This window comes from Marinobacter alexandrii (assembly GCA_039984955.1).
In the GTDB taxonomy this organism is placed as follows: domain Bacteria; phylum Bacteroidota; class Bacteroidia; order Cytophagales; family Cyclobacteriaceae; genus Ekhidna.
Genome location: JBDWTN010000008.1, coordinates 1 through 57,671, shown reverse-complemented (window position 1 = coordinate 57,671; position 57,671 = coordinate 1). Strand labels below are relative to the sequence as shown.

48 protein-coding genes (1 of these 48 running past the window's edge) are annotated in these 57,671 nt (G+C 38.1%); 17 read left to right on the top strand and 31 right to left on the bottom strand.

Going from position 1 to position 57,671, the window contains the following annotated elements:
* The 6 genes from mraY to mraZ all read right to left on the bottom strand — a co-directional run.
* Positions 1 to 1,005 carry the 5' portion of a phospho-N-acetylmuramoyl-pentapeptide-transferase gene (mraY, locus tag ABJQ32_21100; GenBank protein ID MEP5292164.1) on the bottom strand. Its footprint begins 171 nt before the window's first position, so only the first 1,005 of its 1,176 coding nucleotides appear in the window; it begins with the start codon at positions 1,003 to 1,005; its stop codon lies off the left edge, out of view.
* Between the two features lie 121 nt (positions 1,006 to 1,126).
* On the bottom strand, positions 1,127 to 2,578 hold the full coding sequence (locus tag ABJQ32_21095; GenBank protein MEP5292163.1) for a UDP-N-acetylmuramoyl-L-alanyl-D-glutamate--2,6-diaminopimelate ligase: 1,452 nt from the start codon (positions 2,576 to 2,578) through the stop codon (positions 1,127 to 1,129).
* Positions 2,578 to 4,677, bottom strand: coding sequence for a penicillin-binding protein (locus ABJQ32_21090; GenBank protein ID MEP5292162.1), 2,100 nt, complete (start codon positions 4,675 to 4,677; stop codon positions 2,578 to 2,580). Before ABJQ32_21090 ends, ABJQ32_21095 begins: the two co-directional genes overlap by 1 nt.
* A gap of 59 nt (positions 4,678 to 4,736) precedes the next feature.
* The gene (locus tag ABJQ32_21085; GenBank protein MEP5292161.1) at positions 4,737 to 5,099 is read right to left on the bottom strand and encodes an FtsL-like putative cell division protein; all 363 of its coding nucleotides are present in this window, start codon (positions 5,097 to 5,099) and stop codon (positions 4,737 to 4,739) included.
* A gap of 56 nt (positions 5,100 to 5,155) precedes the next feature.
* Positions 5,156 to 6,094: a 16S rRNA (cytosine(1402)-N(4))-methyltransferase RsmH gene (rsmH, locus tag ABJQ32_21080; GenBank protein MEP5292160.1), complete on the bottom strand. Its 939-nt coding sequence runs from the start codon at positions 6,092 to 6,094 to the stop codon at positions 5,156 to 5,158.
* Between the two features lie 86 nt (positions 6,095 to 6,180).
* Positions 6,181 to 6,624 carry a division/cell wall cluster transcriptional repressor MraZ gene (gene mraZ / locus ABJQ32_21075; protein ID MEP5292159.1) on the bottom strand — a complete coding sequence of 148 codons (444 nt, stop codon included), beginning with the start codon at positions 6,622 to 6,624 and terminating at the stop codon, positions 6,181 to 6,183.
* A gap of 632 nt (positions 6,625 to 7,256) precedes the next feature.
* On the opposite strand from mraZ, the gene ABJQ32_21070 reads away from it, so the two are divergent.
* Complete coding sequence (locus tag ABJQ32_21070; GenBank protein ID MEP5292158.1) at positions 7,257 to 8,054, top strand: helix-turn-helix domain-containing protein; 798 nt, start codon at positions 7,257 to 7,259, stop codon at positions 8,052 to 8,054.
* 85 nt (positions 8,055 to 8,139) lie between these two features.
* Positions 8,140 to 10,236, top strand: coding sequence for a hypothetical protein (locus tag ABJQ32_21065; GenBank protein ID MEP5292157.1), 2,097 nt, complete (start codon positions 8,140 to 8,142; stop codon positions 10,234 to 10,236).
* A gap of 235 nt (positions 10,237 to 10,471) precedes the next feature.
* On the opposite strand, the gene ABJQ32_21060 is transcribed toward ABJQ32_21065, so the two are convergent.
* The gene (locus tag ABJQ32_21060; GenBank protein ID MEP5292156.1) at positions 10,472 to 11,176 is read right to left on the bottom strand and encodes an NAD(P)-binding domain-containing protein; all 705 of its coding nucleotides are present in this window, start codon (positions 11,174 to 11,176) and stop codon (positions 10,472 to 10,474) included.
* Positions 11,177 to 11,403: 227 nt separating this feature from the next.
* Here ABJQ32_21060 and ABJQ32_21055 point away from each other — a divergent pair, with 227 nt between their 5' ends.
* Entirely contained in the window at positions 11,404 to 12,309 is a 906-nt protein-coding gene (locus ABJQ32_21055) for an NAD(P)/FAD-dependent oxidoreductase (GenBank protein ID MEP5292155.1), read from the top strand.
* 13 nt (positions 12,310 to 12,322) lie between these two features.
* Here the strand turns inward: ABJQ32_21055 and ABJQ32_21050 are convergent, their stop codons facing one another.
* From ABJQ32_21050 to ABJQ32_21040, 3 genes are all read right to left on the bottom strand, one after another.
* Positions 12,323 to 12,649, bottom strand: coding sequence for a DUF3817 domain-containing protein (locus ABJQ32_21050; protein MEP5292154.1), 327 nt, complete (start codon positions 12,647 to 12,649; stop codon positions 12,323 to 12,325).
* Entirely contained in the window at positions 12,649 to 13,107 is a 459-nt protein-coding gene (locus tag ABJQ32_21045) for a hypothetical protein (protein ID MEP5292153.1), read from the bottom strand. The genes ABJQ32_21050 and ABJQ32_21045 overlap by 1 nt, the downstream gene beginning before the upstream one ends.
* Positions 13,108 to 13,237: 130 nt before the next feature.
* Positions 13,238 to 14,149 carry an AraC family transcriptional regulator gene (locus ABJQ32_21040; GenBank protein ID MEP5292152.1) on the bottom strand — a complete coding sequence of 304 codons (912 nt, stop codon included), beginning with the start codon at positions 14,147 to 14,149 and terminating at the stop codon, positions 13,238 to 13,240.
* 179 nt (positions 14,150 to 14,328) lie between these two features.
* Between ABJQ32_21040 and ABJQ32_21035 the strand changes: the two genes are divergently transcribed.
* The 3 genes from ABJQ32_21035 to ABJQ32_21025 are packed head-to-tail and all read left to right on the top strand — an operon-like array spanning position 14,329 to position 16,194.
* Positions 14,329 to 14,820, top strand: a complete 492-nt coding sequence (locus tag ABJQ32_21035) for an NAD(P)H-binding protein (protein MEP5292151.1) — start codon at positions 14,329 to 14,331, stop codon at positions 14,818 to 14,820.
* Between the two features lie 56 nt (positions 14,821 to 14,876).
* Complete coding sequence (locus ABJQ32_21030; GenBank protein MEP5292150.1) at positions 14,877 to 15,236, top strand: hypothetical protein; 360 nt, start codon at positions 14,877 to 14,879, stop codon at positions 15,234 to 15,236.
* Positions 15,237 to 15,264: 28 nt separating this feature from the next.
* Positions 15,265 to 16,194, top strand: a complete 930-nt coding sequence (locus ABJQ32_21025) for an AraC family transcriptional regulator (GenBank protein ID MEP5292149.1) — start codon at positions 15,265 to 15,267, stop codon at positions 16,192 to 16,194.
* Between the two features lie 465 nt (positions 16,195 to 16,659).
* Here the strand turns inward: ABJQ32_21025 and mgtE are convergent, their stop codons facing one another.
* The 3 genes from mgtE to ABJQ32_21010 form a co-directional block, all read right to left on the bottom strand.
* Positions 16,660 to 18,012 carry a magnesium transporter gene (gene mgtE, locus ABJQ32_21020; protein ID MEP5292148.1) on the bottom strand — a complete coding sequence of 451 codons (1,353 nt, stop codon included), beginning with the start codon at positions 18,010 to 18,012 and terminating at the stop codon, positions 16,660 to 16,662.
* 98 nt (positions 18,013 to 18,110) lie between these two features.
* The gene (locus tag ABJQ32_21015) at positions 18,111 to 18,404 is read right to left on the bottom strand and encodes a hypothetical protein (protein MEP5292147.1); all 294 of its coding nucleotides are present in this window, start codon (positions 18,402 to 18,404) and stop codon (positions 18,111 to 18,113) included.
* Positions 18,401 to 23,446 (bottom strand): hypothetical protein, encoded by a 5,046-nt coding sequence (locus ABJQ32_21010; protein ID MEP5292146.1) that lies wholly within the window; start codon positions 23,444 to 23,446, stop codon positions 18,401 to 18,403. The genes ABJQ32_21015 and ABJQ32_21010 overlap by 4 nt, the downstream gene beginning before the upstream one ends.
* Positions 23,447 to 23,570: 124 nt before the next feature.
* Here ABJQ32_21010 and ABJQ32_21005 point away from each other — a divergent pair, with 124 nt between their 5' ends.
* Positions 23,571 to 24,842, top strand: a complete 1,272-nt coding sequence (locus ABJQ32_21005; GenBank protein MEP5292145.1) for a cation:proton antiporter — start codon at positions 23,571 to 23,573, stop codon at positions 24,840 to 24,842.
* A gap of 133 nt (positions 24,843 to 24,975) precedes the next feature.
* On the opposite strand, the gene ABJQ32_21000 is transcribed toward ABJQ32_21005, so the two are convergent.
* Complete coding sequence (locus ABJQ32_21000; protein MEP5292144.1) at positions 24,976 to 27,837, bottom strand: VIT domain-containing protein; 2,862 nt, start codon at positions 27,835 to 27,837, stop codon at positions 24,976 to 24,978.
* Between the two features lie 358 nt (positions 27,838 to 28,195).
* Here ABJQ32_21000 and ABJQ32_20995 point away from each other — a divergent pair, with 358 nt between their 5' ends.
* Positions 28,196 to 29,218 (top strand): fatty acid desaturase, encoded by a 1,023-nt coding sequence (locus ABJQ32_20995; protein MEP5292143.1) that lies wholly within the window; start codon positions 28,196 to 28,198, stop codon positions 29,216 to 29,218.
* Positions 29,219 to 29,252: 34 nt separating this feature from the next.
* On the opposite strand, the gene ABJQ32_20990 is transcribed toward ABJQ32_20995, so the two are convergent.
* Positions 29,253 to 29,444 carry a hypothetical protein gene (locus ABJQ32_20990; protein MEP5292142.1) on the bottom strand — a complete coding sequence of 64 codons (192 nt, stop codon included), beginning with the start codon at positions 29,442 to 29,444 and terminating at the stop codon, positions 29,253 to 29,255.
* Between the two features lie 144 nt (positions 29,445 to 29,588).
* Here ABJQ32_20990 and ABJQ32_20985 point away from each other — a divergent pair, with 144 nt between their 5' ends.
* Both ABJQ32_20985 and ABJQ32_20980 read left to right on the top strand, forming a co-directional pair.
* Complete coding sequence (locus ABJQ32_20985; protein MEP5292141.1) at positions 29,589 to 30,365, top strand: EcsC family protein; 777 nt, start codon at positions 29,589 to 29,591, stop codon at positions 30,363 to 30,365.
* A gap of 490 nt (positions 30,366 to 30,855) precedes the next feature.
* Complete coding sequence (locus tag ABJQ32_20980) at positions 30,856 to 31,353, top strand: hypothetical protein (protein ID MEP5292140.1); 498 nt, start codon at positions 30,856 to 30,858, stop codon at positions 31,351 to 31,353.
* A 30-nt stretch (positions 31,354 to 31,383) separates the two neighbouring features.
* Here the strand turns inward: ABJQ32_20980 and ABJQ32_20975 are convergent, their stop codons facing one another.
* The 6 genes from ABJQ32_20975 to ABJQ32_20950 all read right to left on the bottom strand — a co-directional run bounded on the left by ABJQ32_20975 (position 31,384) and on the right by ABJQ32_20950 (position 39,017).
* Positions 31,384 to 33,768, bottom strand: a complete 2,385-nt coding sequence (locus ABJQ32_20975; protein ID MEP5292139.1) for a tetratricopeptide repeat protein — start codon at positions 33,766 to 33,768, stop codon at positions 31,384 to 31,386.
* 133 nt (positions 33,769 to 33,901) lie between these two features.
* On the bottom strand, positions 33,902 to 34,732 hold the full coding sequence (locus ABJQ32_20970) for a dienelactone hydrolase family protein (GenBank protein MEP5292138.1): 831 nt from the start codon (positions 34,730 to 34,732) through the stop codon (positions 33,902 to 33,904).
* Between the two features lie 311 nt (positions 34,733 to 35,043).
* A complete protein-coding gene (locus tag ABJQ32_20965) occupies positions 35,044 to 37,527 on the bottom strand; it encodes a T9SS type A sorting domain-containing protein (protein ID MEP5292137.1) in 2,484 nt (827 codons plus the stop codon).
* Positions 37,528 to 37,713: 186 nt separating this feature from the next.
* A complete protein-coding gene (locus ABJQ32_20960; protein MEP5292136.1) occupies positions 37,714 to 38,061 on the bottom strand; it encodes a hypothetical protein in 348 nt (115 codons plus the stop codon).
* Between the two features lie 330 nt (positions 38,062 to 38,391).
* The gene (locus ABJQ32_20955) at positions 38,392 to 38,577 is read right to left on the bottom strand and encodes a DUF2892 domain-containing protein (protein MEP5292135.1); all 186 of its coding nucleotides are present in this window, start codon (positions 38,575 to 38,577) and stop codon (positions 38,392 to 38,394) included.
* A 38-nt stretch (positions 38,578 to 38,615) separates the two neighbouring features.
* Positions 38,616 to 39,017, bottom strand: a complete 402-nt coding sequence (locus ABJQ32_20950; protein MEP5292134.1) for a hypothetical protein — start codon at positions 39,015 to 39,017, stop codon at positions 38,616 to 38,618.
* 301 nt (positions 39,018 to 39,318) lie between these two features.
* Between ABJQ32_20950 and ABJQ32_20945 the strand changes: the two genes are divergently transcribed.
* Positions 39,319 to 39,858: a hypothetical protein gene (locus ABJQ32_20945; protein MEP5292133.1), complete on the top strand. Its 540-nt coding sequence runs from the start codon at positions 39,319 to 39,321 to the stop codon at positions 39,856 to 39,858.
* A gap of 91 nt (positions 39,859 to 39,949) precedes the next feature.
* On the opposite strand, the gene ABJQ32_20940 is transcribed toward ABJQ32_20945, so the two are convergent.
* The 5 genes from ABJQ32_20940 to ABJQ32_20920 all read right to left on the bottom strand — a co-directional run bounded on the left by ABJQ32_20940 (position 39,950) and on the right by ABJQ32_20920 (position 45,701).
* A complete protein-coding gene (locus ABJQ32_20940; GenBank protein ID MEP5292132.1) occupies positions 39,950 to 40,471 on the bottom strand; it encodes a hypothetical protein in 522 nt (173 codons plus the stop codon).
* A gap of 33 nt (positions 40,472 to 40,504) precedes the next feature.
* Entirely contained in the window at positions 40,505 to 41,728 is a 1,224-nt protein-coding gene (locus ABJQ32_20935) for an alpha/beta hydrolase-fold protein (GenBank protein ID MEP5292131.1), read from the bottom strand.
* Between the two features lie 162 nt (positions 41,729 to 41,890).
* Positions 41,891 to 44,539, bottom strand: a complete 2,649-nt coding sequence (locus ABJQ32_20930; GenBank protein MEP5292130.1) for an FtsX-like permease family protein — start codon at positions 44,537 to 44,539, stop codon at positions 41,891 to 41,893.
* Positions 44,536 to 44,859 carry a helix-turn-helix transcriptional regulator gene (locus ABJQ32_20925; GenBank protein MEP5292129.1) on the bottom strand — a complete coding sequence of 108 codons (324 nt, stop codon included), beginning with the start codon at positions 44,857 to 44,859 and terminating at the stop codon, positions 44,536 to 44,538. The genes ABJQ32_20930 and ABJQ32_20925 overlap by 4 nt, the downstream gene beginning before the upstream one ends.
* A gap of 125 nt (positions 44,860 to 44,984) precedes the next feature.
* Positions 44,985 to 45,701 carry a hypothetical protein gene (locus tag ABJQ32_20920; protein MEP5292128.1) on the bottom strand — a complete coding sequence of 239 codons (717 nt, stop codon included), beginning with the start codon at positions 45,699 to 45,701 and terminating at the stop codon, positions 44,985 to 44,987.
* Positions 45,702 to 45,813: 112 nt separating this feature from the next.
* Here ABJQ32_20920 and ABJQ32_20915 point away from each other — a divergent pair, with 112 nt between their 5' ends.
* Positions 45,814 to 46,425 (top strand): hypothetical protein, encoded by a 612-nt coding sequence (locus ABJQ32_20915; protein ID MEP5292127.1) that lies wholly within the window; start codon positions 45,814 to 45,816, stop codon positions 46,423 to 46,425.
* Positions 46,426 to 46,427: 2 nt separating this feature from the next.
* Here the strand turns inward: ABJQ32_20915 and ABJQ32_20910 are convergent, their stop codons facing one another.
* Entirely contained in the window at positions 46,428 to 46,622 is a 195-nt protein-coding gene (locus ABJQ32_20910) for an ATP-binding protein (GenBank protein ID MEP5292126.1), read from the bottom strand.
* Positions 46,623 to 46,779: 157 nt separating this feature from the next.
* On the opposite strand from ABJQ32_20910, the gene argF reads away from it, so the two are divergent.
* The 3 genes from argF to argH are packed head-to-tail and all read left to right on the top strand — an operon-like array spanning position 46,780 to position 50,332.
* Positions 46,780 to 47,766: an ornithine carbamoyltransferase gene (argF, locus tag ABJQ32_20905; protein MEP5292125.1), complete on the top strand. Its 987-nt coding sequence runs from the start codon at positions 46,780 to 46,782 to the stop codon at positions 47,764 to 47,766.
* The gene (locus ABJQ32_20900) at positions 47,766 to 49,040 is read left to right on the top strand and encodes an argininosuccinate synthase (protein ID MEP5292124.1); all 1,275 of its coding nucleotides are present in this window, start codon (positions 47,766 to 47,768) and stop codon (positions 49,038 to 49,040) included. The genes argF and ABJQ32_20900 overlap by 1 nt, the downstream gene beginning before the upstream one ends.
* A complete protein-coding gene (argH, locus tag ABJQ32_20895) occupies positions 49,037 to 50,332 on the top strand; it encodes an argininosuccinate lyase (protein MEP5292123.1) in 1,296 nt (431 codons plus the stop codon). Before ABJQ32_20900 ends, argH begins: the two co-directional genes overlap by 4 nt.
* Position 50,333: 1 nt before the next feature.
* Here the strand turns inward: argH and ABJQ32_20890 are convergent, their stop codons facing one another.
* The 3 genes from ABJQ32_20890 to ABJQ32_20880 are packed head-to-tail and all read right to left on the bottom strand — an operon-like array spanning position 50,334 to position 53,061.
* Positions 50,334 to 50,702 carry a response regulator gene (locus ABJQ32_20890; protein MEP5292122.1) on the bottom strand — a complete coding sequence of 123 codons (369 nt, stop codon included), beginning with the start codon at positions 50,700 to 50,702 and terminating at the stop codon, positions 50,334 to 50,336.
* Positions 50,703 to 50,761: 59 nt separating this feature from the next.
* Positions 50,762 to 51,136, bottom strand: coding sequence for a response regulator (locus tag ABJQ32_20885; protein ID MEP5292121.1), 375 nt, complete (start codon positions 51,134 to 51,136; stop codon positions 50,762 to 50,764).
* 5 nt (positions 51,137 to 51,141) lie between these two features.
* The gene (locus ABJQ32_20880) at positions 51,142 to 53,061 is read right to left on the bottom strand and encodes a YfiR/HmsC family protein (protein ID MEP5292120.1); all 1,920 of its coding nucleotides are present in this window, start codon (positions 53,059 to 53,061) and stop codon (positions 51,142 to 51,144) included.
* Between the two features lie 164 nt (positions 53,062 to 53,225).
* On the opposite strand from ABJQ32_20880, the gene dinB reads away from it, so the two are divergent.
* Together dinB and dnaE are read left to right on the top strand one after the other, a co-directional pair.
* The gene (gene dinB, locus ABJQ32_20875) at positions 53,226 to 54,407 is read left to right on the top strand and encodes a DNA polymerase IV (GenBank protein ID MEP5292119.1); all 1,182 of its coding nucleotides are present in this window, start codon (positions 53,226 to 53,228) and stop codon (positions 54,405 to 54,407) included.
* The gene (gene dnaE, locus ABJQ32_20870; protein ID MEP5292118.1) at positions 54,407 to 57,391 is read left to right on the top strand and encodes a DNA polymerase III subunit alpha; all 2,985 of its coding nucleotides are present in this window, start codon (positions 54,407 to 54,409) and stop codon (positions 57,389 to 57,391) included. The genes dinB and dnaE overlap by 1 nt, the downstream gene beginning before the upstream one ends.
* Positions 57,392 to 57,475: 84 nt before the next feature.
* Here dnaE and ABJQ32_20865 read toward each other — a convergent pair.
* The coding region (locus ABJQ32_20865) for a SiaC family regulatory phosphoprotein (protein MEP5292117.1) at positions 57,476 to 57,671 on the bottom strand (196 nt) is incomplete at its 5' end.

Below are 57,671 nucleotides of genomic sequence, written 5' to 3'. Positions count from 1 at the left end.
GTATGCCACCTGTATGATGACTGATAGATTTTCAATAACGAAGATTCCGCATAAAACAGGAATCAAAAATTCTTTTCGAATGACGAAAGCTAATACTGCGATGATACCACCCAGTGACAGACTGCCCGTATCTCCCATAAATACCTGTGCAGGGTAGGCATTATACCAAAGAAAGCCGATGCAAGCGCCCACAAATGCGGTACAAAAGATCACCATTTCCGCCGAGTTTGGAATGAACATGATGTTGAGATAGTCAGCAAAGATGGCGTTACCAGATAAGTATGCTAAAACTGCTAGCGTGAGACCTATAATTGCACATGTTCCTGCTGCTAACCCATCTAAACCATCAGTAATGTTTGCACCATTCGATACAGCAGTAACAATGAAGATCACTACAAATATGTATAAAACCCATGCGTAATCAGCTAGAAAGTCAGGTAGCAGCCAATCATATTGAAATTCATTGTTGGCTACAAATGGTATGGTGGTAAGCAGTGAATTTTCATCTTTGAAAGCCTCTCCTGAGAAGTCTCTCACGACGATATCATCATGAAATACCATCACCAGGCCTACTAACAATCCAAGTCCGATCTGTCCTATTACTTTGAATTTTCCTCTTAGCCCTTCTTTGTTCTTCTTTTTTACTTTCAAATAGTCATCCAAGAAACCGATTACTCCCATCCAAAGTGCTGAGATAATCAACAATAAAATATAGATATTACTGAGATCTGCAAGCAGTAAGGTTGGAATGACAATTCCAGAAATGATGATAATTCCGCCCATGGTTGGCGTTCCCTTTTTCTCCATTTGTCCATCCAGACCCAAGTCACGAATGGATTCGCCTAGCTGATATCTATGGAGCATATTGATCAATTTCTTACCAAAGGTGATCGTGATTAATAGCGATAGTAATGCCGCCATTCCTGCTCGAAATGAGATATACTGAAACAGTCCCGCTCCCGGGAAGTCTATTTGATTCAGATATTCAAACAAGTAATTCAGCATAATTTTTAGATTCTAGTCATAAGTTTTGAGTTTCTAGAATACATCCCCCAGCTCACCCACATATCCTCCCGCCCCCCTTCAAAGGGGGAATTTTTCATAACGATATCTTTAAATTCTTTCATCAGTTCAATAATTCTCCTAATACCTCCCGATCATCAAAATGATGACGTTCTCCATTTATTTCTTGATAAGTCTCATGCCCTTTACCCGCAACAAGAATGATATCCTTGTCTTTGACCAGATTACAGGCTGTTCTGATAGCTTCCTTTCTATCTTCAATCACCATCACATTTCGTTCTTTAGATTTCGGAATTCCCATTTTCATATCCTCCAGAATCTGTTTTGGATCTTCGCTACGAGGATTATCAGAAGTCAAGATGATTTTATCACTTAGGAGTGCTGCTATTTCGGCCATTTTAGGACGCTTGGTCTTATCTCTATCTCCGCCACACCCAATGACGGTCACCAGTGTTTCATTTTTGGTACGCAAATCATCTATGGTCTTCAACACATTTTCCAAAGCATCTGGCGTATGCGCATAATCCACAATCGCCATCACATTTGACTTGTTATCTATTTTCTCAAATCGCCCACTTGCACCTGAAGTCGTAGAAAGTCCGCTTAAAACGTCTTCCTTTTCTTCGTCTAACAAGATTGCGATTGAGTATACAGTCAGTAAATTGTAGGCGTTGAATTCCCCTATTAACCTGAACCAAACATCGGTACCATCAAAGTTTAGCTCCAGGCCTTGAAGTGTATTATGAATGATGCGAACTTTGAAATCAGCCATTGATCTGATTCCGAAGCGGAACTTATCAGCTTTGGTATTCTGTAGCATCACACTTCCACGTTTATCATCTGTATTGACCAAGGCAAATGATTCTGACGAGAGTCCATCAAACAAAAGCTTCTTCGCAGCTATATACTCATCGAAGGTTTTGTGATAGTCCAGGTGATCATGAGAGATGTTGGTAAATACTCCTCCCGTAAAATGTATTCCAGCTACTCTATGCTGAACAAGGGCATGTGAGCTTACTTCCATGAAGCAATGGGTACAACCACTCTCAACCATATTGGATAAGAGCGAATTGAGTTGCACTGCATCTGGTGTCGTAAAGCTGGTATTTAAGATCTCGTGATTAATCTTGTTTTCCACAGTAGAAAGCAAGCCCACAGTATAGCCCAGGTTTTGGAAAAGCTCGAAAAGGAGTGTTGCACAAGTGGTCTTACCATTCGTTCCTGTAATACCTACAAGCTTAATTTTTTCAGATGGTCTATCGTAGAAGTTAGAGGCGATGATACCCAGTGCTTTCGAAGAATTATCCACCTCTACATACGTGATCGATTCGTTTCTTTTCTTCGGGGTTGACTCGCAAACAATAACCTTCGCACCACTTTCTACAGCTATCTCAATGTAATCGTGTCCATCAACAGTCAATCCTTTTACTGCGACAAACAGGAATCCTTGTTCTACTTTTCGAGAATCGAAAGCCACGCCAGAAACTCCCTCTTCTCTATTTCCTATAAGAGACTTGAGTGACACCCCAAACAATATGTCTTTTAGTGTTTGCATTAGCTCATTTGAAGTTTAATGGTTGAACCTTTTGCAATCTTTCCGCCGGGGGTCATTGACTGAGTCGATACCCTTCCTCTTCCATCCACTTCTACATCAAGTCCCAGATTTTCTAGCACATAGATGGCATCACGGAGTGTCATTCCTCTAACATCTGGTACTACTTCATACTTGACTGAATTTTCTTTCCAATACACAGCATCATTAATCACTCTTGTTTTTACCCACTCCGACTCTGTTTTTGCATGGTTGGAGATACCGAGCTCATTGCAGATCATCGTCAATTCATCACGCTTTCCAGCCTTGATGTATGGAAAAACTCCTGTTACAAAAGTCCGTTCCTGTGTACCAATTTCATGCATATCTAATTCGAGTGAATAGATTTTGTCAGCGATTTCCTTAAATACTGGAGCTGACACATCACTACCATAAATTTGAAAGCCTTTCGGGTTATCAATTACTACGATGCAACTATATCGTGGAGCTTCAGCAGGGAAATATCCAGCAAATGAGGTATAGTATTCTTTCACATATCTACCATTCTTTACCTTTTTAGCTGTTCCGGTTTTACCAGCAATTTTATAGTGACTGTAGTTGATGTTTTTCGCAGTTCCACGTTCAACTACACCTTCCATCATCAGCTTCAATTTTCTCAATGTCTCTTTTGAAGCAATTCGATCATTGATCACTTCTGTTTCGAATTCCTCTACCGTACGATCGGCCTTCATCACCCCTTTCACAATCATTGGCTTTACCATTTTTCCATTATTGGCAACAGCATTGTACAAAGCGAGCATCTGAAGAGGCGTCATTTTCAACTCATAACCATGGGACATCCATGGTAGGCTTACCCCGCTCCATGTGCTATCTGAAGAGTCTTTAATGTAAGGCTTACCCTCTCCAACCATTTGAAAATCAAGTGGTTGATGGAGTTTCATACGTTTAAGATAGTTGATGAATTTATCTGGTTCGTTATCAAAATGGCGAGACACCAACTTGGCCACACCAATATTCGAAGACTTTTCAAATACTTCTTGAATGGTCAGTTTTCCAAAGCCACCCGGCTTATGGTCGCGCATGGTTTTATCAAAAAATTCTAGTTTCCCATTACCTGTATCAATAGAATCCGATAGCTTAATGTCTGTTTCTTCCAATAGCGCTATCATACTCGCAAGCTTAAATGTTGAGCCTGGCTCACGAGAACCCTGACTACCTACGGCATAGTTATATCTTTCGTAATAGTCACCCTCTGTATTTCTACTTAGGTTTGAAATAGCTTTGATTTCTCCTGTGCTTACTTCCATTACGATTGCTACACCATAATCCGCATCATGTTTTTGCAATTCGTCAAGTAATGCTGATTCTGTTACATCCTGAAGGTCTACGTTGATGGTTGTTTGAATATCGAACCCATCTACCGGACGTCTTTCCGTGCCATCATATATTGGCTTCCAGCCACCCCCAGCCATTTTCTGGTAAAGCCCTTTGCCATTGATACCAGCAAGCTGTGTATTGAAGCTATACTCCAATCCCACCACTCCTCGATCGTTTGCATTTACGCTTCCGATCGTTCGGATACCTAAATGAGAAAAAGGCAGAAAGCGCTTCTCTACTTTTTCAAAAAGTACTCCTCCTTTTAATCGACCTTCTCTGAAGAGTGGCCAGTTTTCCATGAGCTTCTTATCCTGATAGCCTACTTCCTGTCTATTGAGTGTTAGGTATCGACGGCCATTCTTCCGAGCATTGTCAATTTTTCGCTTGTATTGTGTCGGTGTTAAGCCTTTGTAATACCTGGCTAATAAATAGCTAAGCGAGTCAATGTTGTTTTTGTAGAGTCCATTCGTTGGTAAATAAGGATCAATCGCCAATCGGTAAAAAGGAAGTGAAGTAGCTAATAAGCTTCCATCATCCGCATAGATGTTACCACGAGTCGCTTTGACATTCATTGCTTGAATACCAAGCGTCTCCCCCAGGCTTCTCCACTTATCACCTTCTACATATTGAATTTTGGCGATACGAAACACAACTAATCCTGCCACCAAGAAGGTGAGGATGAATGCGATACGAACTCTTAGTACTATGTCTTTTTTTATGCTCATTAATTCAATTAACCTCCCCCTACCCCCTCCAAAGGGGGAATTGGGTTCTTCTAATTTTTTTATTCTTCAAAGCTTCGAATCAGTATTGGTGACTCCTTACTCTCTTTTAAACCGAGCGTTGCGGCTCGTTTTGCTACCTCTGATTGCTTGCTTTCATACATGAAATCAGCCTTCAGAGTCGTGTAATCTGCTCTCAGGTCTTCAACTTCTGTTTCCAGATTATTGATATCCCGAACCTTCTTTTCCGCGTAGTGTCGGTTTCCGATATACAGCAGACATAAGAATGCCAGAAATAGAATTTGGGGAAGAAAACGCACGTGTATCACCTCGCTTATGGAGCTATCCATGCGTAGAAAGCGATTGATGAGACGAAATAAGTCTCCTCGCTCTTCTCGTTGGGGTAATTTGTAGGTGTTCTTCATCTTAGTTACAAGTTTCAAGCTGCAAGTTCCAAGTCAAGCTTGTGGCTTAAGGCTTATTACTTGCTTCTTTTTCTGCCAATACGCAGCTTAGCGCTTCTCGCTCTGCTGTTTTCTTTTATTTCTGCCGCTTCAGGGACGATGGGTTTACGGTTCACCGGGTCTAATACCCTGATTGGATTCCCATAAAAGTCTTTTTCATCTACCCCTTTGATATTTCCTTTATTGATGAAATTTTTAACCGGTCTGTCTTCCAGTGAGTGATAACTCATCACCACCAGTCTGCCTTCTGCCTTCAGCACTTCGCCAGCCTGTATTAAAAATTCCTTGAGTGCTTCTATTTCTTCATTTACCTCTATTCGAATGGCCTGAAAGACCTGCGCGAGGTATTTAAGATCTCGACCTTTAGGAGCATTCTTCATAGCTATTGCTTTCAGCTGCTCATTGGTCTCGATTGGTTGATTCATTCTGAAATTCACAATCTCTCTTGCAAGAGTTCGTGCATTTCTGATTTCACCATATGCACTCAAAATATGTATCAGATCCTTTTCATCGTACTCATTTACTACTTCTCTAGCGCTTCTATCAGCAGCCTGATCCATACGCATATCCAACACACCTTCTGCCCTAATGGTGAATCCTCGCGCCGGCTCATCGAACTGATGGGAGCTAACTCCCAAATCGGCCAGTATGCCATCCACTTCCGTGATGCCATGTAGTTTGAGATACTTTTTCAGGAACCTGAAATTTGACTCAATAAATGTAAAAGAACGTTTGCCCGACATTCCGGGAGTATCCGGTCCGACAAGCTGTTGTGCATTTTTCTCAGCATCTGCATCCTGATCAAAAGCAATGAGGTGTCCGGTTGTTAATTGCTCGAGTATTGCTTTGCTATGACCGCCACCTCCAAAGGTCACATCCACATATACTCCATCCGGTTTTATATCCAGCCCTTCCATGCACTCTTTGAGCATAACCGGGTTATGATATTCACTCATAGCAGTAGATTTTACATCCCCCTGCCCTCTCACTACCCAACACACCCCCCTCGCAAGGGGGAATTGCTTCTTTAATTAGTTTCCAGCTATTCATCAAGAAACTTCTGCGCTAAAGCTGAGTACTCTCCTGCATCATCAATCATGTGCTTATCAAATACTTCAGGATTCCACATTTCTATATAGTTGCCCGTGCCAATAAGGAGTGCTTCCTTTTCTATCTGTGCATGAGCGAGCATCTGCTTAGGGATCAAGATGCGGTTAGCGCTATCCAGTTCCACCTGGGCGATACTCCTGAAAAATGTCCTTTTCAACTTTCGTTGTTCAGGATCGAATTCACTAAGTGATGAGATCTTGTGGTGTATCTTTTTATACTCCACCATTGGGTAGAGGATTAGGTTAGGTTCGAATCCTTTCCTAATTACTAGTTCTGCAGTGGAGACCTCCGGAAGGTTGTTCTTGATCTTTGCAGGCAAGACCAACCTTCCTTTAGTATCCAACTTACACTCATACTCGCTTGTAAAAAACGCCATACTGAGCCTTGAAAAATATAAACCACCGTAGCAAACTTAAACAATTATTCCTATTTTCCTCCACTTTCTCCCACTTTCACACACAGAACGTAAAAAAAGTTAATTATTATACCTAAATCAATGATCTTAAGGAATAAGGAAATGAATTGAAAGTCAGTGAGATATGAATCTTCTAGGGAATAGGAAGGTTTTTAATAAAAAAGTCTAGAAAAAGTTAAAAAATGAAATTTGGTGGGGGGATGTGGGGGAATTTGAATGTATAACAGTGAAATGCTGTTGTAGAGTACAGAATGAAATGTAGTGTATCAACGTTTAAATTGTAGTGTTTTTAATAGTCACATAACTACTTCCCTTCTCAAGTACTCATAGAGAGTAGACCTACTTATCCCAAGAGTTGATGTTATCTCACTTATTGGAAGTTCCTTACTACTATATAATGTGACTGCTGCAGCTGCTTTACTCTTATTATAAGATTGAAAGGACAGGTATTTCCGTCGAGGAAGCGAGTATTTCAGCTATTATAATGCTTTTACTCTTTCACATCCTCATTGCAAGCGAGGACGATAATGGGGGGATTTTTTTCTTTGAAATTGGTAATGTAAACTACATAAATTCCTACATTGGAACTAATCATGAGTGTAACAATCGATTACTTCTTACCTGAAGAAAATTCTTATTTTAGCCTTTTTGCCAAAGCTATCCATATTGAAGAAGTTATTAATGAGCCTTTACCTGCTTTCGACAAAAGCTACATCATATTTGATTATAACGGGTGCGATATTAAGATAAAAGACGAATGGGTAAAGAGTCCTAAAAGTTATCTGAAGCCGGTTCGAGATCATTACCTAAATTATAATAAACCAAAAAAATCAATCTATTACATTGCCGTACTGCACGAATGTAGCTTCTACAAGATCACTGGTAGACAAGCAAGTGATTATCAGGACAGGTTTTTGCCACTAGATGAAATCTTAGGTATAAAAGAAACGGAGAAGTTGTATCATCAGGTAAAGCATGTCGAAGGTATTGAGGCCTTCGTTGATTTAATGCATCATTTTTTTGAAAAACATGTTCCTCAGATGAAAACTACGCCGATAGATGATATCATTAAGCATATCAAAACCTCAGAAGGCCTGGTTTCAATCGATGAGCTTTTGTCTAGAAGCAAATGCTCCCAGAGCACTTTGAATAGGTACTTTCTGAAGTATGTAGGAGTTACAACTTCTCTTTATATTCGATTGGTAAAATTCAACCTTCTCATAAGAAAAATCAGCAATAAACATCCGATCAATGACATGATCTGTTGGTACGATTACTTTGATCAATCGCATCTGACAAAAGATTTTTTGCGCTTCGCTAATGTCAAACCTGCAGATTATCTCGGGCCCAATTTTGAAATACTTCGAGAAGTGATGAAGAAAGCGCGATAAGTCATTTTTGACGATTATTTACAGACTTCTCTATGTCCGCATAAATACATTTACTTCATTAATTTTCACATAACGAATAGTATCAATGCTACCTAAAATCAACTTAACCAGACAAGGATTTCGTCTAATCGTACTTTTCATCTTTTTTTACATTTCAATCAATATTCCAACTCATTCACAACCTGTTACAACTCACTATTACAGCATTAAAAACAATTCCACAGGCCAGTATTTGGCTGTTGATAACGGGGGTAATTTATACTTAAGCCCCAATGACGATCCGCTTTCTACCAAGACCTGGAAGGTGGTTATGGGTGATGACCATCATTACATTGCTAATTCGGCCTACTCCAAAGATCTGTTCCTTAGTCCGACTAGTCCTTTGGCCAGCACGACCAAAAAGGCATTGGAGTTTAAAATTGTACTGGATCCTATTGTTGGCGATAGTATCCTTCCAGTGCCTATTGGCCCTGATCGATTTATGGCTTTAAACGATGGCGCGTTTGTTATTTCATCTACAATTGATTACTGGACTTTTTCACTGAACTCTCCGATAAATTTTCCGGCTCCAACAACGTATGTTAAAATTGAAAAAGATTCAAAATACCTGGAATGGAATGGTAAGGATTGCTCTTTCAAATCAAACAATGGATTCAAGTCTCAGGAGTGGCAAGTTTGGCCAGAACATGATGGATCTGTAAGGTTCACAAATAGGAATGGCAGGGAAGAATTGTTTCTTACTAAATCTTCCGGAAGACTAACTTTAGAATCAACAGGATCGGGACTCCAAAAATGTAAAATCATACAGTCTACGGATAACCTCATTACCGGATATATCGGTAACAATTCCTTTAACAAAGATGCAGAAGTTTTCAAACTTGTATCTACAAGCAACCCTGTGCTACCTTATGGAGATGTTTTAAATTCAATTGATCATCAGTATAAAATTTTAAGCTCAGCAGGAGTCCCCACCATGTTTGATGCAAAAAACTATCAGTTCGTTAAGGGTCCTAATAATAGTTATCGAATTATCAATCGCACAGCGAGCAATAGGTCTAGGGAAACCCAATACCTGAGTGAAGTAAGTGGAATTCCGACGGATGACGACATACATGAAAAGTCATTGTGGGCATTGACCTACAGTAATTCCACCAGATCCTATGCTATCAAAAATATTTCAACTGGAGCGTATCTACATCCGGATACAATGCGTAACACCACTTATGACTGGCATTTGGACATTCAGACAGCTCACATTCACGATGATTCTTATTACATGGTTGTTACTGGAGACCCTCAATTTTATAGAGTTATGGAATTGGGCCATGATACCACCGGTTACATACTGATCGGTAATCATCATAATAAAAAAAAATCCGAGAAGGCTAATATCAGCCAGATTAGGAGTATTGTTCAACTCAAAAACAGAAGAAGCTCTATCGATGTTAAAGGACTTATAATTAATGGGGATTTAACAGAAAAACCAGCTAGGAGTAACCGAAAAAAGTACGAGCTGATGTATAAAGAAAATGAAGACCTACGTGAAATAACACTTTACCCGGGTCTGGGTAATCACGACTATGCCAATCATCTTAGCAAGGGCTCAGAAATGCTAATCAAACATCACTTGATCAAGGACGTTATGCAATTACCTATTACCGGCTTTGATTGGAACAGCAAAGACGAACAAGGAAGTCTGGCCTATTCTTGGGAGATTGGCAGTATTCATTTTGTGCAGCTCCACAATTATCCAACCTACGAGGTGGATCGAAGCAATTTTTATAAAATCAGATCATCACTCGCCTGGCTCGAAAGAGATCTGGAGCAAGCCTATCGGAGAGGAAAATCCGTGATCCTTAATCTTCATGATCGCAAGATGCACTTCAAAGGGTCTGAACGACGTGATTTCGAAAACATCATCTCTAGGTACGATAATATCACGGCGGTGTTTGCCGGGCATTTGCACCCCCAATTAGGCAGGTATGGTTCGTACCGTGATAAATACAGAGTGCCAATATACCAGTCAGGTAGCCCGATTTATGGCAGTTATCTTGTGGCAACATTTGGGAATGGAGAAATGAGGGTTGAGAAAGTAAAGCACATGACGGTAAATACTTCTAGTTTATACGTTGAATTGCTTCCTAATCGAATAACTCAAGATTCTACTATTCCACTGAGGTGATAATTTTTTGAACATTTGACGAGGTTGCTCATCCTCGGACTAATAGGCTGTAATTCAGAATATGCCCTCTCCATGCTTCTCCAGATGTTCCTAAGGGTATCTGGAAGAGCATGGAGAAAAATGGATTTGTAATAATTCAGCTAATAAACCTATGACAAATCATACCCATTTGATCATTAGCAGTAAAGGCCAAAAATTAAGTGACATCATTCGCGATTTATACTTTGGTTGATCATCAGTCGGCAGGTCTTACTTGCTCAATGATCTCAGTGCTCACCCAATAGATATTTCCTGTCCCGTCTTGTTCTTCTCTTCCAAAAAACATGTATTTACCATCTGGACTGATACTCGGAACTCCTTCATTAGCACTTGTATTTACTGGATCTCCAAGGTTAATTGGTTTTGTCCATGTCCTGTCTTTTTCCATAAAACAGACATAGATATCCCGATCTTTTATTAAGGTTTCGGCCACTGTTTTTCCTTCTTTCTTATTGCAAGTATAGAGTACGCTTATCCTTGGATTTGAGTGGTGTTTCGCAAGAGCATCTGCCGAATGTGAGGAAAAAGCTTTTATTATGACAGATGTCTTCAATTCAGCATGCAGAGTTTCAGCTCCGGATGTATCTTCCTCTATCACTCGCTCTAAACCTTCTTTTTCAGACCATTTGTATGGATTGGTAAGGTCAATAATGATTTTATCTGAGTTTCTTAATGGCTCAATGGCTTCCTTAATTGTCCAATAGTTTATTGCTAAAAGAATTACTTCACCAAATTCAATAGCGTTTGCTACTGTTCCTACTTGGCCAGCTTCAAGGTCGTCAATCAATGGTAATAGCTTTTGTGGGTTTCTTGAGCTAAACATCACTTCGTGACCTGCCAACCCCCACAGTCGACCAATTTGTCCACCCATATTGCCGGATCCAATAATGCCAATCTTCATGGTCAATAGATTTTAGTTGGTTGCAATCTCAAACTTTATGATAATCATCATCTTACAAGTTATAAATTATTCTTTGGGGCACTGGAGAATATCTGGAGCTTTATAAGCTTCTGACAAAGCAAATAATCATAAATGCAACACTATTGCATTTATGTAAATATCTATTACTTTTACCAAAAATGAAAGTGTAGCATAGGGCAACACTTTCCACTAAAGGTAATACGACAATGGACAATAATGATTTTGAAGTAATAATTATTGGGGGAAGTTATGCAGGGCTTTCTGCATCATTAACTTTAGGACGCTCACTTAGAAAGACATTGATCATGGATGCAGGAAAACCATGTAATCGTCAAACCCCTCATTCTCATAATTTTCTAACACAAGATGGAAGTACACCTGAAAAGATTTCAAATATTGCTAAGCTGCAAGTTTCCAAGTATGATACCATCAGGTTTTATGAAGGGTTTGCCAATAGCGGAAAAAAGACTTCCAGAGGTTTTGAAATTATCAATTCAGATGGAGACACATTTACGACTAAGAAAATAGTCATTGCTACAGGCATAAAAGACCTAATACCAAGTATAACTGGATTTGCAGATTGTTGGGGGATATCTGTGATACATTGTCCTTACTGTCACGGTTATGAATTTAAAAATCAAAAAACAGCTATTCTGGCTAATGGTGATAGCGCTTTTCATCTTGCTCCGTTAGTCCATAACCTGACCAAAGAGTCGGCTATTCTAACCTCAGGGAAACCAACATTTGATAAAGGTCAATCAGAAAAACTGAAAATGCGTAATATCAGAATCATGGAAAAGGAAGTTGTAGAAATCACTCACGAAAATGGACAGGTAAAGACTGTTGTTTTCAAAGACAGCAGCAAGGAATCTTTTGATGCAGTCTACGCACCGATCCCTTTTGAGCAAAGTTCTGACATACCAGTCAGTTTAGGCTGTGAACTTACCGAGCAGGGATATATAAAAGTAGACTCTATGCAAAAGACTAATATCAATGGTGTATTTGCCTGTGGAGATAACAGCACCATGATGCGTTCTGTTGCAACAGCTGTTTACGGTGGTAACATTGCAGGTGCAGCGATTAACAAAGAGCTAACGGAGGAAAGCTTTTGAATACATACCTATTTCAAGAGAACTCATTGTCTCCATGAAGTTTTCGGAGAATTCTATTGTCGATGTAAAATGTGCCAAAGGGTATGAAGCAAGCCAGGATGACTATCCATGTCGTTTTTTTAAACTTCCAGCTTTGTTCTATACCAACGCCAAGGGAGCTGAATATAAATAATAGGAAAAGAGCTCCGTGTATAGGGCCAATTGCTTTAACAGCTTGAGGACTATCAAGCATATATTTAAGGGGTACTGCAATGAAGACTAGTAGAATAAGAGACACCCCTTCTAAAAAGGCTATTAATCTGAGCCGCCCAATAGGGTTAAACAAGAATTTCTTTATCATTAAAATGGTCTTAAGTATAGTCTGTTAGCAAAAGGTGAAAATGGCCAGGGGATCGAGACGAACATTATTACCAAGCATAGGCTATACCATATCAAAATAGTCTTGAACTTCTGTTTGTCTGTCTCTTTCCGTTTTGCCATTGCCGACCCGATTGTCAGGATGACAATGGCAAGTATCATCAACGCAATATGATAGACTGAAAAAAACAATGCTTCACCATTTATAGGATATGGTGAGTCCCAATAGTACTGGACAATCGGGCTTTTTATATACAATAGTATACCCACAATCATTTGGATATGCCCAACTGTGGCTGTCCAGTGCCTCAACACATTATCCCATTTGGTAAATGTATGGTTTCTGTAATAACCTGCAACAGTTCTTAAAATCGATGTAAATAAGAAAAGTAATATCAGCCAACGCAGAACGGAATGAATGGGGAGTAAGTATTGATACATTTGTATTAGGAAACGAATGGTTTACGAAATGCGTGAATGCTTCTGCGCCAATCGTCATTTATATTCGTTTTTCATTTGATGCAAAGTTCGAACTTGAATTGATTCGTTGTTAGGATAGAGGAATCAGTAATTAGGACTTATCAATCAATTTTCTAAATCTCCGTGGCGATACCCCTTCAAGTTTTTTGAATAATCGACTAAAGTAAGAATGGTCCAAGATTCCTAATTCCGCTGCAATAGCATTGATGGGGTCATTGGTTTGAAAGAGAAGGACTTTCGCTTCAATGATAAGCATCTCTTCAATCCATTTGGAAGCCGGGCGACCGGTGACCACTTTAACCGTTTTGTTGAGATGGTTTGTAGTGACGTTGATTATGGATGCATAATCTGAAACCTTGTGAAGCTCCCTTATGTTCGTATGCACCAAATCTTTGAACCTATTAGAGATTTCAACAGCTCTCTTACTCTTATTTAGTGAAAGTGGTTTATAGACTTTTTTTAATTCAAATAATGCTGCTAATAAGTAGGTCTGTAAAAGCTCCTGATTTTTAATTCCATTGGCGGCATACTCATTATATATCCTATTTAGTGTTTGAATAATGTAAGTGGCAGTTTGCGTATCCGGATGAACAGTAGGATTCCCCCATACATTCAGGAATTCAAAGTCTTTCAGTAGTTCTGTATTTCCGATCTTTCCAATCAGAAAGTGATTGTCAAATACGATGATGTAGCCATCATTTATTTCGTACTCTCTATAGCTAAAAATCTGTCCTGCTGGGACAATCATGCATTCGCCCTGTTGAGCATGAACAGGGTGAAGCCCAATTTTCATTGATGCTTTACCTTCCGTTAAGAAAATAAGCGTATGTGTTGTAGCTCTGGTAGGCGGAACAGGAAGTTTGGAGGCTTTGAGCATTTGCTGGACAGGCATGATGAGGAAAGTGCCGTTACCTTCATTGACCTTTTCTTCTTTTTTGAGCTTCAGATCAATGTACTTATCCATAAACCCGGAAGTATCATACGTCTTTATCTTATACTCCATAGTCATCTGTAAAGATTGTTAAGCTATTTTCATACAGGAGTTCCCACTCAAACTGGCGCTTTTTTAAGCCCCTCGGAAAGTTACCATTATCTAATCCTAGTTTTAAACACAACCTCCATAGATTCGATTAATAATATCTCCTGGCTAATTCTGAGTTTTGTATAAACAAAAACGGAATCATGCAAAAATTAAATCTAGTTTTAACAGGCTCTTTAGGGAATATCGGTAAGCCATTGACCGAACAATTGGTAAAGGATGGGCATTCGGTTACCGTCATTAGTAGTAATCCGGAAAGAAGCACTGAAATCTCAGCATTGGGAGCTACGCCTGCTATCGGAAACTTACAAGACACTCCCTTTTTAGCTTCTACTTTCCGAGGGGCAGATGTTGTTTACACTATGGTTCCACCAGCTAACTATTTCGATCATGACTTGGACTTACTTGGGCATTTCAAGGAGCTTGGAAACTACTTTGCTGAAGCAATTAGGCAGGCTGGAGTAAAACGGGTTTTAAACATGAGCAGTATTGGTGCACATCTAGCGAAAGGTAATGGGATCTTAGAAGGCACCTATCATGTAGAACAAAGACTAAATAAGCTACCTCAGGATGTAGATGTTACGCATATAAGACCTACAGAGATTTACTACAATCTATTCAGTTTATCGGTTTAATTAAGAATCATGGGATTATAGCCAGCAACCTGGCAGAAAATGACGTGAATGTATGGGTGTCGCCTCTGGATATCGCAGATTGTGTGGTTGAAGAGATCAACACTCCTTCATCAGGGAGAAAAGTGCAATATGTAGCAAGTGAAGAATTGATGTACAGAGAACTGGCAAGAACGCTTGGTTCAGTTATTGGTAAGCCTGACCTGAAATGGATGATGATTCCAAACGAACAACTTCAAGAAAGCTTAGAAGGTGGTGGAATGCAACCGAAAATAGCGAAGCAAATGGTGGAAATGTATACGGCCATTCATAGCGGATTATTGTATGAAGATTACTACAAAAACAAACCTGCAGAAATGGGCAAAGTAAAGCTGGAAGATTTTGCTCAAGAATTTGCAGCTGCCTATGAAAATGCCTAAAATTAGATAAAAGCGATACCTAGTAATAATGTCCACAGAACCTCATCATATAAAATCAATCAATCAGTATCACAAGGTTCGTGGTTTGGGGAAGCCAGTACATCCTTTGATCAGTATTGTCAATTATCGTGACGTAAAGATTTTGCAGGAAGATCAACATAAAAGTTGGGTCTTTGACTTTTATCTTATTGCTATAAAGAGAAGTTCTGATCCTCACTTCAGGATGAAATACGGTCAGAATCAATACGATTATGACGAAGGTGTGATGTTTTTCATTGCACCAGGACAGCTTCTTAGCATTGAGGGAGAGGAAAATGAAACCATCCAAAAGTCCGGGTGGATGATGCTTGTTCATCCTGATTTTTTATTTGGAACGCCATTAGCAAAAACGATTAGGAGCTATGAGTTTTTTAAGTATTCCACACATGAGGCGCTTTTTTTATCTGAAAAGGAAGAACATGTATTAAATACAATCATAATAAGCATAGAGAATGAGTATCAATCCGTCATCGATAAGCATAGCCAACAAATTATTGTCTCCCAATTGGGTACTTTATTAGCCTATTCCAATCGTTTTTACGAACGTCAATTTATAACCCGCAAGCCGATGAACCATCGTATTCTAGAAAGGTTTGAAGACATAATTGACGAATATTTTAGAAATGAAAATTTCATAGAGCGAGGGATGCCATCAGTAAAGGATATTGCAGATCAATTGAACTTAACTTCCAATTATTTAAGCTCATTGTTAAAGCATTTGACGGGTCAGTCGACACAGCACTACATCCACAATAAATTAATTGACCTTGCAAAGGAAAAGCTCTCTACAACAGGTCTATCTGTTAGCCAAATTGCCTATGAATTAGGGTTTGAGTACCCACAATCCTTTAGCAAACTATTTAAATCAAAGACGAATCAATCACCATTGGAATTTAGGAAGTCGCTTAATATGAATTGACCGTTTGATTGGATATCATCTATCCCATCGATACTATAGATTTGGCAACACGATAGAGCGGAGTATACCCCTCTAATAATGATGTAAATGAAACTTTTAATAAAAAAAGTAAATAACGTGCACAGTGCATGTTATCCCGAAGTTATCGGCAACTGTGGAAATTGAAAAAGGATAGCCCTAAGCAACACCTCCGCTCAATCTTCTAGTCTTCTTAGTATATTTATTTGAAATCAAGCAATAACCTCTTTGCTATTTTGTCGCATGAATTTTTATCTCATCAGCGGTGAGAGCTCTTGAAAAGAGCAGTATTATGACCGCTGCTGTATCCAAGTTCCATGTATTAAAGCATTCATGGAGGTATCCTGAAGCTAATTTGGTGTAAGAGTATGCCCTTATATGTATTTCCTTGAACTCACTTAGTATCTACACGAAGTAATGATTGATTCATAATGTATACTCTATCAATTACAAATTTCCTATCATCATTCCGGCAAAGGTCAATGCTAAAAAGAAGCCGAACATATCCGTCACTGTTGTCAAAATAGGTCCTGAAGCTAATGCAGGATCTACATTCATTCTTTTTAATATAAGTGGAATAGTGCCCCCTAGAGATACAGCTACTAGTGTATTGATCGAAAGCGCGCCACCTACTACTAATCCAAGATAAATATTCCCTTGCCATAGCCATGCAGCCACTCCAATAAGTGTTCCTAACACAAGACCATTCAAAAGTCCTACGGATATTTCTTGTATCCATACTCTGGTTACCTCGTAAGGGCGGACGACACCAAGCGAAAGCTCTCTTAGACTCACAGCAACAGCCTGATTACCTGAACAACCACTCATATCTGAAATGATAGGTAAGAAAACGGCAAGGGCAATTACTGCTGAGAGAGTATCTTGATAAACTGCTATTATGCTTGCTGCAGCGATATTGAGTAGGATGTTTACACTCAACCAGGAAAGTCTTCTTCTTGCCCGCAACCATACCGACATAGTCCTAAGCTCTTCCCCGCCGACAATACCTTGAGTCTCCAGGTGCTCCACATTCACTTGTTCGGTTTGAGCCTCTCTTAGATCTTTTCTAAGCACGACTCCTTTCAATTGTAATCGATCGTCTACAACTGGTACACCATAGAAATCATTGGTATCAAAAAACTTAATCAGGTCTTCCAGTGAGTCTTTGTCTTGTACCGTCAAGGCATTTCTCAGTACAATCTCAGAGAGCTCCACTGTGGGTTTGGATAGCAACAATGCACGCATATTTAGCACACCTGAAAACTGCCTATTATGCGTTACATAAATGTATTGCAGATGGTATTTTTCATATTTCTCTGCATTGGATTGCAAGTCTTTTACTACCTCTCCAACAGTAACCTCTTCCTCAAAAGAGAGGAATTCTGTTACCATCAGTCCTCCAGCAGAATCATCTTCATATTGAATGAGTTCTCGGATGTTTTCAGCTTCTTTTTCAGGCATTTCCAGCATAATGGCCGCTGCTCCTTGCTCAGACATTTCACCTAAAAAGTCGGCCTGCTCATCACTTGGAAGTTCCGCAATGATAGCAGCAGCTTCTTTGCTGTTCATATCCTTGATGAGCTCTATTGCCTGAACCCAAGGTAAATCCTCTATCAGTTCAGCTGCGTCTTCTGGTGTCAGGAGGGATAAGAGTTTGAGTCTTTGTGTCTCACTAAGATGACTGACTAAACCAACAATATCTTCTGCGGCCAGTAGATCCAGATACTTTTTAATTTCATCTATTGACTCTATCTCAAGATACTCTTTGAGAATTTCCCAGGGTTTTATTTCTTGTATCATGATGCCAAGGTTTTTAACGATTCAAACATAAGTATCCTTGCCAAGAAACAACTGGATCCGGAAGGGGAAATAAGAATCGTAAATTGAATTTTCTTATGTTACTCATTTGTGTTCATTGAAGCGTTAAACGCCGCTTCAATCAACCTTCCTTTTTCTTCGCTCAAGACTGCCACATCTATCAAATAAGCGCTATCGGCAATACTGATTTTCGGAATATCAAGACACCAGGGACTATTAAGTATCAACACCTTCAAATCTCTCAGATCCACCAATGAATAAGAAATCGAGAAGGAATAGATCACCGAAGAGGTTGATTCTTTCTTTGGATCAGTCTGAATTTTAGTTCCTCTTATAAAGGAACGAATTTTTATTAATGGCTTTTTCCAATTCATAGAAGCACCTCTCTTTCTTTTAATGCATCAAGGATGAATGAATACATCACCGGATCGAGGTTGTAAATGCCTCCTGTTTTCTCTGTGATTAAACCTGATCTCTGCATTGCAAGTATTTTTTCCACTACCTGTCCTTCACTCCACTCCGTAATCCGAATGATTTTTGGAATTGAAAGTCGCTTGTGCAGTACAAACTGAATGATCAGCATGGTCCAGTCATCACTTAATTTATCAAATACCTCTAATGAAGGGTAGTCAGGTTTTTGAACACAGATGTATTCTTTGTTTGCCTTATGAATATTAGATAACCAACCATTTAGTGCTACTCCAGGACTTCCGTGACTGTACTTGAAATAACTGTGGAAAAGAGAAGCCAATTGTAACTCATTTAACTGGTCCGATTTTTCATCAAAATGTATCTTCAGCCCGCTTGACTTGTGTCTTTTAAGTACCAATTCACCGAGCTCCTCTGCATCGAAAGGTGCCATATTGATAATCTCAATGAAATGATCTTCCACTGCTGTAAGTTCATTGATCAATTTGTATGCATACGCATTCATATTAGCCACAAACAGCACTTTGTCTCCAAATTGATCTATCAGCTTTCCAATCAAGTTGATTACCTCCAATCCATCTTCAGACCGCTCCCAGAAAAGCTCTAGATCATGAATAATTAATATACTGCTTTTGGCTACTCTGGAGAGCATTTGCTGTGATGTGCCTCTTTTTTGTAATGCTTTAGCAAGCGATTTTTCAAATCCTTCAATGGAAGTCGTGCCTGGAATAGGAGGAAACAGGTGAAAAACACTACTGCTTTTAAATATTTGTTGTGTTACGTGCTTAGCAAAAGCAGTTTTACCTGAGTTGCGATCACCTAATACCAATATTCCACCACTATATCCACCTCTGTGTCGTTTCACTGCCTTCTTAAACAAACCTTCTTCAATAGGACGTTTGATCCAAAGATCCTTACTGATATTTGACTTCCCATTGAAGAGGCTCGTGTAGTACTGAGGCAGTGGCTCTATGCCTTTGATGGGTGGACTCAACTGCTCTTTCAAATCGAGTAACATACTATTGGCAGAAGCTTGTTTTTGACTTCCTCCAAGCTTGCTTGCATATAAAGTCGCTTCACTACGTCTATAAAGCAATTTAGTAATAGCTCTTCGAATGACTTGTTTGGTTCTTTCTAACAATGCCTCCACACCTGATAGGACCTGCTGACCTTGATAAACCCTAAGTCCGCTGGTGTAATCCTCTGCGCTTTCTTCAATTCGGATTGACTCCAGAGGTTCATAAGCACTTTCGAGTAGTTTCTCACTATCTCTTGGGAAATCTTCTAAAAGCTGAATGAATTTGTTTTTCTCTTTTTCAACTTTTGCTTTACATCCTTCGAGAATCTCCTGGGTTGTGCTTACTGTCTGTTCTTCATTTTCCAGGTTAAACTGAGCTAGGCTTATGGTGTCTTGTGTGGTTAAAATGGCTCTTTTAAGGGAATCCATTAATTGCTCAAATCTTTCTTCCGAGGGAGATTCATATCTGGACTTAATATAGTATTCGGCCATTCTTGAGACCGGAATAGAAACAGGTTCGTGATCACTATGTAAGAGCGAGAATATTTCAATTTTCTCTGGAAGTTCCTCTATTAAGGAAATAATTTTTGCCTCATGCTCTTCAAACTGCTCTTGTAACTCAGTCTCGAAATCCACATCCAACTTTATCTTAAAAGCCTTTTCAGAATCATTTTGAGTTATTGATGAGCAGATGACTTCTGCTTTTTTCACGTATTGCGAGTGAATAACCATTTTCATGTTTTCACAGAAATCCATGATCTCAGTTTCTTGTCTATTCCTTATTGCATGGACTTTTAACTCAAGAACCAATAAGTTGACTATTGTGTGGGCGTTTACTTCAAATCTCTCAGAAAAATCTTTTAGGAAGTTTTCGTTACGGGCATAATTTTTTTTTGCTTTCGACCTCTTTTGAACTAGGTGATCCGTATCCAACCGCTCCATATCTTTTTGCATCAGGATCAGGTTCTTCCTAAACTCGACCAGCAATCTATTTTGATAGAGTGAAGCTAGTGACTCAAGTTCTTCTTTTGTTTTCTTAATAAGTATTTCAAGTTGAAATATCTCTTGTAATTCTAACTTGTCTTCTTCCCATATTTGTCTTTCTATATTGTTCAACGTATCTGTAATGTTGCCAATCAGTTTTCGCGCACTTTCGTAAAATTTTGTCTCATCCTTCAGTAGTTGTTGAAGTAGTTTTTTTAGAAATATCACTCTGGTACTTAACTGAAAGTACCTTGCCAGCTCCCTATAATTAATAGTCTGAGTAATGGGCTTCCCAACAATCAGGTGCTTAAATTTCTTCGCTCTTTTGATTGACTTAATCCTCAAGTTATCATCTTGATGGATGGCAAAGTCTTTGTCAGCATACTTGATTTTAAAATATTTGGGAAACCTTCTGAAATCCACTTTAAACTGATTGATATACCAATTTATCCCTTCCTCCAATTGCTTTGTCTGATAAGGGATACTCACCTCTGAGACTTCTTCGTTGATAAAAAAATCCAGCTTAAACAAGCTTTCATTTTTAAGTTTATCTATGGCTTTCTTTCGTTTGAGCAGTTCTGGTGTTTCCTCAATTTTTTTAACCTCTTTTTTAATAGAATCTATTCGACTTGAAAGATCATCAAGGAAAGAGCGGTTACTATCAAAAATGGGTTTGAAGGCTTGAACGTAAAATCGATCGAGAACTTCCTGACCATTTCGATCTATTTTCCAAATATCTGAGGTTATCTCCTGATAATTTGATTCAGGTAATGGCGGCATAGCCAATGAATGTACCCCTGATTTGGTAACCAGTTTAGGTTTGTGCTGATCTATTACCTCCAGTTCCTCAAAGTCTTCCGATGCATTAATGATCAATGAGCTACCAATACTCTCAACGATTTCATTTATTTTATGGAAAGATTTTCCAAAGTTTTTGAATTCCTGATCGGGCACTCCCAGGAGTACAAGATCGGCTTTTTCTGATTCGCGGGATATGATTTCCAGGTCACTTAACTGCTCCTTTTCATTGTCTATGATTTTCACGTCTGCAGGTAACCGAAAGCGATCCAGAATGGCTGTCGTATTTTTATAGATAGTTTCTGACTCTTCATCTGCCCGATTAATAATTAGCACTCTTACTTTCGCGCTTTTCCATAAGATAGAATTTGTGATGGATCTTACTAAGCCAAATGAAAGTGATAGGTTTCGTCCGGAACCACTCCACCAGATATCAATGGTGCTTCCGTTTCCATACCCTTTGTCATGGTCGTAGTTTAAAAAGAGTGTATTGAAATTTTGGCTAGCAAAACTTTCGATCAAGTCAAGAAACCGATCTTCATTAGTCGGAATCTTACTCCACCCCATCAAAATAGAATTTGGCTCTACTCCGGAAAAGCCATACACACGAGCAATCTGATCCATACCTGAATAGATGTCTCGGCAATGAAGTTTGTGTTTAAAATATCCTATAGCGTCTTTCCCTTTTTCAAGATCAGACTCAGCCTTAGCCATAATGCGATCATCGCTTTTCACTAGTTCAAAAGCGGTAAGAATTCCAAGTTTGCCTACAATTGCCTTCCCAATTTCTATCATGTGAATACGATTATTTGGATTACCGCTAAACATGATCACGTTTGGCCTCCAGTTTCGATTGTTGACACTATGTTTCATCAGATTGGTTAAGCCTGTTTTAACCACTGAGGCCCAAACACCACTCCACGCATCTCCAGAGTCTAAAGTGAGTTCACGTTTTTTTAGAAGGAAGTATGTCAAACCCAAGATTAAAACAGCACCAAGTAGTGCTAACAAGTCTAGCTGGATCATGACCACTAAGCAAGCAATTGCTCCTATCAAACTAACCCACCCAGAAACCTTGAAATCAGGTCGATAGTCAGTGCTTGTCCATTTCTCAAATGCTGCGCTTATGTTTAGAAAGCCATAAGTTGTTATGAAGAAGATGGAGACAATTCGAGCAATAATATCAAGTTCCCCGATGAGAATGCCTGCCTCTGCAATCACGAATGCCAGCAAGACAGCATTTCTAGGTTCTTTGGTTGGTCCATGGCCTTTTGCGAAAAATTTTGACCCGATTTTATCAACTGCAATAGCCTGCATAATTCTGGGTGCACCCAGAATACTTCCCAATGCTGATGAAAGTGTAGCTCCCCAAATCCCCGCCACGACCAATTCAGGTATCCATGCAGTGTTGAGAAGTATCTGCGAATCATTGGTCAGTGCCTCTCTACTTACGGTGAACGAAAAGAATATGGCTAGAGCGACATAAATAATGAAGCCCGTAGTGATGGCTGCAATTGTTCCTTTGGGAATGGATCTTTTAGGGTCTTCCAAGTCGCCCGACATGCTAACTCCCGCACTAAATCCAGTTACTGCAGGAAAGAAAATGCCAAACAACACCATAAGTGAAGTAGCGTTTGGAGAACTATAAAAAAGTGGACTTTCTGTAGTGAACTCGTGCTGTCCATAAAGAATAGAAATTAAAGACAGAACTATAGCTATCAAAATAAAGAACTGTGCTTTGATAGCAAGGGACGTGCTTATGAAAGTAATTATGGTTAGTACAATTAGTGCCAACGATCCAGCAATCCGTATATTTGATATGTCCGATGAAAACCCAAAATAGGGTAGAAAACTTTCAGAAAAACCAATTAAATATAGACTTATGCTAAATGATAGTCCCACAAAAAGTGCAAGCCCTAACGTACCTCCAATAGGTAATCCTAAACTTCGAGAGATGATGTAGTAAGGCCCTCCAGCTTCCACTTTTTTATCGGTCGCCATTGAGGAGATACTGAGACCTGTGGTCACTGAAATGATATGCGCTACTACAATGATCCCTAGTGTATACCATAATCCCGCCTCTCCTACTATTTGAGGAAGCCTCAAGTACATGATCACACCGAGAATAGTCAATATTGAAGGGACGAAGACGCCACCAAAAGTTCCAAACTTTTTAACTTTTGCCATATAGTGATCGGGATTACTTAGGTTTTTTCGACCTTCAAGACCTTATTTTTTAAATTAAGTCACAAAATTTACTCATAAACTGTGACTAGTTTTAAGAAATAAGTCCCAAGAATAAAGAAAATCAATGGAATACCTAAATGCCTATACCCAGACAATTGCCATCTCATTGATCATCATCATTTCTTACTTATTCAATTTCATTTCAAAAAAATCCAAGGTTCCCAGTGTGTTGTTGTTGATAGGATTAGGTGTTGGTATCCAATATCTACTAAAATTGGTTGAGATTAATTTAGATAACCATATTATGTCCGCACTCGAGTTGTTGGGTGTGGTAGGATTGATCATGATTGTTTTGGAGGCAGCTCTTGATTTAAAGCTGGAAAAGGATAAAAAACCTTTGCTTGTCAAATCCTTCATTATTGCATTGATAGCATTGGTTGGTACAGCACTATTAGTAGCCTATATTTTTAACCTTGTGCTTTTTGATGACTTCCTGACCTCATTGGTTTATGCAATACCACTTTCTATTCTAAGCAGTGCGATAATTATTCCAAGTGTTAGTTCACTTTTGGATAAAAAACGAGAATTTATGATCTACGAAAGTACTTTCTCTGATATTCTCGGAATCATGTTTTTCTATTTTGTGCTAAGTGGCTCTGAAGCCAGTCAAACCAGCGAGATAGTGATGGAAGTATCAGGTAGCATAGTGATCACTATCGTACTTTCAATACTTATCAGCTACTTAATGGTGATTTTGCTTCAAAAGCTAGAATCTAAAGTGAAGCTCTTTTTTCTTATTGCTATTCTGGTACTGCTCTACTCTACTGGTAAGATGTTCCACTTATCGTCTCTACTGATCATCATGGTGTTTGGGTTGGTGCTGAATAACTATAGGCTATTCTTCCGAGGCAGATTGAAAAAATGGATAAAACCAGATGCATTAGACCATATCACTGAAGACTTTCATGTGGTAACTATGGAAACCGCTTTCGTAGTTCGCACATTCTTCTTCGTCATCTTTGGCATGACTCTGGACTTTTCAGGACTCTCCGATTTACCCTCATTGTATATTGCCATGGCTGTTCTTGGGATTACTTACGTACTTCGTTTTATTCTGCTAAAAGTCATCGTTAAGAATAGTATCACACCACAACTTTGGATCGCTCCAAGAGGTTTGATTACAGTATTGCTTTTCTTTTCTATTCCGGCTCAATTTATTGATGAGCGTTTCAATCCATCTATTTTACTCATTGTGATACTGGCAACTAGCATCATCATGACAACTGGACTGATTTCTAAGAAAGAAGATATTGAGGAAGTGAACGAACTTTCATTTACTGATTGGGAAGAGTTAGATAAGGAGGTTGAGGAAATGAAGGAAAAAGAAACTATCTAAACCCCTGAAAGAAAAATAGAAAAACTATGACAAAGCGGGAAAAATAGCTCTGAATCAGAGTCCTTACCTCCACAAATTCCAACATAAAGTGATGCTGAAGACTCAATCTATTCGGACAGTAGCAATTCAGTTTTTACTCCCTAAACTCCAGTTGGGCGATTTGCCTTGACTCCTTATTGTCTGTCAGTTGGACCGCAATTCGTTTAGTCTCTTGTTTTGATGTACCATAATTCGTTGTGAGCGTCCCGTATATCGTAACAGGGCCTGTAATGGTTTGTCGAGACTCGCTATAATAATTGACATAAACAGTATAGAAACCTCTCTTAGCTTCTTTTAGTGAGTATTCCTCAGGACCATAGCCCTCAGTAAAGTCCCTGCTTATTTTACCTCCTATTTTTGTGTTTGGATGGCTATAGAAGCACTTTTCTCCATTGGGATCGATGACCCACAAATCAATGTCACTATCATTACTACTCCAGTCGATTACTATTCGAACATCCAATGGCATTGGCTCGATTAGTTCCTTGCTTACAGAAGAAAGATCGAGTTCATCTTTGTACAAGGAAATCAAATTATTCAATTCATTAAGGACAACATCCTTAATATCTGCGAATCGAGCCCAATCTTTATTCAGCACATAGTTAAAAAGCTCAAGCGCTTGTTGATATTGTTTGTTCTCAATGTATGCCAAAGCAAGATCTCGATACGATTGAGGTTCTTCTGGTCGTAGTTCCTTTATTTCCAGAAATAGTGAAACACTCATTTCAATTTCATCCTCATCTAGGAGGCGCTTAGCTACCGCCCTTATAAGTTCTGGATTTTCCAGATCCAATTCTATCGCATTAGAAAGAATTCGAACGGCTATCTTATTCATGCCTTTGTCAAAAAAGAAATCTGAAACCTGAATAAAAAATGCTGGTCGTGTGCTGTTTTCCTCTTTCAGTTTAAAATAAAGTTTCTCATGGTTTTCTGCAGCACCTCTTAACTCTTCCATATAGGGTGCATCTGGAAGCCAAGCCAGCACCTTAATAGAAGAGCCGCCAGATGTAGATTCAACAGAAGATTTCGCTCGACTTGTTGCGCTATAACCGGTGACAACCACTTCCTGTAAAGCCTCTTCTTCGGGAGCCTCTTCTAATATAATGTATGCTTCCTCATCAGCTGACTCGACTTCAACGCCTGCTACAGTTCCTTGGAGGGATCTTGAGACAGCACTAGAATCATCTACTTGATCCTTGTCTTCCTGTGATATAATAGGAGGTGAAGCATACCAATTTTTTAATGAACTAAATCTTTCAAAATTTCTCTGAAAAATCGCTTTGGGATCGGGTTTGGATATTTCTTTCTGGGCAATTAATCGATCATATTCTTTCTTTAATTCAATCGGTGGTTCTATTTCGTACTCCGCATAATCCTCGACTCTGTCCAAAACAATAAAGGAGCTATTCTTTGTGACGATGTTGTGTTTTTGGGCTAGTGTGAATATTGCTTCTTTATTCCTTTGGTAGTCAATATTTAAAGTCTCTATTTTTTTACTTGCCCATAATCGGGAAATTGGGGCTGTTGATTTTTTTTCTATTTCGAAGCTTTGACTTTTAGTTACATTATTCCTATCTCCATAGTTAATTTTTATCCTTGCTTTTTCAGTCTTTAGAATGCCAGCAATTTCAAAATACTCACCAACTCTTTGGGGAAGATTAGGATATACTTCTTTGAAATCCGCATTTGAGTAACTACTTGATAAGAATTTTTCTTCATCCTTTTGCAATATGTTAAGTGCGTCTTTGGTAGAGGTTTTATGGAGGTTGATAAACTCACCATTGGTCTTTCTTGCCAACTTTTTGAGTAGACTGTAATTACTCCCTGAGCTGGAAGTAATTGTATGAACTACATTTTTAGGCATCCTAATATCCTCAGTTCCAATTGTATTGATACCATCAGAAAACAAAAGTATCTCATCATACTTTCCATGAAGATTGATTTGATCAAATCGGGTAGCTCCATCATACGTAAGCTCACGAATACATGAAATGACTGATGGAATGCTTCCTCCAAAGTTTTCACTTTCGTTCATTACCGCATTAAAGGAGGTCACCGATATCTCTTTTACGTCCGTCAATGAGTTCAGGTAACTCTCGAGCAACTTCAACTCTTTTTCAATGTCACGCTTGGCTCCTGAAGATGAATTATCCCAAAAGATTCCGACCTTCTCTGATTTTTTTTGATTGGTAGCTGAAAGAGTAGGTGGCTTAATATTTAAATAAAAGTAGGTCTCCCCTTCAAACTCATGCGTGAATAATTGATGATCGCTTCCACCAAATCTTGGTAAAGTAAATTTGATTGGATTAGATGAAGAAAAATTCTTTCTAGAAAGAGATAAAACAAACGCATCATTTGCGTCATCAAATTGAATGTTTTCGAATTCACTCAAAATGGCCTTATCAGTTTTTCGACTCTTAATAGCCTTTACATTCAGGTTAAATTCACCAATGCTTTTAGACGTTTCTATTGGTAATGAGTAGTACAGGTTGTTCTTATCTCCGCTTAATGTTTCCGAAATAGCCAATACTACCCGTTTATTTCCTTTTGATGAGATCGGATAAATTCTGGTCTTAAAGAAATTTCCTTTCGTGATATTGATAATACCCGGATCAATGTTTTGCCTCGTGACTGCTTCAAAAGCTTGTCTTGCCTTCACTTTTTCAATGACTACCCCTTCTCTGAGCTTACCATTAACGCTCAACGCATATCTACATATCTCCTGCCCCTCACCTAGAGGAAGAGATAACTCACCTTCCAAATCCCTGCTTTGGGGATTGAAAAAAATAATATCATAAGTAGTAGTCGCAATATTTCCAATGATTTCAACATTCACATCCAGGCTTGATATCTCCAGTTCCCGTTTTTTATCATCATTTCCAATTGTCAAGGATGGGATTTGACTGAAACAGGTCGAAAAAATAAACATGGCAATAAATGTGAAAAGCGTTTTCATTATGTATGTGTTTTGATGTTACATATAGAGATGCGCGCTAGGGGGAAATTCCATAAAAGCGTCTTTTTTTTCTACTGTTTAACACAACTATTATGCCTCTAATATTATTCATATCAATATGCTTGTTCCACTATTCCGCTTCTTTCACTACTTGTTAACTCATCAATGAATTTATCCAAATAGCGAATTACTGCATCAGTGATCTTCAATACTCCTATTGGATATAACAAGCAGAAGTTCAAGAATTGTTCGAATACACAAGTGAAGATGGAATTATTTAAGATAGGACTTGGCGGGAGTTTGTAAGGAAAATTAAGTTTGAATAACCTAAGGGCGTTTAAATGACTAGCTTTGATTAATGACATTTATCGATAAAGTATTAAAGGTACCTTCTTACGGTTGGGCAGATGAAAAAAATCAGCTCATTGTACCTAGCAAAAAACAACTTTTTAATGAGTTTTTTGCTCGGATAAATGTTTTCGCAAATAAGAAAAATTGGATCTCTTCCATAAGTTGGATGATGGTATTATCCATGCTTCCATTTTTCTTTTTCTTTATCGTTTTCCATTTTAGCTTAGGTACATTCGCTTTTTTTATGCTTTACGCAATGATCATCATGAGTACACATGGAACTATTTGGTTTCATAGGTACTGCACTCACAAAGCATATACTTTCTCCCATCCTTTCTGGCGTTTTATTACTCAAAATCTTGTCATTAAAACCTTTCCTGAAGAAATCTATGTGATATCTCATCATGTTCATCACGCCAAATCAGATCTACCAGGAGATCCATACAACGCTCAAGGGGGATTTCTGTATTGCATGATGTCAGATGTCAACCATCAAAGTATCGCAGAAGATCTAAGTGAGTCTGAATATAGAAAAGCATCTAATTTCATGAGTCATTCTGGAGTATCAATGAATTCTTATGCGAAGTATCAAAAATGGGGATCAGTAGCTAGCCCGTTATACACGGTATCATTATGGTTGCTCAATTGGTCTTTTTGGTATGCCTCATTTTATTTATTGGGTGGTCATGGATTGGCATGTGCTGCTTTTAGTGCCGCTATGTTTTGGTTTGTGCTTGTAAGAGCTTTCAATTACACAGGTCATGGAAAAGGAAAAGTGAGTCACAAAGAGGGTATTGATTTTGATAGAACCAACCTCTCTATCAATCAATCCAGACCTGGATGGTTTTCTGGAGAGTGGCACAATAATCATCACCTATATCCAAACAGCGCACGTGCAGGTTTTCTTCCGTATCAATTGGATTTGGCTTGGGTATACATTTACTGCTTGAACAAAGTCGGAGCTATATCCACTTTCAAGGATGACAAAAGAGAATTCTTAAGCAAGTATGTTCAAGCTAAACATGAGTAGTATAGACTTAGCAGAAAAAGTAAGACTCTAAGTCTTACACCTCATCGTTTTCAAAGTATTCGTCATATACATCAAATAATGTATCTTCCAGCTCCATTCCGTATTCTGCTTCAATTTGATTTTTGTAAGATTGATAGGCTTCTGCATTTTGATTATTCATTTCAAAATTTCTATTGATAATAGTAAAGTCCTCAAAGGATACACTTAATCGTTCTATATTTTCCATGACAATGTTTTTTTGGTTTACATAGCAAATATCTGAGGGACCCTTTAGCTTAGTTAGCGTGTTTTAAGTATTTGGAAAAAATGAGTGATTCACTTATTTGCCAACCTAAACCTGCAACCATAAAATGATTCCTCTACATAAAGAATGACTGACTCCAACTCCATCTATCATCAACTCATTTCTCAAGAGTTGCAACAATGGCAATCAGCCATGAAACGAAAGCCTTCATTCTGGAATCGTACGACCAAGAAGGTGCAAAAAAAAATCAATAGAATTATTCCTGAGAAGGTTCATAAAGCGATCACTAAGGCAATCAAAGAGATTACTCGAGCAGTGATCTTCGGTTCTGGATTTACCACTCGTACGCGAAAAGAAGTAAAAACTTTAGAAGAGATAGAAATCAAGGTGAAGGAACGTATAAACTTCTATTCTTCTTCTGCAGCCGTGGAAGGAGCTGCTACAGGTTTTGGAGGATTCTTACTTAGCCTGGCAGATTTTCCACTTTGGCTTACACTTAAGATGAAGATGCTATTCGAGATAGCTTCCAGATATGGTTATGATACTAAAGACTATAAAGAACGAGTCTATATTCTGCACATCTTTCAGCTTACTTTTTCTAGTCAGGAGCGTCGCAATGAGGTATTTGAGACTTTGGAGAACTGGGAACTAATCAAGGATCAATTACCTGATGACCTAAACACTTTTGACTGGCGAACCTTTCAGCTAGAATATCGAGATTACATTGATTTAGCTAAATTATTGCAGCTTATCCCAGTCGTTGGTGCTCTTGCAGGTGCAATGGTGAATCACAAGCTCACGAATAAGCTGGGCAAGACTGCCATGAATGCTTATCGGATGCGAGAAAAAAGGTTTAAGGAGATGAAGCTTTTAAAAGGTAGCGATCAATTGTATCTGAAGTAGGTAGGCCGTCCTTGTTTATTTATTCAATGTCCTCGAACCGGACGGGTTCTTCATTTTTGGCTTAGCCCAAAAACGAAGCAAAAACCCCAAGGCTATGAATAAATTCTTAAAATTCAGCCTGTTAAGGGTAATAAATCCAAACTTCCCGCTAGTCAGCGGGTCAAACAGTGGATTTATTTTTCGATATTCAGCAGACTGAATTTTTAAAAGAATTGATTCAAATGCCATACAAAAACCCCAAAATAAGCACTTTTTAGCTGAAATTGTAGTTTAGTTATCTGTGAAATAAATGTTTAAAGGGTGCATAGAGCTACTCAATCCTCTTTTTTCTTCAAAACAATTATCAAGGATACTCTAAGTAGGCCTTTGACTGACTGAATTGTGTTCATCTGCATTGTAATAAATTACTTTCACACCCAAGAGAGCAGAATAATATATGATAGAAATCATGTTCATTTGAATTTAATTGGCATTAAGCTAGCTTAATGCCATGTCTAGTTTTAAGATACGTCCGCGCTTTAAACAGAGAATCTCTGGCACGAAAGAAGACCTTGAACAAATGCTTCTGACCGGAATTAAGCAGAAGGAAAGCCAATTCATCACAAGTCATTTACCTGGACATATCTACATCCGAATACATCCGAGCCAACAACATTTTTGGTCTCCCCAACTTCATCTTTCTTTTGAGCAAGATGAAGATAACGTGATTGTAAGAGGACTTTATGGTCCTAATCCTACTGTTTGGGCGATTTTCTTTTTCGGATATGTGGCTCTGGGTATTCTGACTTTGTTTATTGGGATGTGGGGACTAACCAGATGGAGTCTAGACCTGGATTCTTCTATTCTTTGGTTTATCCCTGCTTTTGCATTGATAGCTGTTATCCTTTACATATCAGCACAAGCTGGTCAAAAACTCGCAGCACAGCAGTTGTTTGACATTCATCATCTCTACGAGGAACTAACAGGTGATCACGTAACTGTGGGATGATTTTTGAATTTTACAGAGTAGATTAGCCAATTAATCCTTAATCCACTTTTCCAGCACATTTGCGAGAGCATTATTGATGATGGGTTTGCTGACAAAATCATCCATCCCTGCCTCGTAACATTTCTCTTTATCAGCTCTCATAGATCCAGCAGTTAAAGCGATGATTGGAGTTCGAACATCAATTTCTATTTCCCTAATCTTTCTTGTCGCATCATAGCCATCCATTTCAGGCATCTGCACGTCCATCAGAATAACATCTGGCTTTTCACTTTCATATAGATCCACCGCATCTATGCCATTCTCTGCTTCAATTACCTTAGCATTCGGGAGTGCTTTTTTTAACATCGCTTTAGCAATAACCATGTTGTTAGCGTTATCCTCTGCAATCAAAACTTTCAGTTTATCACTTGTCGAAACTACTTTCTTAACTGTATTGACTTTAGAGTTCCCCGATCCAACTTTTGTATGATCACTAGAAAGTCTGAAGGATACTTCAAAGAAAAAAGTACTGCCTTCTCCATGAGCACTTCTGACTTCCAGCTTACTATCCATTAATGATAGCAGGGTATTGGATATGGATAATCCCAACCCAGTCCCTCCGTACTTTCTGGTTGTGGACGAATCTTCTTGTGAAAATGCTTCAAATATTTTTTCAACATTTTCAGGCTTAATACCAATTCCCGTATCTCTTACTGAAAATCTTAGGCGAACCCCTTGGTCTTTGTCTTCATCCAAGGCCTCAACTTTCAATTCAATTTCGCCTTTCTTGGTAAACTTCGTAGCATTCGCCAAGAGATTTACCAATACCTGTCTTAGGCGGATATCATCGGCTAAGACATATTGATATTTGCGGTCAACAAGTGACAGTTTCAATTCGATATTTTTTCGACTTGCCTTATAACTAGTCATTTGCACCACATGATTACAAAGCTCAAACAGGTCAGTATGCTCCACAACCAACTCCAATTTTCCAGCCTCCAACTTAGATAGATCCAGGATTCCGTTAATGATTCCAAGTAATCCTAGTGATGATTGATTTACTATTCCAAGATGTTTTCTCTGTGTATCGTCCAGATCCGTTTCCAAGACCTGATCGATATAGCCTATGATTGCATTTAAAGGTGTTCTTATTTCATGACTCATCTGAGCTAAAAACTGAGATTTCGCTTGACTTGCGTACTCAGTCTCCTCTTTTGCTCTATCACGTTCCATGATTCTAATTTCAAGTTCTTTTTTCTTACTCCTTACATTTTGGTAAAAGCCATACACCACAATAAGTAAAGCCACTAATAGAATTGCTATTAATAAGGTCAATCTAAAAAGCCTTTCTTGCACTTCAAAAAGCTCTTGATTTAAGGTAGACTCTTTTTTCAAGTCTTCAATAATCAATTCTTTCTCACGGCTTTCATACACCGTCTTCAATCTTGCTGTCTCTTCCGTCAGATTAACACGAGCTAAACTGTCATTCAACACTAATATTTCTTCGTAGAGATCCGGTAATAATTCAATTTGATTTGCTCGCCTCATTAGTTGGGCCTTCAAAACCTGGCTGTCATAGTAAACTTTCAGTGCAGCTATGCTTTTAGCTATTTTTTCTGCTTTTTCAATGGATTGCATCCCCTCCGAAATACGATCGGTATTGAGGTATGCTTTTGCCAATAGAATATAAGAGTAGGATAGGCTATAAAGATCTTGGGAGATCTCATCCAATTTCATTGATTGTTCAAGGTTGGCTATTGCACGTGAGTAGTCAGGCAATTCAAGGTATGAAATAGCCAGATTTGAGAGCGTTACCGAACGTCCACGATCATCTCCTAAAGAATCAACGATGGTATAAGCTCTTTCGAAGTATTCCAATGCTTCTTTATAATTCCTTTCTTTTTGGAACAACTCTCCAATATTATTCAATCCATATGCTACGCCTCTGACGTCACCTAAAATCTTTTTTAACTCAATTGACTCATTATAAAATTTTCGGGACGTTTCCAGATCTTCTAAGTTTTTATACGCAATTCCCAGATTGTTTTTGACTCTTGAAATGCCCAATGTGTCTTGTAGTTCTTCCAGCAAAGCGAGCGATTCCTGATAATAGACAATCGCTTGATTGGAGTTGCCCTGAATGTCATAAGAAATGGCCTTATTCTTGAGTGCTTGAGCTTTTCCTTTCAAATAATCGATAGAAGTCGATAATTTAATCACTTCATCAAAGATAACTCTAGACTCTGTTGGGTCGGTAAATAATAGATCAAAACCTAATGTATTCAATGTATCAACCCTGCCAGTAACACCTAGTTCATTAGGTAAAGCCGCAAGAATACTATCTCCTTGTTGAGCATAAGAATAATTTGGATAGGAGATCAGAAAAACAACTATCCATGTAAGTGAAGCATAACGAAAAGAACCTAATTCGTTCATTATACTTTAAAAGTATCCAAAGACTTAAAGATTCGCTAAGACTTAGTAGCTAAAGATGAGAATAAGCCCTATTTATTAATACTTCACCAATTTTAATACTTCTCTAGCTCATTTTTGTAAATGATTGATCTACTCATTCCTTCTGGAACGTAAACATCCAATCGTATATACTCATATTGAAAGCATCATAATCTGTACTTTCATCTCCCATTCCGCTACCGTCATACGTCCTCGTCCATGAATTGTGACCTACACCAGGATAGATTGTCAATTTTGCACGTGTCGTAGGATTTGCCTCATTGATAGCTTCTACCATATTGATAGAACCTGCAGTACGAACGGTATTATCATTATCCCCATGAAAGGCCCAAATTGGGATATCAACATACTGGTCACCTTTGGATGTATTTCCTTGTCCAGCTATAGGAACCACTGCTGCAACAAACGAATCTGATCCATATTTGGCAATGTATGCGAAACTTCCTATTGCACCTAGACTCAAGCCTGTCAAATATATTCTGCTTTCATTGATATTATAGTTATCAATCAGGTATTGAATAAAGTCATGGACGTTATCAGCATTCCAATTCTCACCTGTGGGCAACTGAGGTGCCACTACTATCATTGGGAAAGTCGGAGACCACATTTCTGTTTCTATCAGTTTCAGAGGCCCATGTACCAAGACTTTTTTCAGGTCATCCGGATTGGTATCACTATTGCCCTTTTCGCCCGAGCCGTGCAAAAAAACAAGAAGTGGATAGTCAGCTGAGTTTTGATTATATCCACTTGGCGTATAGACGTAATGTCCATATACAGCTGATGTCGATCCAAGTACCTTCGCTTCATTTATGCCTCCTTCATCGATTGGCAATGAGTTCAGATCACCTGGATCAGTAGAGTCATCATCACCACAAGAGAATAGAAAAAAAAGAAGAAGAGTGAAAAGTGAGAATTGGTTTTTCATAGCTGTGTCAAAAAATTTTTCAACAATTTTAGATAAACTAGATAACAACACAAGGATCATCTTTGAATTAAGGCTTGTATTTAGCTTCAGGCTATTGGGGAAAATGCCGTCAGCAATTGGTTATTAACCTCAGTTCGATTTAAAAAATTTGTAAAACCGTCATTGCACTCTAGTAAGGGAATTGCGGGAAGCTGTGACAACCCCCAGTTTTCTTGAGACTACCACGCCATTTCGCTAATTATTTTATAAGTAAAATGGCTCGTAGTGACGGTAAGGACTGTTTTGATGGAACTCTGAGGTTATTACCTTTTTTAATCCTTAATCAATCGTACGACTTCTGCAGAATTGTCTAATTGAACACTTAAGAAGTAAACTCCCTTCGGTAGTTGAGAAAGGTCAATATTGACTTTGGAATGAGTCCTTTTCAAGGATACATCCACTTCTTTTCCTTGACTATCATAAAGCTGTATATCTTCAAAACTTATATGTTCACTCTGTATTATAAATACATCTTTTGATGGGTTAGGGAATACTTCTAACTCTGTATCAATTCCTCTAAAGTTTATCATCCTAATATCCGAATATTCATACTGACCATCAAAGTCCGTTTGCTTCAACCTATAATAAGAAAATCCATTTAGTGGGCTATTATCTACGGTGATATATTCAGTAATCTTACTCGAACTTCTTGATCCTTCTACGGTTGAGATCACGCCCCACTTTTCTGAATCAGCTGATCTTTCCACGCTGAAAAAATCATTATTTAACTCGCTTGCAGTGGACCACTTCAATTTGACTGATTTGATTGAAGGTTCTGCTTCAAAAGCAATCAGTTCTATTGGTAGTGGAGTTGTCACATCTGTATTTCCAAGGGTAAATCTGTCACCATCCTGGAAATCTATATTTGAAAAGGTAGCTACATCGTTGGAAACCGATCCTTCAATTGGAGTTACATCATTGTCATCAAATCCATCACCATCACGATCAATGAGCAATCGAAGATCACTGCCCAAGGATGAGCCTATTCCTGAGAAGTCAATAGAGATGGAGACTGTTCCTACATCTCCTGTTTCTGTAATTCTCCAAATGCGTGATAGTCTTTCCTCTATAATAGTTCCATCAACATCCGTTACATCAGTACTGGAGATGTTTGTATTGTCATGTCCCCACATTAGGAATTCGCTATCAGCCAGATCAGAAGGATCCCACATTCTCACAACCCCCGAACCTCTAGCATCTGTATGGTTTGAGCCATCGGAAGCCTGGCCAATCCCAGCAACTTCATAGTCAAAATCTCCATTTCCACTATCATCCATATCATAAACATCATTTGCAGTCAGCGTTATATCGTATTTAGCTGCTAGATAATTCGTGGCTATTATTCGTTGGGCCGTATTGACTTCTGTATCGAACATGGCTATTTCGGCAATATTTCCAGTTAGCCTAAACCCTGTTCCTGTACTTGGACCAGAGCCCCTTCTAGCACCAATCAAAACATCTGCAGTTGCTTCTGCGGCAGTACCTACTCCTTGTGCAGCAAAATTCACTCCCTCATCCGTCCATGAATCTTTTTGAGTAGCATTATTAGTACTCGATGAAACAAACCAATCATTGGTAGCCGTAACTGAGCCTACATCTGCATTACCTCCAATGAAAGTAGTGAATCTTGATGTTCCCGCGTTATCATCAATGGTATACTGATAGTGCCTTGTTGCTTGAGTCGCTTTTGAAAAAAAAGTGCCCTGGGGTGTTGCTCCTGCTACATTGTATACGATGAAAAAGGACCAGCTATCTGTACCAGGTGTTAAGTTCAATGCTGCCACATTCCCTAAATTCAAGAAATCTCCTCCATCAAAACTTATCGATGGAAAACCATTAACATCATTTGTATTGAAAGTGGGCTCTTCAGCAGAAACACCACTCGAAGAGGCTGTCAAGCTATTACCTGAAGCATCTGTCCAGCTTGAAACCGCTGTTCCATCGCTAAGACTCAGATCATCGGCCTTTAACCATAATTGATTATTACTTGCATCACCTACTCCACCTGGACCTGTATTTCCAGTGATAAAACTACCAGAAGGGGTCCCACTTGAAAAACCACCACAATTAGTAGTACAAGTAATCGAGAATGAGGAACATACTTGTGCTGCTGTCGCAGAATTTAAGTATTGGACGGTAGGGTCTCCTCCTCCATTTCCTGTATCAACAGTTCCATCTCCACAAAGTACAGCATCTGTGTGATCAATGTAAAGATCATCACCAGCAGTCGATGTATTGTCAATGATTGTTCGGCTATCACCACTTAGGATAAAATCATCTCCAACTGTAAAAGTTGCTGTAGATGAAACATTTAAAGAACCTAAAATGATGAGATCTCCAGTCGTATTAAAACTTCCTCCATTTTCAACAGAAAAAACATCGGCTGTCATCATTCTAACACTTGCAGTTATGGTTCCTCCATTGGAAACAATAATGTCTCCGGTGTGATAAAACGCATTCAGATCAGATCCTGTAAACGCCCCAACATTGGTTAAGGTCAGTGCATCGGCAGTAGTTTCATTCCCATTGTCATTTGTATCATCAATGGTGATGGTATGCCCACTCCTAATCACTACATTATCTGATCCTCCAGGTGCGGTGGCAGCAGCTCCGGAAGAACCATCAGATGTTAACGTCCATGATGCAGGGGTTTCCCAATCACCAGTTGCAAACGTATAATAAGTTGTTTGTGCAGATAAAGCGTTTGTTGCAGCCAGCACAGCTACAATTAACGCATTTTTCAATGCGAGTTTCATCACGAGATGGTTAAAAAGGCGAATATTTAAACAAATACGGTACTCAAAAATAACAAAAAGTAAGTGATTAGCCTTTCAAGAATAAATCTTAAAGTTCAAACGTTATTTGTTATAATAACCTCTAGGAATCGTTTGATCTAATGTTTACTATATGTTTTGGCAACCAAAGGCAAGTTTCAATCTATCCTAAAGCTTCGCTTTATTGAAGTAAGTTGTTGCTTCAAAATCTGAAACATTCATAGCGATAGCTGGTACATGTGGCAGCATTTCATTCAGCTTAATAACAATGGATTTCGATAGCGCTGCTTTTTGCTCGGTTGTTCGGCCCTGCATGATATAGCCAAACACATGAATAAATGGATGATCTAACTTCCCCCCTACCATTGACTTTTCAAATCGCTCAATTCTTACTTTGATGTCAGATTCCGCAAATAGCCTGCTGGCTACCGCCTCATCATGGATGGCTTTAAGAAATGTCCCTTCTTTTTCAGATGTAATAGTGTTATTGTTAGTATGTAACAGAAAGTGAGGCATACAGAATTGAAGGATGTTGAAAATGGTATGGGACAAAAGAAAATAAACATCTCATGTCTCAAGGAATAAGGTCTTAAAAAAATTTGATATTAATAATCAAAAATTATTTCATCCGATCAAAATAGTGATTGTCAAAATAGTCAAATACACTATCAATAATATTTCTTTTGCTTTCATGATTTCGATTTTAAGTCCTGATAACTGTTAACGAATTTTGAGAGCAGTGTTTCATTTTTTGTATGAAAAGTCAAGAATAGCAGATGAGTTGTGTCAAAAAAGTCATGAATAAGACTATTGCTGATCAACCAGTTAATTTTTAAATAACTCGAATTAGTCAGATACCCCGAGTTTTTTCAAAATATCATTCATCAAACACCACTTAGTAAATGAAGACTGTAGTAAGTTGGCTCCTACAAATGATGTGAACCATAACCAATTTTGATTGACATAGATCGAAAGAAGTAGGGTTATCAAAATAAAAATTCCTGCTATAGCATTTACAATTCTGTTTACCATCTTTTATTGGGATTAATCTAGTGAGAAAGGCTATCAAATTATAGCTCTGCTTCTTTCATTTCAGAAAAGGTCTTATAGATGCTTAGATTATGCTTTGTGAATTTGGACATAATTCTCGCAGCTCCTCTGATGAGAATATTATCTGATACTAAAATTATTTTTTCGGTTTGACCTATGTATGAATCCATGTATTCCATCCATAGATCTTTCGCTTTCTTATCAAAACCTTGCATATTTTGACAATCCCAGATATGTACAAAATTTTTACCTGGACTCTTATCACAGTATTCTTTCCAAGCTTCCGTTGCAGTTACAGATGAATCATATGTGAATTTATCTTTAAATATAAAATGGATATAGTTTTTCCCATTCTGATAAAACGTCTGAATAGCTACTTCATCTTCTTTAACAACAAATATGGGAATAGTTAAATCACTCATAACTAGTTATTTACGTTTTGCTTAATCTTCAACAAAGCTAATATTATCAACTGATAATAGGTAGGAGCAAAATGTCGATTGATCGAGGGATTAAGGCAGTTGATAGTCATGGAATAAATACATTAGATGGGTTATGTTCTAATCTTTAAATAATACAAATCATATAAGGTATAAATGAGGAAAAGTATTGTGGATGAAAAAGCACCAATTAACCATCTACAAAACGATCAAATTTCATTTTTGGCATCATTTTGACTTAGTATGTACCAAAGGTTAAGATGTTTCACTAAATGAATTGCAGATGAAAAGGCTATATATTCTCTTATTAATTATCGGAATTGTATCAGTAAGTTGTAATCAAGGTCCTCCTGGTCCAGAGGGTATTCCAGGTCGTGATGGAATAGACGGAGTGAATGGAGACGAGGGGTTTACATTCGAATATGAACTAAGTTTCACAGCTCCAGATTATAGTGTCACTCTCAATATCCCAAGAGATTTCACCGTGTTAGATTCCGATGTAATGCTGGTCTACTTTTTATGGGGTGTAACCGATGATGGCGCTGAAGTCTGGAGAGCCTTACCACAAACACTTTACTTCACAGATGGAGTATTGGCTTACAACTACGACTTCACAAAGTTTGATGCCAATGTCTTTCTGGACGGCACAGTAGACTTGGATGGCTTGGGTGCGGATCTTACTGATAATTGGATTGCCAGAGTAGTAGTGGTACCTGCTCAATTCTCAGGCAGAATAGATTATTCAGATTATAACGCTGTAAAAGATTACTTTGACTTATCTCCTTCTAAGTTGGCAACTAAGAACTACAAAAAGCGATTCTAATTAGCGCATTTGAGATAGATATTCAGCAATTAGGGGACTAAGCGAGTTTAGCTAGTCCTCTATAACATCAATCCACCCGGTGATACATCTCTCATTCAAACTTCAAATGATGAACATGCTCATCAATGATGTCTATTCGGTAGGTAATGCTATTGACGTACTTGACCAATTCTTTCTCAAAACTCTTGATGCCTTTTTCATATTTCCGAATAGTTTCTTCGTCAAAGGAATCTTGAATAATTTTCAATGAATTGCACTCATCCTGCATAAAGAGCTTAAATTTTTCTGTAGAATATTCAGATTCCAGTTTTTCAATGTCTTTTAATGTTGCTGCTGCCTCCTTGTCTTCATTGGTGTCAAATTTCTCTTTTACAATGAAATATAAGCTTGTATCCCAATGGTGGATCATATCCAATAATTCTATTGTTTCAGCTTTATAATCTTTTGTCAAGCAAAATTCCTGAACACCCTGATAGTCTTTAAGCTTAATGGCTGTTTCATCCCACCTGATGGTTAGCTTATCAATAACAGCCACAATGTTTACATCCTCTTGAGCAAGAGTAAGTGTACATAAACCCAGAAAGAGAAAAATTGCTAAAAATAGATTTTTCATGTAGTAAAACTAAGATATCAAACGTTAAGAGTCCTAGTTTACTATTTGTCTGAGCAGTTCTTGATATTCTTTCAATTTTGGATCATTATTTACCTGAGCAAGTTCAACACCCTTTTGTAGATACTTCTTTGTAAGCTTCTTATTCCCTTTTCCATGGTAAGCTGACCCCAATCCTATATACATAGCTACCATATACTTTTCATCAGAATATTGTTCAATGCCTCTTTCAAAAAATGTAATGGCTTTATCATACGATCGATACTTCAGGTAATATTGAGCAAGTCTGTTCTGCCAGTAGGCATTAGCGTACCTGCGTGTAGAAAGTACATCTTCAAACTCAGTCATGAATAGATCAAACGCTTCGAATTTGTCTCTTTTCCAAGAGAGCCATATAAGGCTATTCTTAGTAGAATTATCAATTTCAATTGAAACATTAAACCTCTCGCCGCGCTCTTTGAAATACTGATTCAAAAAAGGAATACCTCCTTTATTACGGAACTCATCAAGACTACTGAAGACCAATGGACCATAGTTATGGTAGAAAAATTTAAGCCCCTGATAAATCGAAATGTAAGCTAGAGACTCATGTTCTTCTTCATTAAAAAGTTGATACTTCCAATTGAGTCCTGCGGCATCTATTGACGATAAAGTTTGAGCTGCTTGATCAGAAGCATCTATGGAATAAATATCTTTTTTTGAGCCGGCAATGAATAAAAACCTTTCCTCTTCAGTGTTGAGTGATTCAAGGGTGTCTTCATCAATATATGCTCCATTTGAAGCAATAGCATAATTAAAGGGACTGTCTTTTCTTAAAATCAGTTCACTTGTTAGATAACCACTATTTTCCCAACCAAAAATTATGCGCTCGCTCGAAGTTCTAAATGATTTATTGACATATGGAACCAACTCTGATTCAATAAAGGTGATGAAGGAATCCCATTGATTAAACATTTTTGACCTATATGGTCTATCAACCATATTGACTCCAATAACAATAAATTTTGGCAGGATTCTATCCCCTCTAAGCGATTCATTAATTGCTACTCCATTCATGAAATACCATTGGCCATCCAATATGTAAAGTGTTGGATAATCTTTCCCTCCTTCTTCATAGTCTTGTGGTAGATGAATTTGAACATCTATCTGCTGATCCAAACTTTCAGAATAAATCTTGTGTGTTTCACCGACAACATCACCCTCTTGAGCGCTAAGATTGAATACAAAGGATATGATCAGAAGAATGACTGAGTAGCGCATAGTTTAGTCAATTTGATTTGAGCACTAATTTGCAATCAACTAACTCTTTTCAAGGCACTTTTAGAAGAATTAACAGATCATTAACAGTATAAGAGATAATAGCATTTAAGAATGAGTGATTATCCTTCAAGATTTACTTTGTCAAAAATGGTGTGTGGATAGCTATTCATCCCGTAGATAGTCAACAGGTCTCAATTTGATAGACCATAAGATCTGTTGCAAGTTTGATAGAATGATAACCATTATGAGTATAAGTAGCCCAAGCAAATAATCAGCTATACCAAAATTGATTGAATACGCATAGGTATTTAACCATTGCTGAGACAGGTAGTATGATACAGGCCATGAAATCAGACATGAAATGATAATGATCATCAGATACTCCTTTGTTAGCACCAGCGTAATATCTTTTGCTGATGCTCCTAGAACTTTACGTACACCTATTTCCTTGGTTCTTCTTCTGAATGAGTAAGTAGCCAATCCAAAAGCGCCAAGAGAAGCGATGAAAATTGAAAGAATCGTGAACCATGTCATAATTTTGCTTCCAGCTAATTCACGCTGATACGTGCGTTTTATTTCATCTTCAATAAATGTCAGTTCCATTGGTTTATCTTTATTAAAAGCAGAATAAGTAGCATCGATAGCATTTATTTGTTCTACAATAGAACTTTCAGGTGTGAGCTTAACATTCAAATAATCTGTGTAGTGTTGATGCTTGTTGATATAAATAACAAGAGGTTTCACACTTTCATACAACGATTGAAAATGAAAGTTCTCTACAACGCCAATAACTTTTCCCTTTCTATTATCCGCACGACCTGTGTAGACAGTCAGTTCCATTTCCTTACCAAGTACCTCATCAACAGTACCCATCTGCTCAGCTGCAGCTTTGTTAAGAATAAATGCTTGTCGTTCGTCAGTCTTAAATTCTTCGCTAAAATTTCTGCCAACTATCAATTCAATATCAAAAGTCTTAAAATAGTCTTCATCTACGCCTAAGGTGAACCATTCAAAATCACCATTATCAGAGTACTCCGGGAATTTCACGGTAAATCCATAAAACCCTTGTCCTAGTCCAATCAGTGTGCTTGAAACAGCCACTTCTTCCACAAATGACAAGTTTTTCAACTCTCTTTTCAAGGTTTCATAGTTCTTTGCATCATGATCATCCAGCATCTTTAGCGCAACTACATAATCCTTTTCGAAACCTATATTTTTGGTTTGCAAATAATAATACTGACGGATCAACAACATAGTAAACAAGATCAAAAACATCGAAATTGAAAATTGTACTGTTACTAACACTTTGCGCTGCACTCCCTTGGTCATGTATTTCCCCAAATTATTTCTTATCACATCGATAGAATTGTATCGAATACTTGTGAATGCAGGATAAACTCCTGAAATACCCGTAAGGATTAATGCGCCTGATACAAGCCAAACAAGTGCATACCGGTTTGCCAGGAGATCAGTCAAAATTGATTTATCTAATAATTGGCTAACGACAGGATTCCATAGAAGAAATAGAAAAATTCCGGAAAGTAAAATAGAAACAGTGATCATCAGAAAAGACTCTAAGAAAAATTGCTTTAACAACTGTCCTTTATCCGATCCCATGGCTTTCTTAATGCCTATTTCTTTCGTTCGTTGTTGCCCATTAGCGGTTGTAAGGTTTACATAGTTGATAACCGCGATTAACAAAATGAAGATGCCGAGGGCCAAAAAGAAATTGGTATCTATCTGCGTATTATTAGACTTCCATTCTCCTTGTCGGTTAGAAGATAAGTGAATATTTGTCACTGGCTGAAGAATGACTTCAGGTTGACTATCAACGTAATTGGGGTTTCCTCTTTCCTCCAATATCTTCTGTGCTGTTTTTCCAAATACTTCAACGCTTCCTTGGTTTTCAAATTTCGCATACAGATATGTTGATGGATAAAACCAGTTATCATGCCATGGAATGATCTGATCCAGGCTTTTAAATGAAGCTATAAAATCAAAATTGAAGTGGGTATTAAAAGGTAAATCCTTTATGACGGCTACTATATTAAACTCAAATTCACCTGATCCTTCATCATAACTCAACGTTTTTCCAATTGGATTTTCTTCTCCAAAATACTGAGACGCTTTACGTTCTGTAATAACTAATTGAAATGGCGCATTCATTGCACTATTCAACGATCCCTTAACTACCGTAAGAGGGAAAATGCTGAAGACTGATTCATCAGCAAATACGATTTGATTTTCCTTCTTTTTCTCGTCTGCGCCATATTTCAAATAACCAGGCCATGGCATTAGTCGACTATAGGTTGCTTCTTGAGATACTGTTTCTTGATATAGGTCAATTAAGGGGACAGGACTTTTCGCAGACTCCTGATATTGACCGTCATCCTGAGAATTGATTGCTATTCTGTAGATCTTTTCATGATCTGGAAAGAATGTATCGTAACTATTCTCCTGAAAATAGTAAAGTAGTAAGATAAGAAATGCAGTGATTCCCAGAACCAATCCTGAAATGTTTATCCCTGAAAAAAGTAGATTCTTTTTAAGAACTCTGAGGGAAATTTTGAGATTATGGTTCCATAGTCCTTTGTTTACCGAGTATTTCATAACGATTGGTTTTTTGAAATTTGACCATCTAAAAAATTTGAGTACATCAAAAAGAAAAGTCTGTTTGGCATACGAATAGCTCTTAGAATTTGATTTGATATCGAAAATCTCGAATAAGTCTCCTTCTATTTCCTCCAAATGATCTTTTCTACAAAACCATCGAAGAAAATGTAATACCCATCCTGGAGGTAGGTTATTCATGACAAGGAGGGTCTTATACGTTTGTAAAGCTTGCTTCTGATTTCATATGCCTGATCCAGCGTGGCTTGACCTGCATGAGTCAGCGTGTAAATCCGCTTTCTTCTACCACCTCTTTCCTTTGTTGCGCCTCCCATGACTGAGGTCATAAATCCTTTTTCTTCTAACCTCCTCAGAACCGTATGAATTGCTCCAATATTCATCTCTCTCCCAGTTGTCTCTTTGATTTCCGCAACAATAGCTACGCCGTACGCATCATCTTTTAGAGCAGCGGCTGTTAGTAGAATCAATTCCTCAAGCTCTCCAATAAATGTTCCTTTCATATTCTTATTGATCAAAAGAGTCTTTAGCTCTTTGCTTCTATTTTCCTATTAGGAATATAATTACTCATACAAATATAAAAGAAATAATTATTAGTTTCATATTTGTATGAGTAATCATTAAAGTTTTAAAACCTACCCTGCCAGAATTTCAGGTAGTGATCATCATATCTGTACGGATTATTTTCCTTTACGAGTCTATTATACTCTTTTGCGATTCGAATCAAATCATCCTCTTCATTTCGGTAACCTATGATTTTATCCGTGATCTTTTTCGCAAGCTTGGGATAGTCACCTACCAATTTAGCTGCTTTCTTTTCAAATTTCCCAAGGTAAAAGCCGTCCTCAAGCTCGCTTTCTTTATAGATAGCAAATGCTGAAGAGGTGTTATCTCGAGTGATTGGAGAAGAATAATATTCTCTGTAAATGCTGATTGGTCCTTCCGCATACACAATCATAAAGTCACCTTGTATCGCATTGCCGATCTCAGGGTTCTTTAGTAAGTATCCATCAAATACGATATAGGCTAAATTCTCTTTTTCATATCTTTCAAAATCAATATCCTCTAATGCTTCTTGCTTATTGATCAAAGTAGAAAGCCCTCCAAAAGACCAATTAATCTCTCTGGATGTGCCATCTGAATAAACTAAGAGCACAGGATAAGAAGTGTAGTACGTATAAGTTTCATCAACATCCCAGAAAGTCTCATCGTTGATGTTCAACGCTTTTTCCAAATAGGGTCTTTCTGTAAAGAAAAGTTGCCACTTTTCAGTTTCCAGTGGATCTTGCGCTAAAGCTATTTGTGTTACAAATACAATTAAAATGAATGAAAACAGGTATTTCATGTAAAGGTTTATCTTAATTCATTAGATGTCATTCCAAATAAAACCTTTCGGAACATATACTCTTTAGGTACAACTAATTATCAAAAATGTAAAAGGTTTTCTATTTTCACGAATGATCCACCGATATCTTATTCTCGTCATTGGTTTAGTCTTGTTTTCTTGTTCTTCAGATTTTGATAATGAATGGAAGAGAATTCCATACGAAGGGACACATTTTTCAAAGCTGGTGGTTATGGGTTTGTCTCATGAGATTGAAACACGAAAATTTTATGAAAAAGAAGCCGTCACTCGACTTGAAACTTCTGGATTCCATGCCATTGAAGGCCTCACTATTTTCCCCCAAGAAGTAACTGAGCTCGATCACAATCAGGACAGTATCACCAGTCTTATTGAAAAAAACGATGTAGATGGAGTTTTGGTCATCAAGGTACTTCATGAAAACGATGACGAATACATGATGCCTGATGACTATAACAAATTCAAAAAACTATATTTTAGAAGGAGATCTTTTCATACCTATAATGCCAACTATTATGAACGTCCTGATAAGTATTTCATGATTGCTACTCTTTATGATTTAAAGGAAAAACATCGTGAAGACGAAGAAACGGTCATTTGGAGGGCGTCAAATACGATTATTAATCCCTCTGAAAATGTCACTGTTAAAAAGGAATTTATCGATGCTGTAGTGGAGCATATTACTGATCAACACTTGATAAAATAAAGCTATAAAGAAGGTAATTCCACAATAAAAGTAGCTCCTTTTGATGCATCTCTATCAAACCACACCTTACCTCCAATTTGTTCTGTGTAGCGTTTTACTAATGACAAGCCTAATCCTGTCGAGCTTTCCTCTCCAGTAGGTTTGGCGAACGGTCGTAAGAAATTAAAATAAAAATTCGGCCAATTGACACTGTACATTTTTATTTCTCAATATTTCTGTTACATCTTTGTAGCTCAAATGAACAAAGACAACACATATTCATTTATAAGGCGTTTCAGGCAAGGGTAATCCACACACCCATTTCTGACTAAACGTTCGTGTCTTTTTCTCATTTACTATTTCACATTTTTTTTAATGAAACACTTCCTGGAGGTTGGCAACCTATCAAAAGCCGAGTTTGAGTATGTACTCCAGTTGAGCTCGTACTTACACGAAACAAGCGAGGAACCCTTGCATCAAAAAACGATTCTTTTCTGCTTTGAGAAACCTTCACTGAGGACAAGGGTAGGCACAGAAGTAGCAATCAATCAATTAGGCGGCAAAGTCATTCATATTGATCCAATTGCTTTTTTAGGAGGTAAGATCCTTCATGCAAAGCCCATAGAAGGACATGATGAAAGAGAATCTCTCAAAGACACTGTACTCAATGTATCACAATGGTGTGATGCCATATTTGTCAGGGTCTTTGATCATCATACCTTACTCAAGCTTTGTCAACATTCCGAAATCCCAATAATTAATGCATTGTCAGACACACATCATCCAATGCAGGCACTTGCAGATTTCTTAACTATTAAACAAAAATATGGGGAAGAGAAAGTACCAATTTCTTTCATTGGAGATGCAAATAATGTTGCTAAATCACTAATAGAGGCAGGAATCATGCTTGGTTATCCAATGGGCTTCTCAGGTCCTGAAGAGTACGGCTGGAGTAATGAAATTCTTCAAAAATTCAATAATCTATGTGAAGAATATGAGGGATCTTTCACGAGCTATTCAAGCGCTAAAGAGGCAGCTACACATAGTAGAGTACTCTATGCGGACACTTTTGTATCTATGGGCGAAGAAGATGTTTACGATGAAAAGTTGAAATCATTTAGCGATTTCCAAATCAATGAATCGTTGATGAGTTTATGTCTAAATGACGCTGCGTTTATGCACTGCCTCCCTGCACACAGAGGAATTGAAGTAACTAACGGAGTAATGGATTCAGCACAATCGTTGATTTACGAGCAGGCCAAAAACAGAATGGTTGTGAGTAAAGGCCTCTTCTCTTTTCTAATTGAGAAGAAAGGAGAAATAGCGGAAGAGTCAATAAAACAAAACGAAATTTTAATCTAATGAATACAGAAAATATATATTTCAAGTCGGCCTCTCATGAAGCTGCAAAAGGCGAATTTGATACCTGCCTACTGCTCTATTCGGGAGGATTAGACACAAGCGTCATGCTGAAATGGATTCAAGAGCAGTATGAGTGTGATGTAATCGCACTTACTATTGATTTAGGACAAACTGCAGACGATATGCAAGCAATTAAAGAGAAAGCAATCTACTTAGGAGCAAAGGAGGCCATCATGATAGATGCGAAGGAAGATTTTGCTGAACTATGTGCTGAAGCTATTAAAGCGAATGCCGACTATCAGGGTGGGTATGCTTTAGGCTGCCCCTTAGGACGAGTGATGATCGCCAAAATAGCCATTGAGGTTGCAGAGCAGCACGGGTGTCAAGTAGTTGCTCATGGGTGCACCGGCAAAGGAAACGATCAGGTAAGATTTGAGGGGTATATGACCACACTCAATCCTTCTATCAAAACCATTGCACCTGTAAGAGAATGGGCTATGGGAAGAGAAGAAGAGATTGCCTATGCAGAAAAACATGGCATCCCTATTATCCAGAAAAAGGAAACTCCTTATTCTTATGATGAAAATATGTGGGCCAATACTGGTGAAGGAGGCGAGATCGAAAACCCTGCTTTAGTACCACCATTGGAGAAAATTCTCAAATGGTGCAAGACTCCAGAGCAAGCTCCAGACGAGTCAACAGAAATTATCATTTCATTTGAAAAGGGGGTTCCTACAGAGATCAATTATAAAGCTATGCCATTAACTGAGATCATCGAACACTTAAACGAAGTGGGCGGTGCGAACGGAGTTGGCTATTTCCATCTGGTAGAGGATAGAATTGTTGGACTCAAAGTTCGTGGTATCTATGAAAATCCAGCAGCACACATTCTCATTCAAGCCCATAAAAACCTTGAGCAATTAGTTTCCACTAGAGAGGAAAACGAATTTAAGACAATTATAGATCAAAAATGGGCTTACCTCTGCTATGGAGCCAAGTACTTTGAGCCCGTCATGGATAATCTTCGATCGTATATTGATGAGCAAAACAAGAAAGTAAATGGGTGGGTCAAGTTGAAACTATATAAAGGAAACTGTGAAGTTATTGCATTGGATTCCAGTTATTCATTGTTTGATCATAATCTGGCTACTTTCAATAAGTCTGCCGATTTCAATCAAGGAGCATCTCCAGGATTTATTGAATTATGGAATCTACCTCAGAAGACAGCCCATCAGGTGAAAAAGAGTAATGAACACAAAAAAGCTATTTCATGAGTAAAATTTGGAGCAAACAGGAGGGGCAAGAAAATGAATCAAGCTCTTGGCTAGAGGAATTCACTGTAGGAAATGATTATCTCTTGGACCAGCACCTTCTGCCCTATGATATTAGAGGTTCTCTCGCACATGCGAGAGGGCTTCTCAAAATCAATGTTTTATCAAAAGAGGAATTTGACGCCATTGAGTCAGCACTAGAAAAACTACTTGAACTTGATAAAACCAATGGATTTCCAATCGAGCAAAGGCACGAAGATATGCATACGGCTATCGAAGAATACCTTACCGAAGAATGTGGAGACGCAGGAAAGAAAATTCATACCGGGCGATCAAGAAATGATCAAGTTCTTTGTGCATTGAGGTTATATGAAAAAGATCAACTTGATCTTGCCTCATCAGCTATTGAAGACCTTACTAAACAGTTTATCTCATTTGCTGAAGAGTACCAATGGCAGCCTATGCCTGGCTACACTCATACACAACCAGCTATGGTATCGTCCGTTGGAATGTGGGCTGCTTCGTATGCAGAGATGCTCATCTCGAGTAAGGAAATTATCAATTTCACGCAAGAAACGATTGACTACTGTCCTCTGGGAACTGCGGCAGGTTATGGCGTAAACCTTGATTTGCCCCGTGAAGAAATCGCTGCTGAATTGGGCTTCAAAGCTCCAATGACCATCTCAATGACTGCTCAATTCTCCAGAGGAAGGTGGGAAGCTTCAATTGTACATGCCATTTCAACAGTGACTAGTATTTTATCCCAGCTTGCAAGCGATTTGATTCTCTTCTCTTCAAAAGAATTTGGTCTATTTAGCATCAGTGATGAGTTAACTACTGGTTCTTCCATAATGCCTCAAAAGAAAAATCTGGATGTAGCAGAATTGATGCGTGCAAAACATCAGCAGGTGATTGCTGAGCAACATAAATTACAGCAAATCACATCAAATCTGATTTCAGGATATCACAGAGATCTTCAATTGACGAAAGAACCAATCATTATTGCATTTTCTACTGGTCAATCTATGATTAGAGCCGCTTCTATGCTCATTAAAAATCTGAACATAAATACTGATATTTTGGAAAGCAAAATTTACCCTGAATTATATGCCGCTGATGAAGCTTACGAATTGGTGAAAAAGGGAATTCCTTTTAGAGAAGCATATAAGGAAATAGGAAATAATCTTGATAACCTGACAATGAAAGATACATCAGCACATATCAAGAAAAGCTCACATCTTGGATCTACAGGAAACTTAGGATTAGAGGTATTGAAAAAGAGACTTGATAAATAGCCTATATAGTACTAATTACTTCTTTGAGTCCTTGATACGTCCACGGTTTGTCAATGAATCTGTCGATCAAATTTTTCTCGATAGCCTCACTTACATCTCCTTCAGCTGCATAACCTGAGATCATTACCTTCTTAGGGACGGCAGGAATATTACTTCCTTCAAGTTCTTTTAAGAACTCCACGCCTGTCATAATAGGCATTCTTTGATCAGTGAAAACAAACTCTACATTGTTCTCTTTCAGGTAATCCAGAGCCTCTTGCGGATAAGTAGTTGTAAACACATCAAAATCTCTTTTGAACATTTCTCTGAACAAAATAAGATTTATCTCCTCATCATCCAGATAAACTACTGCGGGTTTACTCTCACTCATGTGTAATTGATTCAAGGTATAAAATTAATTCATCTAATATTAACTAACTCTTTTGAGCCCTAAGCAGCTCTATTGAGTAATAATTCTTTTAAATTTTGATAAGACCATGGCTTGCTAACGAAACTATCTATCAGTTTGGTTTCCAAAGCCTCATCTACTTCTCCTTCTTGCGTAAATCCAGAAATGATTACTTTCATTGGATCTGCTGAAACTCCCATTTCTCTCAATTCTTTGAGAAACTCCACGCCTGTCATCACTGGCATCAGTTGATCCGTCAATATATAGTCCAGGCTATTATTCTTCACATACTCAATCGCGTCTTCAGGAGATGTTGTTGTAAAAATTTCAAAATCTCTTTTAAACATCTCTTTAAAGAGAATAAGATTGATCTCTTCATCGTCTAGGTAGATCAGTGATGGTTTGAGTTCATTCATTATACTTAGCTTGCTAATGGTAGTTTAATTATAAATTCAGCCCCCTCAGTAGGCTTAGAATTAACCGAAATGGTTCCTCCATGTCTTTCAATAATTCCATACGTAATTGAAAGTCCTAAGCCTGTTCCCGCTCCCACTTTTTTGGTCGTATAAAATGGATCAAAAATTTTCAAAATTTCTTCTTTGCTCATACCAACACCATTATCCACTATTTTTACTTCTATTTCTTTTCCATTTGTATCTGTTACAATATTGATATTTCCTTTTCCTCCATTTTCATTCAAGGAATCAATTGAATTACTGATAATATTCAAGAACGCTTGACTTAATTGACCTTTAAATCCATCAACTTCCAATACTTCATCAGCAAAATTCTTCTCAATCTTTATCACATCTTTATGACGACTATTTAGTAGCAGTAAGGCTACATCAATATCATTGTGGATATCAATTTTCGTCTTCTTTTCAGTCTCAGACCTGGAAAAAATCCTTAGCCCCTTCACAATCTCAGTAGTTCGCTCTGCTCCAACCTGAATGCTATTGATCATTTGATCAATAACTAATTGAGCTTCATCATACCCTACCTCTTCACGTTGCTTAACTAAATCCTTAATGGACTTCTTTAAATCAGCTTCTTCTTCTTTTAGTTCGGTAACCTGTGAAATCACTGGTCTTATCTCAGAAAATTTATCACTCAAAACATGAATTCCAGAGTATACGAAATTTATCGCATTATTGATTTCGTGAGCAATACCTGCTGTCAGCACACCTAAAGAAGCCATCTTTTCAGATTGTACAAGTTGGGATTGTGTCTCCTTTAACTCTTCCACCAGTCTTCCTAAGTCTTCTTTTTGCTCAGCCAACTTTTTGGCTGCTTTCTTTCTCGCTCTGTAGGCAGTAAAAATCAGGAATGAAAAGCCGACCACAGCTACCAAGAATAGGACTAGAAAAACAAGTGCACTCTGCTGTGAATCAACCACAGTAGACATTTCTTCGAGTCTGCTCTCACGCTGAGCGATCTCATCATTCTGATCTGCAATACGTTTCTTTTGTTCATCAAGAATTTTGTTCCCTTCTGCTACATTATCTCTCTGCTCAGCAATCTCAGTTCCTAGAGTAAGTAGTTCAGCCTCTCGTGATTCCAATGTTTGAGTTAGGTCAATAAGTCTCTTCTCTGATTCAGCAAATTCAGCAGATAGACTATCAAGCACTTCACCTTGTTTCTTTATCTGATTCTGCCTTAAAGCAATTTCCATATCACGCTCCTGAATAAGTGATTGCTGTTGTCGATAAATACCAATTGCAGCTGCTACATCAAAACTCATTGAGTCAAATCTGGCTTGTGCCTGCTGTGTTCTAAGTTCCATTGATCTAATCGAATCACGAGCTTGTTTAAAAATCTTTGCCAGATCTATTTCACTACCCTTAAGATCTTGTATGCCTGACTTTACTTGTAGCCCTTGATAACTAATGTTAGCCCGATTATACTCGAGTGTCAACTCTCCTGACTTGGATGATAAAAAATTGACCATTACATCAAGTTGTTTATCATATTGATCCGTGATAAGTAATATTTCTTTACCACTAACTCTATCCAATAAGGTAGGTATAGTTGCATTATATTGATTGGCAACAAAGATCACATCCACTCCTTGAGGAGCAATTACATAACCGGTGAAACTAACAGCTACATCTCTCCCTGCTAGCTTTTGATTTTTACTCGTACTTCTGAAATGCTGCTTGAAGTCCTCATCAGTTGTAATGACGTGGATCTTGAATGGCGATTCTTTCTTTGGCCATTCAATGTTTTTGATTACTGAATAGGTAGATTCCACCATCTGCTTTTGTCGCTCAGTCTGAGCTACAGCGAGATGGCTTATCAGAAACGTTATAAATAAGAATAATATCTCTTTTTGAGTTTTCATTTATAGCACCGGTGGCAACTCGAAAGATAGTTATTTTAAGTGGGTTCATACAAGCAATTAGATAAGTCAGGCCCCTTAATAGACGAAAGTCCATTTAAGTCAGAAATACATTTTACTAAAAATATTAGTATTTTTGTTTTGTGATAAATTCATTTATTCTACACTTGGACTTAGACACATTTTTTGTGTCCGTAGAGCGATTAAGGGATAGCCGTTTAAATGGTAAACCTATCCTTATCGGTGGCTCAAGTGACCGTGGTGTAGTAGCTGCTTGTAGCTACGAAGCAAGGAAGTTTGGCGTTCACTCTGCCATGCCTATGAGATTAGCTATGCAGCTTTGTCCAGAAGCTACGATTATTAAAGGAAGTCATGCCGATTACACTAAATTTTCAATGGATGTTTCTGGAATCATAAAAGAAAAAGTTCCTGTTTTCGAAAAGACTTCTATAGATGAGTTTTATGCGGATCTCACAGGTATGGATCGTTTTTTTGGGTGTTACAAAATGGCTTCTGAACTAAGAGATCACGTAATATACCATACCGGACTACCAATTTCTTTTGGTCTTTCCATTAACAAGACAGTCTCTAAAGTAGCTACAGGTGAAGCTAAACCCAACAACAAAATATGGGTCAAATCTGGTAGCGAACGATCTTTTCTTGCTCCATTATCAGTAAAAAAAATACCCATGATCGGTAGTAAAACACAGCAAACACTCCGAGGGCTAGGTGTGAGAAAGGTTCAGACATTACAAGAAATGCCAAAAGATATGTTGGTCCAAATTTTTGGAAAAAATGGAGCTTCCATGTGGGAAAAAGCAAATGGAATTGATCGCTCACCGGTCATTCCTTATTCCGAAAGAAAGTCTATTTCTACGGAACAGACGTTCAATAAAGACACAACAGATATAAACAGATTAAAAAATATCATCCTCGCGATGACTGAACATCTGGCTTATCAATTGCGTGAAGAAAATAAACTTACTGCTTGTGTGGCTGTAAAAGTTCGCTATTCGGACTTCAATACATATACTCAGCAGATTCGTATTCCTTATACCTCCGCAGATCATATTCTCATTCCAAAGGTGACTGAACTATTTGATAAATTATACGACCGTAGACTACTCGTAAGATTAGTTGGTGTACGATTTAGCAGCTTAGTTCATGGTAACTACCAAATTAACCTATTTGAAGATTCGGGAGAGATCATCAATTTGTATCAAGAAATGGATTGGCTAAGAAAAAAACATGGAGATCGCTCCATCGTTCGAGCCAAAGCTTTAGGTGTCAATGCAATACGCACATTCAACCCATTCAAAGGAGATACGAGGGTTTCTAAGACTGAATGATGTATATCAATACACATACATATTACAGTTTCAAATATGGGACACTCTCTGAGGAAGATTTACTATCTAATGCTCGTGAATGTGGTATTAGCGAAATGGTATTAACGGATATTAATTCCACTGCCGGATGCTTAAACTTTGTTCGATTAGCTCCTGATTATGACATCCGACCCATTTTAGGGATCGATTTCAGAAATGGTGTCCAGCAAAAATTTATAGGGATAGCAAAAAATAATCAAGGGTTTCAAGAACTTAATGAATACCTCTCCTACCATTTACATGAAAAAATAGCATTCCCTGATAAAGCTCCAAAATTTAAAAATGCGTTTATCATCTACCCTTTTCCGTTTTCATCTAAAGATAAACTTCGGAAGAATGAATTTTTAGGCATTCGCCCTCAAGAAACCATAAAACTACCCTGGACTAAGTGGAAGAACTCCTTAGATAAGTTGGTGATTTTACAAACTGTTTCATTTAAAGATGGTGAAAAAAATAAGGTTCATTTCAATATGCATCGTCTACTTAGGAGCATTGATAATAACACCTTATTAAGTAAACTTTCAAAAGACGAGGAAGGCAGCCCTAACGATGTGATGTATCCGATTGGGAAGTTGTTTGAATCTTTTAAAGATTATCCTCAGATCATTGTCAACACTAAAAACATCTTAGAACAATGTTCTATTGAGTTTCTATTCAATGATATTGAAAATCATCAAAACCTGACAGTATACTCTACCTCTAAAGAAGAGGATATGGACAAAATCACCGAATTATGCTACGAAGGGCTTCCTTATCGCTATGGTAATACTCCCAGTCGGGAAATATTAGATCGATTGGATATGGAATTACAGATGATCAAGTCCAAGAAGTTCGTTTCATACTTTCTCATCAATTGGGATATTCTTGAGTATGCCCGGAGACAAGGTTATTACTATGTAGGAAGAGGAAGTGGTGCTAACAGTATTGTGGCGTATCTTCTTAGAATCACTGATGTAGACCCGGTTGAACTGGATCTGTATTTTGAGCGGTTTATTAATCTGTTTCGACAAAACCCTCCTGACTTTGATATTGATTTTTCATGGAAAGATCGAGACGACATCACCCGATATATTTTTGAACGGTTTGGAAAAGATAATCAGGTCTCGCTTCTAGCCACTTATAGTACTTTTCAAAATAGAGCGATCATCCGCGAGTTGGGGAAAGTATTTGGATTACCGCCTCAAGAAATTGAAAAGGTCGGCCAAACAGAAGAAAAAGATCTGGATCATATTGGTCAGTTGATACGTAGATATGGAGCGAGGCTAACCAACTTCCCCAGTCACCTAAGTATACATGCAGGAGGGATATTGATTGCTAATCGATCCATCCATTACTTCACAGCCACTTCATTACCTCCAAAAGGATATCCGGTTACTCATTTTGATATGATCATTGCGGAAGATGTAGGACTCTTCAAGTTTGATATTTTAAGCCAACGTGGACTAGGAAAGATCCGAGACTCGTTGGAAGTCATTAGCAAAAATTGTCCGGACGATCCTGAAGTAGATATTCACAATTTCAAGTCTTTCAAAGGTGATCCTAAACTGAATAATAAGCTTCAAAATGCTGATGCCATTGGATGCTTCTATATTGAATCTCCTGCCATGCGGATGCTCATGAAAAAACTGCAGGTGAATGAATACTTAGGGCTGGTAGCTGCCAGCTCCATCATCCGGCCCGGAGTTGCTAAATCTGGCATGATGCGGGAATATATTCTACGATATCGGCATGAAGAACGCCGAAAAGATGCACATCCAATTTTACAGGAGATTATGCCGGACACCTATGGTGTAATGGTCTATCAGGAAGATGTGATAAAAGTAGCTCACCTGTTTGCAAAACTTAATCTCGGTGAAGCTGACATGCTACGCCGAGGAATGTCTGGCAAGTATCGGTCGCGTGACGAATTTCAGAAAGTAAAGGATAAGTTTTTTATCAATTGTCAAGATATCGGTCACTCATACGAGCTTTCTGCAGATATTTGGCGCCAAATAGAAAGCTTTGCTGGCTATGCTTTTGCAAAAGGTCATTCGGCATCTTATGCTGTAGAAAGCTATCAAGCCCTTTATCTCAAAACATACTACCCGCTAGAATATATGGTGGCTGTGATCAACAACGGTGGTGGATTTTACAGACCAGAGTTTTATGTACATGAAGCTCGGATGAATGGAGCAGAGATAGAAGCTCCCTGTGTAAACCATAGTGAAAACTTAACAGTGATTTTTGGTAAAACCATATACCTGGGGCTTGGGATGGTTAAAGATTTGAATCGAAGTACGATTGAAGAAGTCATCCTTGAGCGAGAAAAAAATGGACAATTCCTGGACATCCATGATTTTATTCACCGAATGAATACATCGCTAGAGCAAATAAAGCTACTTGTTCGTATAGGAGCACTTCGAGAATTTGGCGTTAAGAAAGATATCTTATGGCAAGTACATTTTGCAATGGGGGCGGGAGTTAGTAAAGTAAGGAATGGTCTTTTTAAAGTACCTATCAAACAATGGGTTCTTCCTCCACTTCATTATGATAAGAGAGAAGATGCGTTAGATGAGATGGATTTACTTGGGTTTCCTCTATGCAGCCCATTCGATCTAGTGGAAACGAAAGAGATAGGAGCATTTTCAAAAGATTTGCCTCAACATCTAAATCAACATGTAACGATGTTTGGCTATTTGGTTACCATTAAAAACACTGGAACTACAAATGGAAAACGAATGAATTTTGGAACCTTCATTGATCGCGAAGGACAATTTATAGACACTGTCCACTTTCCTCCTTCTGCAGCACGATACCCTTTCCGTGGAAGAGGTATTTATTGTTTAGTTGGTAAGGTTGTAGAGGAGTTTGATTTCTATAGCCTAGAGATAACTCGTATGGAAAAAATCAACTACATCAATTTAGAAGATGAGTCAAAGGAGATGATACGAGCGGTGGCAAGGTAAAAAAGACAGCCTTTGTTAAAAGCTGCCTTACATACAAACAAAAAAACTACTACTTATTTTATTTAAAAATCATTGGGAATAATGTTAGAGGTATGAAATCTTAAATTTGAAATCGCACATCTCTGCTAGATCCATCCCTGTTTCTACCATTTCATTCTCATTATTTGAATTACAGCTCCAGTAGATTTTTACTGTCTTACCTTTTGAATGAGCTTCATTGAATCTTCTAATGATCTTGAATAGATAAGCTGCTGATGAGCTGTTGAATAGCTCGTATTTG

Bases quoted from the DNA above. Each gene is read 5' to 3' on its own strand.
- ABJQ32_21040 (MEP5292152.1), bottom strand. From the start codon at position 14,149: ATGGAGTATAAGATAAAGACGTATGATACTTCCGGGTTTATGGATAAG.
- ABJQ32_20955 (MEP5292135.1), bottom strand. From the start codon at position 38,577: ATGGTAAACAGAATTGTAAATGCTATAGCAGGAATTTTTATTTTGATA.
- ABJQ32_20980 (MEP5292140.1), top strand. From the start codon at position 30,856: ATGTCTAGTTTTAAGATACGTCCGCGCTTTAAACAGAGAATCTCTGGC.
- ABJQ32_20920 (MEP5292128.1), bottom strand. From the start codon at position 45,701: ATGAAATACCTGTTTTCATTCATTTTAATTGTATTTGTAACACAAATA.
- ABJQ32_21050 (MEP5292154.1), bottom strand. From the start codon at position 12,649: ATGATAAAGAAATTCTTGTTTAACCCTATTGGGCGGCTCAGATTAATA.
- ABJQ32_20935 (MEP5292131.1), bottom strand. From the start codon at position 41,728: ATGCGCTACTCAGTCATTCTTCTGATCATATCCTTTGTATTCAATCTT.
- ABJQ32_21045 (MEP5292153.1), bottom strand. From the start codon at position 13,107: ATGTATCAATACTTACTCCCCATTCATTCCGTTCTGCGTTGGCTGATA.
- ABJQ32_20960 (MEP5292136.1), bottom strand. From the start codon at position 38,061: ATGCCTCACTTTCTGTTACATACTAACAATAACACTATTACATCTGAA.
- ABJQ32_20990 (MEP5292142.1), bottom strand. From the start codon at position 29,444: ATGGAAAATATAGAACGATTAAGTGTATCCTTTGAGGACTTTACTATT.
- ABJQ32_20890 (MEP5292122.1), bottom strand. From the start codon at position 50,702: ATGAGTGAGAGTAAACCCGCAGTAGTTTATCTGGATGATGAGGAGATA.
- ABJQ32_20940 (MEP5292132.1), bottom strand. From the start codon at position 40,471: ATGAAAAATCTATTTTTAGCAATTTTTCTCTTTCTGGGTTTATGTACA.
- ABJQ32_20885 (MEP5292121.1), bottom strand. From the start codon at position 51,136: ATGAATGAACTCAAACCATCACTGATCTACCTAGACGATGAAGAGATC.
- ABJQ32_20975 (MEP5292139.1), bottom strand. From the start codon at position 33,768: ATGAACGAATTAGGTTCTTTTCGTTATGCTTCACTTACATGGATAGTT.
- ABJQ32_20910 (MEP5292126.1), bottom strand. From the start codon at position 46,622: ATGTACAGTGTCAATTGGCCGAATTTTTATTTTAATTTCTTACGACCG.
- ABJQ32_21025 (MEP5292149.1), top strand. From the start codon at position 15,265: ATGTCCACAGAACCTCATCATATAAAATCAATCAATCAGTATCACAAG.
- ABJQ32_21015 (MEP5292147.1), bottom strand. From the start codon at position 18,404: ATGAATTGGAAAAAGCCATTAATAAAAATTCGTTCCTTTATAAGAGGA.
- mgtE (MEP5292148.1), bottom strand. From the start codon at position 18,012: ATGATACAAGAAATAAAACCCTGGGAAATTCTCAAAGAGTATCTTGAG.
- ABJQ32_20925 (MEP5292129.1), bottom strand. From the start codon at position 44,859: ATGAAAGGAACATTTATTGGAGAGCTTGAGGAATTGATTCTACTAACA.
- ABJQ32_20950 (MEP5292134.1), bottom strand. From the start codon at position 39,017: ATGAGTGATTTAACTATTCCCATATTTGTTGTTAAAGAAGATGAAGTA.
- mraZ (MEP5292159.1), bottom strand. From the start codon at position 6,624: ATGGCGTTTTTTACAAGCGAGTATGAGTGTAAGTTGGATACTAAAGGA.
- ABJQ32_21065 (MEP5292157.1), top strand. From the start codon at position 8,140: ATGCTACCTAAAATCAACTTAACCAGACAAGGATTTCGTCTAATCGTA.
- ABJQ32_21000 (MEP5292144.1), bottom strand. From the start codon at position 27,837: ATGAAAACGCTTTTCACATTTATTGCCATGTTTATTTTTTCGACCTGT.
- rsmH (MEP5292160.1), bottom strand. From the start codon at position 6,094: ATGAGTGAATATCATAACCCGGTTATGCTCAAAGAGTGCATGGAAGGG.
- ABJQ32_21090 (MEP5292162.1), bottom strand. From the start codon at position 4,677: ATGAGCATAAAAAAAGACATAGTACTAAGAGTTCGTATCGCATTCATC.
- ABJQ32_21085 (MEP5292161.1), bottom strand. From the start codon at position 5,099: ATGAAGAACACCTACAAATTACCCCAACGAGAAGAGCGAGGAGACTTA.
- ABJQ32_20970 (MEP5292138.1), bottom strand. From the start codon at position 34,732: ATGAAAAACCAATTCTCACTTTTCACTCTTCTTCTTTTTTTTCTATTC.
- ABJQ32_20880 (MEP5292120.1), bottom strand. From the start codon at position 53,061: ATGAAAACTCAAAAAGAGATATTATTCTTATTTATAACGTTTCTGATA.
- ABJQ32_20930 (MEP5292130.1), bottom strand. From the start codon at position 44,539: ATGAATAACCTACCTCCAGGATGGGTATTACATTTTCTTCGATGGTTT.
- ABJQ32_21010 (MEP5292146.1), bottom strand. From the start codon at position 23,446: ATGGCAAAAGTTAAAAAGTTTGGAACTTTTGGTGGCGTCTTCGTCCCT.
- ABJQ32_21070 (MEP5292158.1), top strand. From the start codon at position 7,257: ATGAGTGTAACAATCGATTACTTCTTACCTGAAGAAAATTCTTATTTT.
- ABJQ32_20915 (MEP5292127.1), top strand. From the start codon at position 45,814: ATGATCCACCGATATCTTATTCTCGTCATTGGTTTAGTCTTGTTTTCT.
- ABJQ32_20995 (MEP5292143.1), top strand. From the start codon at position 28,196: ATGACATTTATCGATAAAGTATTAAAGGTACCTTCTTACGGTTGGGCA.
- ABJQ32_21095 (MEP5292163.1), bottom strand. From the start codon at position 2,578: ATGCAAACACTAAAAGACATATTGTTTGGGGTGTCACTCAAGTCTCTT.
- argH (MEP5292123.1), top strand. From the start codon at position 49,037: ATGAGTAAAATTTGGAGCAAACAGGAGGGGCAAGAAAATGAATCAAGC.
- ABJQ32_20945 (MEP5292133.1), top strand. From the start codon at position 39,319: ATGAAAAGGCTATATATTCTCTTATTAATTATCGGAATTGTATCAGTA.
- ABJQ32_21060 (MEP5292156.1), bottom strand. From the start codon at position 11,176: ATGAAGATTGGCATTATTGGATCCGGCAATATGGGTGGACAAATTGGT.
- ABJQ32_20985 (MEP5292141.1), top strand. From the start codon at position 29,589: ATGACTGACTCCAACTCCATCTATCATCAACTCATTTCTCAAGAGTTG.
- ABJQ32_20965 (MEP5292137.1), bottom strand. From the start codon at position 37,527: ATGAAACTCGCATTGAAAAATGCGTTAATTGTAGCTGTGCTGGCTGCA.
- ABJQ32_21005 (MEP5292145.1), top strand. From the start codon at position 23,571: ATGGAATACCTAAATGCCTATACCCAGACAATTGCCATCTCATTGATC.
- ABJQ32_20900 (MEP5292124.1), top strand. From the start codon at position 47,766: ATGAATACAGAAAATATATATTTCAAGTCGGCCTCTCATGAAGCTGCA.
- ABJQ32_21035 (MEP5292151.1), top strand. From the start codon at position 14,329: ATGCAAAAATTAAATCTAGTTTTAACAGGCTCTTTAGGGAATATCGGT.
- ABJQ32_21055 (MEP5292155.1), top strand. From the start codon at position 11,404: ATGGACAATAATGATTTTGAAGTAATAATTATTGGGGGAAGTTATGCA.
- argF (MEP5292125.1), top strand. From the start codon at position 46,780: ATGAAACACTTCCTGGAGGTTGGCAACCTATCAAAAGCCGAGTTTGAG.
- dnaE (MEP5292118.1), top strand. From the start codon at position 54,407: ATGTATATCAATACACATACATATTACAGTTTCAAATATGGGACACTC.